Below are 55464 nucleotides of genomic sequence, written 5' to 3' on the forward strand. Positions count from 1 at the left end.
ATCGCGCGCCGGCCCCTCGCCGCCCCTGACGGCAAGACGACGCCGCGGCCGGCTCGCCGGCCTCGCCCCGTCATGGCGGCCAAGCTTCAGAATCCAAGGAGTATTCCCATGCTGACCGAGCGTTTCGACGCCGCGCTGGCCTATGCGCGCGCGGCCCATGCGACCCAGACCCGCAAGGCGACGGCGATCCCCTACATGTCCCATCTCATGGCCGTCTCCTCGCTGGTGCTGGAGGCGGGCGGCGACGAGGAACAGGCGATCGCGGGTCTTCTTCACGATGCGATCGAGGATGCGGACGCCACCGAGACGGGGCTTGCGGCGCAGTTCGGCGAGCGTGTCGCACGGATCGTCGCCGAGTGTTCGGACCATCACGGCGGGACCGAAAAGGCGGGCTGGCAGACGCGCAAGGATGCCTACCTCGCCGGGATCGCCACGAAATCGCCCGACGCGGTGCTGGTCACGACCTGCGACAAGCTGCACAATGCGACCGCGATCCTCGAGGATCTGCGCGCCATCGGCCCCACCGTGTTCGACCGCTTCACCGCCGGGCGCGACGGCACGCTGTGGTATTACGACGGCCTCGCGCAGGCGCTTTCGGCGCGGATGCCGGGCCCGCTTGCGGGGCGTCTGTCGCGCGTGGTCGCCGAGCTTCACGCCGAGGCGCGCGGTTGAGCGCGACGCCGGGCGTCATCCCGGGAACCGGTCGCGGATGAGCGCGTCGAGCGCGCGGCGGCTGAATTCGGTCAGTTCGAAGAGGTATGCGGCGCGCATGCCCGACCGCCAGAGACGCCGCGCGCGGTAGACGCCGAGGCAGGGAATGTGGATGGTCGCGTCGGCCGACAGGCCCTTCGCAAGCGCACGCTCCGCAAGTGGCGGGTCCAGCTCCAGTTCGACGCCGCCGGCCGAAACCCGCGTGATCCTGCAGGAAAAACCTTCGTCCCCGACGCGCACCTCGCCCGCAAGCGCCCCGGTATGGCCGCGAAAGCGCGCCATGTCCGACGCCAGCGGCCCGTCTGTCTCGATGATCGTCACGCGGGGCCTCCTCGCACAAAGCGGCAGCGCCCTCGCTTGAACCACGATACTGTTAAAGCATCGTGAACGCGCCCCTCACTCCGCCATGAGGCGGCTGATGAGAACCGTTACCTCTGGACGCTTGCCGATCTCGGAGACGCAGACCTCACGCACGAGGCGGCGCGTGGCCTCCTCGAGCTTGTCGTCGTCGTCGATCGTCCTTTGCTTGAGGCGGGGCAGCGCCTGCGACAGCTCGTCCTCGATCATCGCGGCAAGGTCGCCGCCCGTCGTCCCCGTCTCGGGCAGGCCGCGCAGCGCGACCCATGCATCTTCGAGGATCTCGTCCTCCTCGTCGACGATCAGCGCGACCACCACGATGCCGTTCAGCGCCAGCTTCATCCGGTCGCGGATGATCCCGTCATAGGCCCCGATCAGCGCCGAGCCGTCGAGGTAGGTCTTGCCGACGTCGATATGCTCGACCACGCCGGGCGCATTGCCCGACAGCTCGACCATCATGCCGTTCGCCGCGACGATGCCGTCCATGCCCTTGGACAGGGCGAGCCGCGCGTGTTCGCGCAGGTGGCGGAACTCGCCATGATTGGGAACCAGGATCTGCGGCCGCAGCAGGTCGTGCATCGCCTCGAGGTCCGGCCGGTTCGCATGGCCCGAGACATGGTAGAAGCCCGCCTGTTCGTCCACGACTTCGACACCGATCTCGGCCAGCGCGTTCTGGATGCGTCCCACGCCGACCTCGTTGCCGGGAATGGTCTTGGAGGAGAAGAGGAACAGGTCGCCCTCCTTCAACTCGTGGCCAAGGTAGCTGCCCCGCGCAAGGGCGGCGGAGGCCGCGCGGCGCTCGCCCTGGCTGCCCGTGACGATCAGCATGAGGTTCTCGCGCGGGATCTCCGTGGCTTCCTCGGGCGAGAGGGTGCGCGGGAAATCGGTCAGGACGCCCGCCTCCACGGCGGCTGTCACCATCCGCTTCATGGCGCGGCCCAGAAGGCAGATGGACCGCCCCTGGGCGACGCCCGCGTCGGCCAGCGTCTTCAGGCGGGCGACGTTGGAGGCGAAGGTGGTCGCAACCACCATGCCCTTGGCGCTTGCGATCAGGGCGCCGATGGGTTCGGGCAGCTGGCTTTCCGAGCGGCCGGGGTGCCGGGAGAAGACGTTGGTCGAATCGCAGATGAACGCGCGGACGCCGCCATTGGCGATGTCGCGGAACATCTCTTCGTCGAAGGGTTCGCCGACGACCGGATCGCGGTCGATCTTGTAGTCGCCCGAATGCACGACACGGCCCTCGGGCGTGTCGATGACGAGGGCCGAGGCCTCGGGGATGGAGTGGCTGACGGGGGCGAACTGCACGCGGAACGGGCCCGCCTCGACGATCTCGGGATAGGGGCCCACGACGCGGACCTCGGAGGGGTCGCTTCCGGTCTCCTCCATCTTCCGCATGGCGTGGATCGCGGTGAAGCGGCGGCAATAGACCGGCGCGCGGAGCCGGGGCCAGAGATGCCCCAGCGCGCCGACGTGATCCTCGTGCGCATGGGTGATGAAGATCGCCTCGATCCGGTCGGCGCGCTGCGCGAGCCATTCGATGTCGGGCAGGATCAGATCGACGCCCGGCTGGCCGTCCATGTCGGGAAAGGCCACGCCCGCGTCGACGACGATCAGCCGCTCCGCGCCCTGCGGCCCGTAGCCGTAGACGTAGCAATTCATTCCGATCTCCCCCGCGCCTCCGAGGGGGAGGTAGATCAGCCGGTTCCGATCGGTCATATGCTGCCCTGGTCCTTGTTGTAATTGTAGATGACCGTCAGGCCATGCATCGTCAGGTCGTCCTCGATCCCGTCAAATAGCACATCGCCCTGCGAGAACAACGACGCAAGCCCGCCGGTGCCGATTACCCGCATGGGGCGCTCGTACTCGCCCCGGATGCGGTCGCAGATGCCCCGGACAAGGCCGACATAGCCCCAGAAGACCCCGGACTGCATGCAGGCGACGGTGTTGGTGCCGATCACCTGCTGCGGCTTGGTCACGTCCACATGGGGCAGCGCCGCAGCCGCGTGGTGCAGCGCCTCGAGGCTCAGGTTCACGCCCGGGGCGATCACGCCGCCCACATAGGCGCCGTCATGGGCCACCACGTCGAAGGTCGTGGCCGTGCCGAAGTCCACCACGATCAGGTCGCCGCCGTGCCGGTCGAAGGCCCCGGCCGTGTTCACCAGCCGGTCGGGCCCCACCTGTGTGCCCTGGTCCACCCGCGGCGGCTGGGGCAGAAGGCATTCGGGCTTGCCCACGACAAGGGGGCGCGTGTCGAAATACCGGTCGCACAGAACGCGCAGGTTGAACACGACGCGCGGCACCGTCGAGGAGACGATGCAGGCCGTGATCGCGACATCGAGGCGGTTGTGCGCCATGAGCGTGGAGAACCAGACATAGTACTGGTCGGCGGTCCGCTGGTGTTCCGTCGCGGTGCGCAGCGTGCACAGGAACCGCTCTCCGTCCCAGACGCTGAAGACCGTGTTGGTGTTGCCGCAATCTATGCACAGCAGCATGGGCCGTCCTCCCTGCCCCAAGGTTGGTGAACCGGTTCTAGAAGAAAATCTCGGCCGCGGCGATGGCCCTGCGGCCCTTCGGCGTCTCAAGGACGATGTTTCCGCCCGCATCGATGTCGCGGAACGTGCCCGCGATCTCCTCTTTGGGAAGCCGCGCCGTGACGGTCTCGCCGAGACGCGCGGCCCCTCGCAGCCACGCGGCGCGGATCGGCGCGAAACCATAGATGGCCATCTGGCTCTCGCGGTGCGCGAAGGCCGGGGCAAGCAGGTCGAGGAACGCCTCGGGCGTGATCCCGATCCCGGCGTCCGCCTTCAGGCTGACGGGGGCCAGCGCGCCGGCCTCGAGGCTGGCAGCGGGGGGCGCCTCGGCAAGGTTCACGCCGATGCCGACGACAAGATGCGCGACGCCGCCCCTGCCGTCGCCCATGCTTTCCAGGAGGATGCCGGCGGCCTTGCCGCCCCGCACGAGGACGTCGTTCGGCCATTTCAGCGTAATGTCGCCCTCGGCGACGCCAGCAGCGACGAACGCGTCGCGCAAGGCCAGCGCGGCCACGAAGGAGCGCAGAGCGGCCTCGGCCGGCGCGCCCTCGGGGCGCATGACGAGCGAGGCCGCGAAATTGCCCTCGGGCATGGCCCATGCCCGGCCCCGTCGCCCCCGCCCCGCCGTCTGGCGCAACGCGAGGACCCATTCCGGGCCGAGGAGGCCGGGCGCGATGCGCGCGGCCTCGGCCATGGTGCTGTCGGTCTCGGGCAGGATGCGGCGGCCGACACCCTCGGGCCACGCCGCCATGTCAGCGCAGAAGCATCTCGGCGGCGGCGGCGGCCGGGGCCTCGATCCCGAAAAGGTTGATGACGCCCAGAAGCATCAGCGCCGCCGAGGCGATCAGACCCGCGTAGGGCAGGAACGACACGCCCGCGTCGAGGCCGTCGCGCTCTTCGCCGAAATACATCAGGTAGACGATCCGCAGGTAGTAGTAGGCGCCGATCACCGAGGCCAGCATCCCCGCGACGGCCAGCCACACCAGGCCCGCTTCCACGGCCGCGAGGACGACGGCGTATTTCGCGAAGAAGCCCACCAGCGGCGGTACGCCCGCGAGGCTGAACATCAGGATCAGAAGCGCCAGCGCCCGCGCGCCGTCCTTGCTTGCGAAGGACGAAAGCGCCGAGATCTCGGTGATGTGGCGGCCGTCCTTTTCCATCGACAGGATGAAGGCGAAGGTGCCGACGTTCATGGTGACGTAGATCGACATGTAGATCAGCATCGCCTCGACGCCCTGAGCAGTGCCGGCGGCAAGGCCCATCAGCGCATATCCCATGTGGCCGATCGAGGAATAGGCCATCAGCCGCTTGATGTCGGTCTGGCCGATCGCCGCGATGGAGCCGAGGAACATCGACAGGACCGCGAGGAAGGCCACGATCTGCTGCCATTCGCCCACCGCGCCGCCGAAGGCGTCGTGCACCACGCGCGCCAGAAGCGCGATGGCCGCAACCTTGGGCGCCGTGGCCAGAAGTGCGGTGATCGCCGTCGGCGCGCCCTCGTAGACGTCGGGCGTCCACATGTGGAAGGGCGCGGCGGAGACCTTGAAGGCGAGGCCCGCAAGCACGAAGACGAGGCCGAAAAGCAGCCCCAGCGACAGCTCGCCCGCCGCCGTCGTCTCGATGATGCCCGAAAACAGCGTGGTTCCCGCGAAGCCGTAGACCAGCGAGGCGCCGAACAGCAGGAGGCCCGAGGACAGCGCCCCGAGGATGAAGTACTTGAGGCCCGCCTCGGTCGATTTCACGCTGTCGCGCCGGATCGAGGCGATGACGTAGAAGGCCAGCGACTGCAGCTCGAGCCCGAGATAGAGCGCGATCAGGTCGCCCGCCGAGACCATCACCATCATGCCCACCGTGGCGAGGACGACGAGGACCGGGAACTCGAAGCGCAGGAGGTTGTGGCGCGTCATGTAGTCCTGCCCCACCAGCAGCACGGCCGCCGCCGAGAACAGGATCGTGACCTTGGCGAAGCGCGAGAAGGCGTCATCGACGAACATCCCGTCGAAGGCGATGCGCGATCCGCTTCCGGTCAGGGCGATGTAGGCGCCCATGATCGCGAGCAGGAGTGCCGTGCCCCACGTCAGCGCGGGCGCAAGCCCGTCCTTCGTCGTGTAGACCGCCGCCAGAAGGCCCGCCATCGCGAAGAGCGACAGGACGATTTCCGGCAGGATGATTGCGAGATCGGGACCGAGCATGTGCTTGCCTCAGTTGTTCGCGGCGAACCGGCTGTCGGGCACGGGGGCCTCGAGCGCCAGCTCGTAATCGGAGACGAGCGCCTCGACCGAGGGGCCGATCACGTCGGTGATCAGGCTCGGGTAGACGCCGAGAAGAAGGGTCATGACGACAAGGGGGGCGAAGATCGCCTTTTCCCGCCGGTCCATGTCCGTGATGGACTTGAGGCTTTCCTTGATGAGGTCGCCGAAGACCACGCGGCGGTAGAGCCAGAGCGCGTAGCAGGCCGACAGGATCACGCCCGTGGCCGCGAAGACGCCGACCCAGGTGTTGACCTGAAAGACGCCCATCAGCGTCAGGAACTCGCCCACGAAGCCCGAGGTGCCCGGCAGGCCCACGTTCGCCATCGTGAAGAGCATGAAGATCGCGGCGTAGGCCGGCATCCGCACCACCAGACCGCCATAAGCGTCGATGTCGCGCGTGTGCATCCGGTCGTAGATCACGCCGACGCACAGGAACAGCGCGCCCGACACGAACCCGTGGCTGATCATCTGGAAGATCGCCCCGTCAACGCCCTGCTGGTTCGCCGCGAAGATGCCCATCGTCACGAAACCCATGTGCGCGACGGAGGAATAGGCGATGAGCTTCTTCATGTCCTCCTGCACCATCGCCACGAGGCTCGTGTAGACGATGGCGATGACGCTGAGCCACAGGACCAGCGGCGCCATGATGTCGGAGGCGACCGGGAACATCGGCAGGCTGAAGCGCAGGAAACCGTAGCCCCCCATCTTCAGAAGGATCGCCGCCAGCACGACGGAACCGGCGGTCGGCGCCTGAACGTGCGCGTCGGGCAGCCAGGTGTGGACCGGCCACATGGGCATCTTCACCGCGAAGGAGGCGAAGAAGGCGAGCCACATGAGGGTCTGCGCGCCGCCCGCGATCTGCCAGCCCAGAAGGCTGATCGGGCCCGCGTCGAACTGGTGGTTCAGAAGCGTGGGAATGTCCGTCGTGCCCGCGTCCACGAACATGGCGATCATCGCCACCAGCATCAGGACCGAGCCGAGGAAGGTGTAGAGGAAGAACTTGAAGGACGCGTAGATCCGGTCCTTTCCTCCCCAGATGCCGATGATCAGGAACATCGGGATCAGGCCGGCCTCGAAGAACAGGTAGAACAGCACGAGGTCGAGCGCCACGAAGACGCCGATCATCAGCGTCTCGAGCACCAGAAGCGCGATCATGTATTCCTTCACGCGGTGCTTCACACCCCAGCACGAGGCCACCGTGATCGGCATCAGGAACGTGGTCAGCATGACGAAAAGCACGCTGATCCCGTCCACGCCCACCTTGTAGTTCAGGCCGAACAGCCACTCGGTCTGCTCGACCAGCTGGAAGCCCGTGTCGGAGGCGTCGAACTGCACGAGGATGAAGATCGAGATCAGGAACGTCGCAAGCGTCGCCGCGAAGGCGAGGCGCTTTGCGTTCAGTTGCGCGGCCTCGTCCTCGCCGCGCAGGAACACGCCCATGATGACGGCCGCGACGAGCGGCAGGAAGGTGACGATGGAAAGCAGATTGTCCATGGGTCGGTCTCAGGCTCCGGCGCTCAGTGTGACCCAGGTGATCAGGACAACGATCCCGAGCACCATCGCGAAGGCGTAGTGGAAGATGTAGCCGGACTGCGCCCGGCCCGCGAGGCGGGTGAAGAAGGGGATGATCCCCATGGCGAGCCCGTTGATGCCGCCGTCGATCACCGCGCCGTCCCCGCCCTTCCAGAAGAAGCGGCCGACGGCGCGCGCGGGACGGACGAACAGGAAGTCGTAGGCCTCGTCGAAATACCACTTGTTCAGGAGGAACAGGTAGAGCGGCCGCTGCGCCCGCGCGAGCTGCCCCGGCACCGCCGGGTTCAGGACGTAGAACCACAGCGCCGTCACGAAGCCCAGAAGCATGGCGACGAAGGGGCTCCACTTCACCCAGTAGGGCACCTCGTGCGCCTCGTTCAGGACGTTGTTTTCCGGGGCCGCGTGGATCGCGCCCTCGCCGGGCGCGCCGGTCAGGACGTAATGGGCATAGGCGCTGCCGCCATGCTCCTCGCCGGTGGCGGCGGGCGCCTCCGAATGGGCGTCGTCGGAGCCGGCGCCCTCCTCGGCGGCGTGCGCGCCCTCCTCGGCGTAGGGAACGCCGAAGAACTTCGCCACGTCGTCGGTATGTCCGAAGAACGAGTTGTACCAGACCACGCCCGAGAACACCGCCCCGATCGCGAGCGCGCCAAGCGGCACGAGCATCGTCCACGGGCTTTCATGCGCGTGTTCGTGCGTGTGCCTGTTGCCGCGCGCCTTGCCGAAGAAGGTCATGAACATCAGCCGCCACGAGTAGAAGCTGGTGAACGCGGCCGCCACGATGAGCGCCCAGAACGAGAAGGTCCCGAGGTCTCCGCCGAAGGCGAAGGCGCTTTCGACCACCGCGTCCTTCGAGAAGAAGCCGGCAAAGCCGAAATAGGTGGTCGGGATGCCGACGCCCGTGATGGCGAGCGTTCCGATCATCATGGCCCAGAACGTGTAGGGGATCTTCGTGCGAAGCCCGCCGTAGTTGCGCATGTCCTGCTCGTGGTGCATCGCGTGGATCACCGAGCCCGCGCCGAGAAACAGCATCGCCTTGAAGAAGGCGTGCGTGAACAGGTGGAACATCGCGACCGAGTAGACGCCCACGCCCGCAGCCACGAACATGTAGCCCAGCTGCGACATGGTCGAATAGGCGATGACGCGCTTGATGTCGTTCTGCACCAGTCCGATCGTGGCGGCGACGAAGGCCGTGACCGCGCCGATGACGATGATGAAGTTGCCGGCCATGGGCGCGTATTCGATGATCGGCGACATGCGGCAGACCAGGAACACGCCCGCCGTCACCATCGTGGCCGCGTGGATCAGCGCGGAAACCGGCGTCGGGCCTTCCATCGCGTCCGGCAGCCATGTGTGCAGGAACAGCTGCGCCGACTTGCCCATCGCCCCCACGAACAGGAGGAAGGCGATGGTCTCGGCCGCGTTCAGCTCCATCCCGAGGAAGGAAATGGTCATCTCCGCGAACTCGGCGCCCATCGGCAGGATCACGTCGAACTGGATCGAGTCGGCCATCCAGAAGATCGCGAAGATCCCGAGGAGGAAGCCGAAATCGCCCACCCGGTTGACGATGAAGGCCTTCATCGCGGCCGAGCCCGCCGACGGCTTGCGGAAGTAGAACCCGATCAGGAGGTAGGAGGCGACGCCCACGCCCTCCCAGCCGAAGAACAGCTGAAGGAGGTTGTCTGCAGTGACCAGCATGAGCATGGCGAAGGTGAAGAACGACAGGTAGGCGAAGAAGCGCGGCCGGTAGCTTTCGCCGTGCTTGAAATTGTCGTCATGCGCCATGTAGCCGAAGGAATACAGGTGCACGAGCGCCGAGACGGAGGTGATCACGATCAGCATGATCGCCGTCAGACGGTCCAGCCGGATGCCCCAGTCGGTGAACAGCGTTCCCGACTCGATCCATGTGAACAGCGAGCGCGTCGTCGTCTCGCCGTCGAAGGTCAGGAACACGACCCAGCTCAGAAGCATCGACAGGAACAGAAGGCCCGTGGCGACCGCGCAGGCCGCCTGCTCGCCGATCATGCGCCAGGTGAAGCCGCAGATCAGCGCGCCTGCGAGGGGGGCGAAAAGGAGGATCGTTTCCATGTGCCTCAGCCCCTCATGTTCGAGACGTCTTCGACCGCGATCGTGCCGCGGTTGCGGAAGTAGCACACGAGAATCGCAAGGCCGATGGCTGCCTCCGCGGCGGCGACGGTCAGGATGAACAGCGTGAAGACCTGCCCCGTCAGATCGCCGAGGTAGGCGGAGAACGCGACGAGATTGACGTTCACCGACAGCAGCACAAGCTCGATCGACATCAGGATGATGATGACGTTCTTCCGGTTGAGGAAGATGCCGAAGATGCCGATGACGAACAGCGCGGAGGCCACCGTCAGGTAGTGTTCAAGACCGATCGTCATGCCGTCCCTCCGGGAACCGCCGGGTCCCCATGGTCTTTCGTTTCGTGCCGCGGCACAGGGCCGCGTCGGTCAGTCGACGCGCCGCCTCAGAGCCCCTGCCCCGGCTTCACGTCCTTCAGTTCCATCGCCTTGGCCGGATCGCGATACATCTGGGCAAGCACGTCCTGGCGCTTGATGTCCGCCCGGTGGCGCAGCGTCAGCACGATCGCGCCCACCATCGCCACCAGAAGCACCAGGCCCGACAGCTGGAACAGCAGGAAGTAATCGTCGTAGAGGATCATCCCCAGCGCGCGCGTGTTATGGATCTCGTCGATGGGCGGGATCGGGTTGCCGAGCCGCGCGTCGACCCCCTCCGAGAAGGTCCAGCTGCCATAGGCGAGGCCAAGCTGCATCAGGAGGATCACCCCGATCAGGCCCCCGAGCGGCATGTATTTCGCCATCTCGGCCTTCAGCCCGGCGAAATCCACGTCGAGCATCATCACGACGAACAGGAACAGCACCGCGACCGCGCCCACGTAGACGATGATCAGCAGCATCGCGACGAATTCCGCGCCCAGAAGCACGAAAAGCCCCGCGCCCGAAATGAACGACAGGATCAGCCAAAGGACCGAGTGGACCGGGTTCCTTGCCGTCACGGTCAGAAGCCCGCCCACGATGATCGAAACCGCGAAGGCGTAGAAGGTGAAATCGGCGATCGTCATGTCACTCCTCCGCCTCGTCGATGGCCTGCTTGGCAAGCTCCATCGCCTTGTTCATGGCAGGCACGCCGCCGAACATGGCGGCCAGCCCGATGGTCTCGGCGACTTCCTGTTTCGTCGCACCCGCCTCGATGGCGTGGCGCACCGTCAGCCGGATCTGCGGCTCGGCGATCGCACCCTGGATGGTCAGCCCCTGAAGCGTCAGCAGAAGCCGCGTCTTTGCGTCCAGCCCCTCGGGGTTGAACTGCTTGCCGAAGAAGGCCTCCAGCATCTCGGAGGGCACCGTCGGCCACAGCTTGTCCATGCCCGCGACGTTGAAATGCGCCAACGCGGGGTTCATGGCCTTGACCCACTCCTGGGACATTTCCTGCGTCTGCCGGAACAGCGCCTCGAACGGGTTCTGAGGGGTGTCGGTCATCGGTAGGGCGCATCCAGCTCGAGGTTGCGGGCGATCTCCGCCTCCCAGCGCTCGCCGTTCTCCAGAAGCTTCTGCTTGTCGTAGTAGAGCTCCTCGCGGGTCTCGGTGGCGAACTCGAAGTTCGGGCCTTCCACGATGGCGTCGACCGGGCAGGCCTCCTGGCAGAAGCCGCAGTAGATGCACTTGGTCATGTCGATGTCGTAGCGCGTCGTGCGCCGCGAGCCGTCCTCGCGCGGTTCGGCGTCGATGGTGATGGCCTGCGCGGGGCAGATCGCCTCGCAGAGCTTGCAGGCGATGCACCGCTCCTCGCCGTTGGGATAGCGGCGCAGCGCGTGTTCGCCCCGGAACCGCGGCGAAAGCGGCCCCTTCTCGTGCGGGTAGTTCACCGTGGCCTTGGGCGCGAAGAAGTAGCGCAGCCCGAGGGACAGACCCTTCAGGAAGTCCTGAAGCAGGAAGTATTTCGCGGCGCGCGTGTAGTCGATCTGCGTCATGTCAGCCTCCGCGTCAAATGCCGGCCGCCCAGCGGGCATAGGCGCCGCCGAACATCTCGAACTTCGCGAAGAAGGCCACCAGAACCACCCAGAACAGCGAGAAGGGCAGGAACACCTTCCAGCCGATCCGCATCAGCTGGTCGTAGCGGTAGCGCGGCACGACGGCCTTCACCATCGCGAAGAGGAAGAAGAAGAACGCCATCTTTGCGACCATCCACAACGCCCCGTCCGGCACGAAGGGGATCGGCGACAGCCACCCGCCGAAGAACAGGAGCGTGATGAGCGCGCACATCAGGAAGATGGCGATGTATTCGCCCGCCATGAACAGCAGGAACGGCGTCGAGGAATATTCCACCTGGTAGCCCGCGACCAGTTCGGACTCGGCCTCGGGAAGGTCGAAGGGCGGGCGGTTCGTCTCGGCGAGTGCAGAGACGAAGAACAGCACGACCATTGGCAGGTGCGGCAGCCAGTACCAGCCGAAGATGCCGAGCCCCGTGTCCTGCGCCGCGACGATCGCGCCGAAGTTCATCGAGCCGGTCGAGATGATCACCCCGATGATGATCAGCCCGATCGAGACCTCGTAGGAGATCATCTGCGCCGCCGAGCGGAGCGAGCCGAGGAACGGATATTTCGAGTTCGACGCCCAGCCGCCCATGATCACGCCGTAGACCTCGAGCGAGGACACCGCGAAGACGTAGAGGATCGCCACGTTGATGTCGGCGAGAACCCAGGTGTCGTTGAACGGGATCACCGCCCAGGCGATCATCGCCAGCACGAAGGAGGTCATCGGGGCGAGCATGAACACGGGCCGGTCGGCACCGGCCGGGATCACGACCTCCTTGACGACATACTTGAGCGCGTCGGCCACCGTCTGCAGGAGGCCGAAGGCGCCCACGACGTTCGGACCCCGGCGCATCTGGACCGCGGCCCAGATCTTGCGGTCCCCGTAGACGAGGAACAGCAGCGAGATCATCACGAAGCCGATCACCAGAAGGCTCTGGGCCGCCATGACCAGCATGAGCCCCGGTGTGGTGGAAAAGAAGCCGTCCATGGGTCGTCCTCAAACCGTCGGTATACCTTGCTCGGCGCAGCCGGCCACCGTCACTTCGGCGTCGATCGTCTGCAACCCTCGCGGGAGCGTCGGCGAGACGGTGTAAACCGCATCCGCGATCCGAACGCCACCCTCACTTTGCACACTTGTGCGAACATGTCGCGCAAAGCCGTAACCCCGGTCCAGCGCATGGCGCGCCGCCGCGCACGAGGCGTAGGCCAGAAGATCGTCGTCCGATGCGGGCCCCGACATGCGGACCTTCAGGTTGACGATGTCATCGGCGAGAAGCAGCGTCTCCACGCCCTCGTGACGCGCAGCGACCGCCCCGGGCGCGCCCGCCGGCTGGCAGGCGCCAAGCACGACGCCCGCAAGGCCCGCCGCAAGACAGGTGGCTGCCGCAGGGCGCGCCACCCGGGGTCACTCCGCCGCCAGCGGGGCCTGAGCGCGCGCCCGAGCGGCCGCGCTCTGCTCGGCCATGAGCGCGCTGGCTCGGGCGATCGGGTTGACGAGGTAATGATCGGCGATGGCTGGCCGGAACTCGGCCTGTCCGAGCGGGCCGGCCGGCAACGCGGTCCACTCGTTCTCGACCACGTCGTCCACCATGCCGAGATGCGGCACGTCCCGCACCATCGCGCGGCGCAGCTCTGGCAGCGAGTTCCACGGCTGCGTCGCCCCCAGCTCGGCCGACAGCGCGCGCAGGATGGCCCAGTTCTCGCGCGCCTCGCCGGGCGGGAAGCCGGCGCGGAAGGCAAGTTGCGGACGGCCCTCGGTGTTGACGAAAAGCCCGGCCTCCTCGGTGTAGACCGCGCCCGGCAGGATCACGTCGGCGCGGTGCGCGCCCCGGTCCCCGTGCGAGCCCTGGTAGACGACGAAGGCGCCCTCGGCGATCTCGATCTCGTCGGCGCCGAGATTGTAGATGACGTCCGCGCCATCGACGGCGGCCGCGATGCCGCCCTCGGTCACGGCGCCCACGTCCATAGCGCCCACGCGGCCCGCCGCGGTGTGCAGCACCAGAAGGCCCGACCCCGTCTCCTCGGCCAGTTTCATCGCGGCCGCAAGCACGGCCTCGCCGTCGGCCTCGCGGATCGCACCCTGCCCCACGATCACGACCGAGCGTTTCTCGCGGATCGCCTCGCCGTGGTCGCCGTTCACCAGCCGCTCCAGCGCGGCGCGGTCGGCGCCGAGGTGCTCGACGTCGAAGGTCAGGTCCACCGCCGGGCCGACGACGGCGACGCTCGCGCCCTTCAGCCACGCCTTGCGGATGCGCGCGTTCAGGACCGGCGCCTCGATGCGCGGGTTGGTCCCTATCAGCATGACCGCCTCGGCGTCGTCGATATCCTCGATCGCCGCCGTGCCCACATAGGCCGAGCGGTTGCCCGCCGGAAGCTTCGCGCCGTCCGTGCGGCATTCGACGGTGCCGCCCTGCCCTTCGACCAGCTGCTTCAGCGCATAGGCCGCCTCGGTCGGGACGAGGTCCCCCACGAGGCCCGCAAGCTTCGAGGCGCCGCGGATCTTCTCGGACACCAGCCTGAAGGCCTCGCCCCACTTCGCGGGCCTCAGCCTGCCGTTCTCGCGGATGTAGGGCCGGTCGAGACGCTGCCGCCGGAGGCCGTCCCAGACGTAGCGCGACCGGTCGGCGAGCCATTCCTCGTTCACCCCGTCATGGTTGCGGGGCAGGATGCGCATGACCTCGCGGCCCTTGGTGTCCACGCGGATGTTCGAGCCGAGCGCGTCCATGACGTCGATCGTCTCGGTCTTGGTCAGCTCCCAGGGGCGCGCGGTGAAGGCGTAGGGCTTGTTGGTCAGCGCGCCGACCGGGCAGAGGTCCACGATATTGCCCTGCATCTCGCTGTCGAGCGTCTGGCCGAGGTAGCTGGTGATCTCGGCATCCTCGCCGCGGCCGGTCTGGCCCAGCTCGGGCATCCCCGCCACCTCGGTGATGAAACGGACGCAGCGCGTGCACGAGATGCAGCGCGTCATGTGCGTCTCCACCAGCGCGCCGAGGTCGAGATCCTCGACCGCGCGCTTGGGCTCGCGGTAGCGCGAGAAATCGACGCCGTAGGCCATCGCCTGGTCCTGCAGGTCGCATTCGCCGCCCTGGTCGCAGATCGGGCAGTCGAGCGGGTGGTTGATGAGAAGGAATTCCATCACCCCCTCGCGCGCCTTCTTGACCATGGGCGAGTTGGTCTTGATGACCGGCGGCTGCCCCTCGGGACCTGGGCGCAGGTCGCGGACCTGCATCGCGCAGGAGGCGGCGGGCTTGGGCGGGCCGCCCACGACCTCGACAAGGCACATGCGGCAGTTGCCGGCGATCGAAAGACGCTCGTGGTAGCAGAAGCGCGGAATCTCGATTCCCGCAATCTCGCAGGCCTGGATGAGGGTCATCGCGGGATCGACTTCGATCTCGCGTCCGTCGATCACGATCTTGCGCAGGTCGCTCATGGCTAGCCGGTCCTCGGGTTGGCCCGCGGCCCCCGCCCTCCCGGCGTCATGACCGGATCGGGCGCGCGACCGCTGGCTCACGCGTTCGACCGCCTTCTAACCCCCGCGAAGCAGCCTGCCAATGGGCGAGCCCGCGGCGATTTCGTCGCGGCCGACCCGGCAGACGCCCGACGGATCGTCCAGCGCGGCGCCGCGCGAGGCGAAATAATCCGTCGCGATCTGGCGATAACGCTCCTGATCGGCATCGTTGTCGATGTAGGCGCGGATCTCGGAACGGGTGAACCCGAGGTCCTCGGCGCGATCCACGAGGCTTTCCAGGAAGGTCATCGTCCTCAGGACCCGCCCGGAAATCTCGGGACAGCGCAGGTGGATCAGCCGCCCCACGGAAAACGCGGTGAGACCCTGGTGGATCACCGGGTCGTCGCGCAGGGGCTGGTAGGCGTCCGCCCGCGCAGAGCCCGCGCTTACCGCAAGCGCGAAGGTCACGACGAGGGCGCAGGCGCCCATGATTGCGGTTGCTGCCTTCATGTCTCCGGTCCTTCCGACTCGCTTTGTTCGCGTTGGTCGGGATCAGGGGCGCTGCGGCCGTGTCATTCAATAACCGAGGACGGATCGCGCGGAACCTGCGCGGGCATCCGCGGAAACACGCTCAGCGCCCGCGGAAATCGGCCGAGGGCGTCAGCCGAAGTCCCAGATCGTCAGGCTCAGCCAGACGAGTGCGACGGCGAAGACGACGGACAACAGGCAGAACGCCGCGTTCTCCAGCTTTTCCGCCGTGTCGAGCAGCGTCGCCACGCCAGCCGCCGCCATCGCGCCCAGCACCGCGCCGAAGACGGCGCCGCCAACCCCGAGCGACGCCCCGAGGGCTGCGCCCAGACAGCAGCACAGTACGAATACGAAAGTGAGCCCGTATCGATGAAAACGAACCATGAACCTGCCTCGATTTGCCTCGTGCCGTTCCGGTGCGGCGCGCAGCCTGCCCGGACGGTCATTGCAGCCAGGGTATCCGGGACGGGTTCCTCCGGCAACGATTCATCGGATGCCTCGGAGGGTCGGACGGGCCTGAGGCGGATACGTCACAGCCCCATCGGCCGGCGCGGCTTGCCGTGGCGCGGGCGGCCTTCTCCCGCGCGTCAGGTGCGGGCGGCCCCGAGATAGGCGAAATCGTAGGCCGCGTCGGTCGGTCCGTCCCGCTCCAGATCGGCGAGCCTGTCCAGCCCCTCGCGCACCTCCGGCAGATGGCCGGCCGGAACCGGCCAGATGACGTAGGTGCGGTGATCCTGTGGCCGGAACCACGCCTCGCGGCGCTTGAGGAACGTGCCGTGCAGCGTGCGCATCACGAAATGTTCCAGCGCCTCGGGACCTTCCCAGACCGAAAGCGTGCGAAGCGCGCAGGGATCGCCCGGATAGGGCGTCACCCCGTCGCGGAGGCTTGCCTGCCCGTCCTCGACCAGCCGCCAGACGAAGCCTGGGCTGCGGTCTGCAATGGCGTTGACCTTGCCCGCGTTGTCGGTGAACCCGGCCGTGCGAGGATCGTCCAGCGGGTGCCACAACTGCCCGACGTTCAGTTGGGCGACGTGGTGTCCCGCCGGATGGCGCATCACTCGGCCGCGATCTCCACCGTGCCGCCGCGCTTCACGCGGATGCGGTCCTCGATCTCGTGACGGAAGTGCCGGATCAGGCCCTGGATCGGCCACGCGGCGGCATCTCCGAGGGCGCAGATCGTGTGCCCCTCGACCTGCTTGGTGACGTCGAGCAGCATGTCGATCTCCTCGACCTGCGCCTCGCCCTTCACCAGCCGGTCCATCACGCGCATCATCCAGCCCGTGCCTTCGCGACAGGGCGTGCACTGGCCGCAGCTTTCATGCTTGTAGAACTTCGACAGCCGCCAGATCGCCTTGATGATGTCGGTGGAGTTGTCCATCACGATCACCGCCGCCGTCCCGAGGCCCGAGCGGTTCTCGCGCAGCCAGTCGAAGTCCATGATCGCGCCCTCGCGCATGGTCTCGCCGGGCAGGCAGGGCACCGACGAGCCGCCGGGGATCACCGCCTTGAGGTTGTCCCAGCCGCCGCGGATGCCGCCGCAGTGACGGTCGATCAGCTCGTCGAAGGTGATCGACATGGCCTCTTCGACGACGCAGGGATTGTTGACGTGGCCGGACACCGCGAACAGCTTCGTGCCCGCGTTGTTCGGCCGGCCGAAGCCCGCGAACCATTCCGCGCCGCGCCGCAGGATCGTCGGCACGACGGCGATCGATTCCACGTTGTTGACGGTCGTGGGGCAACCATAGAGGCCCGCGCCCGCCGGGAAGGGCGGCTTCATGCGGGGCATGCCCTTCTTGCCCTCGAGGCTTTCCAGAAGCGCCGTCTCCTCGCCGCAGATGTAGGCGCCGGCGCCGTGGTGCAGGTAGAGGTCGAAGTCCCAGTCCGAGCCGCAGGCGTTCCGGCCCAGAAGGCCTGCATCGTAGGCCTCGTCGATCGCGGCCTGGAGCGCCTCGCGCTCGCGGATGTATTCGCCGCGGATGTAGATGTAGCAGCAATGCGCGCCCATCGCGAAGGACGCGATCAGGCAGCCTTCGATCAGCGTGTGGGGATCGTTGCGCATGATCTCCCGGTCCTTGCAGGTCCCGGGCTCGCTCTCGTCGGCGTTGACCACGAGGTAGGCGGGCCGCCCGTCCGATTCCTTGGGCATGAACGACCACTTGAGGCCGGTGGGAAAGCCCGCGCCGCCCCGGCCGCGCAGACCGGACGCCTTCATGATCTCCACGATCCTGTCGCGGCCGAGGCCGATCAGGTCCTTCGTCCCGTCCCAGTGCCCGCGCGCCTTCGCGCCGGCCAGCGAGCGGTCGTGCATCCCGTAGATGTTGGTGAAGATCCGGTCTTTGTCCTGCAGCATCGTCATCTCTCCTGCCCCGGTCCGGCGGGGCCGCTTGCATCGCCGGTCAGCCCCGGCGGCGCTCTTTCCATACCCAGTACGTCACCGCCATCGACCAGACCAGTGCGGCAATCGCCGCAAGGTCCATGAGAAACGCGAAGCGCACGGGCAGTCCCAACTGCCCGCCGACGTATTGGCCAGCGATCCACAGAACCATCGTAGCGGCCATCACAATGGCGGCAATGCGGATCTGCCGGGCAAGACGCCGCTCGCGGTCCGTGATCTTGTCTTCGCGCCGTTTCGCCATGGGCGGGGTCCGAACTGATGTCGGTTCCGTGCCTATCCCGGAGGACCGGGCGCGCACAATCCCAAAGGACCGCGCGGCGTCGTCGCGCCCCCGGACGCGGGACGCGGCGACGCACCGGGCGGAAGACCCCGTCAGGAAAGCTTCGCCCTCGCCTGCTCCACGAGCTTGTGGCGGGCGCAGATCATCGCGAAGCCCGGCTGCCGGTCATTCAGCCACGCCACGGAATCGGGATCGAGCCGCGCGAGCTGGTCGAAGTGGTAGATGCCGGCCTCGTGCAGCGCGGCGCCGAGCTTCTGGCCGATCCCGGTCAGCGCCGTGAGATCATCCGCCCGGCCGCCGCGCGGCGCATCGAGGAGATGGAGGCCCGCAAGGTCGCCTTCAGGCCCGTCTGGCAGGTTGGCCGACACTTCGGCGGCGTCGGCAGGCGGCTCCGGCAGGGGCGCCGGGCGAAGCGGCGTTGCATCCGCAACACGAAGCTCCACCCCACCCGCGCGGCCGAGCGCCGACCAGAATCCTGTCGGCATGGACAGGCCGAGCGTCCATGCCTGGATCGCGGCGGTACCGGCGACGGCGGTGTTGTAGGCCATGAGATGCATCATCGAGGTCTGCGCGGCCTTCCCGCGCAGCCAGAGGTCTTCGGCGAGGTTCATACCCTTCTCCTCAGGTCGTGTCACACACCCTCCCGAGGATCAGTATACATCACCCTTGTCGACGCGCTTCGAAAAATCCGTCTCGCCGCCGGAGGCCAGCAGCTTGGCCTGCGTGACCCAGTCGTCGCGCGTCACGCGGCCCTTGAAGCCTTCGAGGTTGTCGTCGACCCACGCGACCTCTTCCGCCGTCCAGCTGGCGATCTGGTCGTAATGGTAGAAGCCCAGCCGGTTGCAGACCTGTTCCAGCTTGGGGCCGACGCCCTTGATCTTCTTGAGATCGTCGGCCTTGCCACCGCGGGGGGCATCGAGCCTTTCGGGACGGGCCGCCTCGCCTTCCGCCTGCGCGGGCGCCGCGGCAGCGGGTTTGGGCTCGGGCGCGGGGGCGGCGGCCGGCTTCGGGGCGGGCGCAGGCTTCGGGGCGGCGGCGGCCGTTGCGCCGACCGGATCGCTGTAGGCATAGCCCGCCGTTCCCGGACGCACGGGCCCCGGAAGCGGCTTGAGGAACCCCACCGAAAGAACGCCGCCTAGCACGAAGAAGACCACCGCCGCGGCGAAAATGCCCTGAACGAGCGTCCAGTCGCCCAGCACCATCAGCACCGCCATCGCAACGAACCCAGCCGCCGAGGCAACGCCCCAGACGATAAGCACGTTGATAAGACCGCCGGAATTCGAGTTCATGTCGGCTCCCCTCGTTTAGGTGTCTCTCTCCCTATGTTTAGCTGCCGAACGCGCTCTTGTCTCTCCCCTTTAGGACAAATCGCCGCGCTTGCCCTCATGCGCCTGCGGCGTCGCGTTCCGGGCGAGCACCGCGTCGTAGTCCGTCGCGAAAAGGAACTGGCCCAGCCAGCCGCCCACAAGCGTCGTCCCGAGCCCGGCGAAGGCGCCGACGGCCACCCACAGGCCCAGCGCGCCCACCGCCACCAGCGCCACGGTCAGTCCCGCGATGGAGGCCAGAAACCATACGGCCACGATTGCCGCGAAGCGGCGGAACGTCAGTGTCCCGTTCATGTCATTCCCCTGAAATCGTTTTGCTTTCAGGGCGAACTAGGCAGAAAAAAGGCCCGGTCGAGCCGGGCCTTCCGCGACATTTTCACCACTTGGGCGCGTCAGCTCTCGGTGGCGAGCGTCCGTGCCTGCTCGATCCAGCCTTCGCGCTCGATCCGGCCCCGGAACTTCAGGCGGGCATCGACCCACGCGGCGTCGTCCTCCGTCCAGGCCGCGATCTGGTCGAAATGGTAGATCCCCATCTCGTTCAACATCCGCTCGATCTTGGGACCCACGCCACCGATCCGCTTCAGATCGTCGGCCTCGCGTCCCGCGCGGGGCGCGTCCAGACGTTCGGGGCCGGCGGTGTCCGCCGCCTCGGCGGGCGCGCCGGTCCGGGGATGGCCCTTGCCCTGCACGGGCGCCTCGCGCTTGTCGATGCCGGTGGCGTCGGTCGGCGCGCCGCCTGCCAGAACAGGCTTCTTCGGCGTCGGCTCCACGTCCACGTCGCTGGCGGATTGCCTGCCCCAGGGCGCGCGCAAGGGCACCTCGGTGCCGTCGATGCGCTTGATCGTGTCGCCGATGTCCTCGGCGAGGCGCGCCGAGGCGTTCAGCGGGTCGCGCCCGGCTTCATTCGCGGTCAGCGAGGTCAGGCCGGACGCCGGCTCGGAGGCGTAGCGCCCGTTCTGCGGCCCGGGCACCGGCACGCGGCCGGCCGCCATCTCGTCGATGATCCAGCCCAGCTTCTCGGCCGTCAGGTCCTCGTAGTAATCCTTGCCGATCTGCACCATCGGCGCGTTGGCGCAGGCGCCGAGGCATTCGACCTCCTCCCACGAGAAGCGGCCGTCATCGGACAGCTTGTGCGCGTCCTTCGCGATCTTGTCCCTGCAGACGCCGATCAGGTCCTCGGCGCCGCAGATCATGCACGACGTGGTGCCGCAGACCTGCACATGCGCCACCGACCCCACCGGCTGAAGCTGGAACATGAAGTAGAAGGTCGCGACCTCGAGGCCGCGGATATGGGCCATTCCAAGCATGTCGCAGACATGCTCGATCGCCGGCCGCGTCAGCCAGCCTTCCTGTTCCTGCGCCCGCCACAGGAGCGGAATGATCGCCGAGGCCTGGCGGCCCTCGGGATACTTGGTGATCTGCGCCTTCGCCCAGGCCAGGTTGTCGGGCGTGAAGGCGAAACTTTCGGGTTGCTCGGGATGGAGCCGTCTCAGCATTGAGAGCCTCGTCTGGTCGGTCGTCCGTTCGCGGCAGGGGTTGCCAGAAGCCTGGCGGAATGTCCATGCGCGCCAACGGCGCATGTGCCCGGGCGCGCGGCGAAGGGCGTGGGGCGCGGCGCCTCAGCTGGTCAGCGTGTTGCAGGTGGTCAGGCGGGCGGTGCCCTCGTCGTCGATCCGCAATTCGCCCCGCTCCATCAGGAGGGGACCGGCGCGGAAACTGAACGCGAAGAGGCCGGCATCCAGATCCTCCGAGGCGGCCCGCGCATTGGCGTCCGACAGGTCGATCCCGAAATCGAGCGCGATGAACTCCACGATCGCGGCGCTGAAATCGGCGCGGTCGGCGCGGCGCACCTCGCAGCCCCACGACCGGATGAGAAAGGCGAGGTAATCGGCGGCCACGTCGTCGGAGGCCCGCGCGAGGTAGTCGAGCGCGGGCCCGGCATCCGCCGCCGCGGGCGCGGGCGCGGCGAGCGAGCAGGCGACGAGGCAGGCGGAGGCCGTCCGCCTCAGCGAAGCATAGCGCATCGTGAAAGTCCCAGCTTGCGGGCCGCGCCGTTGTCCCCGCGCCTCGCCCGCTCCTCTTGTTACGCCACGGCAGTCTTGTCAGCGAAACGATTAAGATCAAGCCCGATTGCGCGATGTTGTGGACTGGATGCCATAAAACCACATCATCTGTACGAAATGGACAAGGCGGGGCCCTCTCGGGACCGCGCCTTGTCCATTTCGCGCCGGAGGCCGGGGGGGCGTTAGCGGTCCACTTCCCCGAACACGATGTCGATGGAGCCGAGGATCGCCGACACGTCGGCCAGCTGGTGGCCGCGGCAAAGATAATCCATCGCCTGCAGGTGTGCGAAGCCCGGCGCGCGCAGCTTGGCGCGGTACGGACGGTTGGTACCGTCCGCCACGAGGTAGACGCCGAACTCGCCCTTGGGCGCCTCGACGGCGCAGTAGATCTCGCCCTCGGGGACGTGGAAGCCCTCGGTGTAGAGCTTGAAGTGATGGATCAGCGCCTCCATCGACGTCTTCATGTCGCCGCGGGCGGGCGGCGTGATCTTGCCGCGGGCCAGCACCTCGCCCTGGTTGGCGGGGTCGCGCAGCTTCTCGCAGGCCTGATGGATGATCTTTATCGATTCGCGCATCTCCGCCATCCGGCAGAGGTAGCGGTCGTAGCAGTCGCCGTTCTTGCCCACGGGGATCTTGAAGTCGAACTCGTCGTAGCACTCGTAGGGCTGCGCGCGCCGCAGGTCCCACGCCAGGCCCGAGCCACGAACCATGACGCCCGACATCGCCCAGTCCTGGATGTCCTCTTCGGAGACGACGCCGATATCGACGTTGCGCTGCTTGAAGATGCGGTTCTCCGTCAGGAGGCCGTCGATGTCGTCGAGCACCCCGGGGAACTGATGCGCCCATTCGTCGATGTCGTCGATCAGGCTGGGCGGCAGGTCCTGGTGCACGCCGCCGGGACGGAAATAGGCCGCATGAAGCCGCGCGCCCGAGGCCCGCTCGTAGAAGATCATGAGCTTCTCGCGTTCCTCGAAACCCCAGAGCGGCGGGGTCAGCGCGCCCACGTCCATCGCCTGCGTCGTGACGTTCAGGAGGTGGTTCAGGATGCGCCCGATCTCGCAATAGAGCACGCGGATCAGCTGCGCGCGGCGCGGCACCTCCACGCCCGTGAGTTTCTCGATCACGAGGCACCAGGCATGTTCCTGGTTCATCGTGCCGACGTAGTCGAGGCGGTCGAAATAGGGCAGGTTCTGGAGGTAGGTCCGGCTCTCCATCAGCTTCTCGGTGCCCCGGTGCAGAAGCCCGATATGGGGATCGCAGCGCTCGACGATCTCGCCGTCGAGCTCCAGCACCAGCCGCAGCACGCCGTGCGCCGCCGGGTGCTGGGGGCCGAAGTTGATGTTGAAGTTGCGGATCTTCTGCTCGGCCGTCTCGCGGTCCTGCGTGCCGTCGTCGTACCTGTTCCGCCGGATGTCGCCGTCCATCATGGGGTGGCTCCTCAGCCTTCGATGGCCGGACCGTCCATGGTCCGGAACACCTTGGTCAAAAGTTTCCACGCGCCGTTCTCGCGCACGAAGCCGAGGTGGTCCTCGAAGCGGCGCGGCGGCACGTCGACCCAGAGATGGACGCGCGCGATCTCGTCGCCGGCTGTGTCCACCGAAAGGATCTCGTAGGAGGGCTCGCCCGCAAACGCCTTCCGGCCCGCGACGCGGGCGAGGTAGGCGGGCTTGTCCCAGTAGAGGAGGTTCCCCCCCGGCTCGACCGCCGTCATGTTGAAACGGTCGTGGCACATCTCGACAAAGGTCTGGGCGTCAGCGTGGTGGATGCCTTCGCAATAGGCCACCGCCAGCGCGCGCACGGCCTCCTCGGAGGGGGTGTGCGTCTGCGTCATTTCGCCTTTTCCTCCGCCTTCTCGTCACCGGGAAGAATGTAGTCGGCGCCTTCCCACGGGCTCATGAAATCGAACAGTCGATATTCCTGCACCAGCTTCACCGGCTCGTAGACGACGCGCTTCAGTTCCTCGTCGTAGCGCACTTCCGTGTAGCCCGTGGTCGGGAAGTCCTTGCGCAGCGGATGCCCGCGGAACCCGTAGTCGGTCAGGATGCGGCGCAGGTCGGGGTTGCCCGAAAAGAGGATGCCGAACATGTCGTAGACTTCACGCTCGTACCAGCCGGCGCCGACATGCACCGAGGTGATCGAGGGCACCACGTCGTCCTCGCGCACGGCGGCCTTCACGCGGATTCGGTGGTTCTGGTACATCGACAGGAAGTGGTAGACGACGTCGAAGCGGCGATCGCGCTCGGGCCAGTCCACCGCGGTGATGTCGATCAGCGTGGAGAAGGCGCAGGCGCGGTCGGACTTCAGGAACTCGATGAAATGGTCGATCTCGGCCACGGCGATCTCGACGGTCAGCTCGCCGTTCCTGATCTCGTGGCCCAGGACGGCGTCGGGCTGCCGCTCGGCGACGTGGGCGGCCAGCTCTTGCAGGGCTTCGGTCATGAGGCTCGTCTCCAGTCTTGGCGCGGCCGGGATGCGCGGTCCTTCGCGCCGCTCAGCGCGTGATTGTGCCGGTGCGGCGGATCTTCCGCTGCAGCTGAAGGATGCCGTAAAGCAGCGCCTCCGCCGTCGGAGGGCAGCCCGGAACGTAGAGGTCCACGGGCACGATCCGGTCGCAGCCGCGCACTACGGAATAGCTGTAGTGGTAGTAGCCGCCGCCGTTCGCGCAGGACCCCATCGAAATCACGTAGCGCGGCTCGGGCATCTGATCGTAGACCTTGCGCAGCGCGGGCGCCATCTTGTTGGTCAGCGTGCCCGCCACGATCATCAGGTCGGACTGGCGCGGACTGGCGCGCGGCGCGGTGCCGAAGCGCTCGAGGTCGTAGCGCGGCATCGAGGTGTGCATCATCTCCACGGCGCAGCACGCAAGGCCGAAGGTCATCCAGTGCAGCGACCCGGTGCGCGCCCAGTTGATGATGTCCTCGGTCGAAGTGACGAGGAACCCCTTGTCCTGAAGCTCGCGGTTCAGCGTCTGGGTGGCGACCTCGCGGTCGGCCCCGGCGGTGTTCGCGCCCGTCATCACTCCCATTCCAGGGCTCCCTTCTTCCATTCGTACGCGAAGCCCACCGTCAGCACGGCGAGGAACGCCATCATCGACCAGAACGCCGCCATCGAGATGTCCTGCAGCGCAACGGCCCATGGGAACAGGAACGCGATCTCGAGGTCGAAGATGATGAACAGGATCGACACGAGATAGAAGCGCACGTCGAACTTCATGCGGGCATCGTCGAAGGCGTTGAAGCCGCACTCGTAGGCCGAGACCTTCTCGGGGTCGGGGTTGCGCACCGCCACGATCACGGCGGCGAGAATGAGCACGAGGCCCAGACCTATCGCCAGCCCGAGAAAGATCAGGATGGGGGCGTAGTTGGACAGAAGCTCCTGCATGGGCATTCCTCAAGCCTGCCGGGACCGCCGCGCGAGGGTACACGCAAAGCGGCGTCGGTCGATAGGGGTGATCTACTCGCGCCCCCCCTGAGCGTCAACGGGGCCGGGGGTGCGGCAAATCGAGGGCGGGCAGGTTCACGGCGCGGGGCTTGACGTCACGCGCCGGCCCGCGTCGTCTCGTGGCAGGGTTCGGCTCTGGGTGTCCCGGGCAAGGCGGGCCGCGATTTACCCGGTCCGCCTCGCACGCAGCAACACCGCCGCGGCCTCCGGCGAAGGCCCGGCTCGTGCGGGGCGGCCGCGCTGCACGTCACGGTCACGGGGGCATCGTGTTTTTCGCGCGGTCCCCAACGACCTGCGCGGCAGGCGTCGCGGCCTGCCGCGCAGATCCGCCTGGCAGAAAGGGCACCCCGCGCGCGACGCGCCCCCGCGCTCAGTCGGCGTCGGCGCCGCCGGGCACCAGCCGGCGGACCATACCGGCGTCGACCGCCGCATAAAGGCTTCCGTCGGGCGCGAGAACGAGCGACCGGAACCGGCCGGCGTCCATCGGCAGCGTCATCTCGGTCACGTCATTCACGGTCAGGTCATCGTCGAGATCCAGCACGTCGATGCGCTGGCCGATCGGCGTGCCACCGAAGCCGATACCCATGTAGCCCACGACCGCGTCGCCGTCCCATGCGCCCCACTGTTCGCCCTCGAGAAAGGTGATCGAGGTGATGCCCTGCGAGTAGTTGTTGTTCTCCCAGATCGGCGCCATGGCGTCGGGATAGGTCTCGAAGTCCGTCATCGGCATGAAGGACGCGCGCTCGTAGCGGTTCATGCCCTCCATCTGGTTCGGCATGTAGCCGCAATAGTCGTCGGGACAGTCGCCGCGCCCGGCCATGTTCGCGCGCGGATCCCAACCGCCGTTGCCGCCGGCCTCGAGCGGCGTGATCTCGTCGGAATGCCAGGGACCGTGCTCCGTGATGATCGGCGTTCCCGTGTCCGGGTCGAAGGCGATTCCCTGCACGTTGCGGTGTCCATAGGTGAAGATCCGCGGATCGAAGCCTTCGGGCGTTCCGTTGCCGGGCGCGGGCGCACCGTCCGTCGTGATGCGCAGCACCTTGCCGCCGAGGGTCTGCGGACCCTGCGGGAGTTCCGGATTGTGGTTGTCGCCGGTGGTCACGTGAAGGTAGCCGTCCGGCCCGAACCGGATGCGCCCTCCGTTATGCGCGCCGGGATTGCCGAAGGGGTGATCCGTCGGGTCGACCTTGTAGGGGATGTCCTCGATCAGGTCGGTCCGGTCCGACAGGCCGCTGAATGCCTCGTTCACCGTGAAGCGCATGACCCGGTTGGTGGGCGGCTCCGACATCTCGGAGACGGAATAGACGTAGATCCGGCGGTTTTCCTCGAAGTCCGGGTCGAGCGCCACGCCGTTCATGCCCGCCTGCCCGTTGCAGAACAGGTCGTCGGCCAAGGTGGCGTAACCCTCGGCGTCGCCCATCCCCAGAAGGCGGTTGATCCCGCCGTCGGGCATCCGCACCGACAGGCCCTTGCAGATCTCGGTGAAGAACAGCGTCCCATCGTCGAGAAACGCCATGTCCCACGGCACTTGCAGGCCGGACACGACGACCTCGTGGCCGAGGCTGGTGGTATTGGGCCCCGGCGCATCACCCCCTTGCGCCACGGCGGGCGCGCCTGAGGACAGGGTCGCGGCCATGGCGGTGGCCGCAACGAGAGGTGCCGCGAACGGCGTGGATCGTTGAATGGACATGAAACGTGCTCCCTCGGTCTTTCAGATCGGGGAATTGTCATCCCCGGCTCCCAACGGTCGCGCGCGGGGCGCGTTCCAGCGAAAGGCCGGCCTCGAGCTTCACGATCCCTTGAGGCAGGTCCGGGCGGCCGGCCCCGGCGACGGGGCGAACGGGCCGCCCCCGCGCCGTCAGCCTTCGGCCGCCATCAGGTCGCGGAGTTGCCGCCGCAGGATCTTTCCGGACGCCGATTTCGGCACGCTGTCCACGAAGCGGTATTCGCAAGGATGCTTGAAATGCGCGAGGCAGCCCTCGCAATGGGCGCGCAACTCCGCCTCCGTCACCTCGGACCCGGAAGGCCCCTGAGCGCGCACGACGAAGGCCACGGGAAGCTCGCCCGCCTCCTCGTCGCGCCGCGCGGTGACGGCGGCATCCGCCACGCCGGGATGGGCGATCAGCGCCGCCTCGACCTCGGCCGGCGCCACCTGGAAACCCTTGAACTTGATCAGTTCCTTCAGCCGGTCGCGGATGAACATGAAGCCGTCCCCGTCGATGACGGCCAGATCCCCGGTGCGCAGCCAGCCGTCCGGCGTCAGGCACTCGGCGGTGGCCTGCGGATTGTTGAGATAGCCCTTCATCACCTGCGGCCCGCGCACCCACAGCTCTCCCTCCTCGCCCGGCCCCATGTCCTGCAATGTCTCGGGGTTCACGATCCGGCATTCGGTCGAGGGCACGGCCTGCCCGCTCGAGCCATGCCGCGCGTCGCCGCCGATCGTCATGTGGCTGATCGGGCTCAGCTCGGTCATGCCGTAGCCCTGCACCGACGAGGCGCCCAGCCGCTCGCCCACCGCGATCTCCGTCTCCGGCCCAAGCGGCGCCGCGCCCGAGAACACCTCTCGGACCGACGACATGTCGTGCTCGGCCACCATCGGATGCTTCGCCAGCGCCAGCGCCACAGGCGGCACGATGTAAAGCCGCGTCGCCCGGTGCCTCGCGATCAGCCCGAGGAACAGCTCGAGGTCGAAGCGCGGCATCGTCACCAGTTTCGCGCGCCGCTCCAGGAACAGGTTCATCATCACCGTCATCCCGTAGATGTGGAAGAACGGCAGGAACGCCACGGCCACGTCGTCGGGCGTGATCCCGGCCACCGCGCCGGCCTGCTGCACATTGGCCACGAGGTTGCGGTGCGTCAGCATCACCCCCTTGGGCCGCCCGGTCGTCCCGCTCGAATAGGGCAGCACGACGACATGCTCGCGAAGGTCCACCGGCGCCTGCGCCTCCAGCGGCCGGCCCATCAGGTCGTCCAGCGACAGCCCGCTCTCTGCGCCGATCACCGCGACGTCGCGCACGCCCGTGCCCGCGATCGCCGTCTCGGCCAGTTCCGCGAACATCGGGATCGTGACCAGAAGCGTGGCGCCTGAATCGTTCAGCTGATGGGTGATCTCGGGGGCGGTGTAGGTGGGATTGATCGTCGTGACCGTCCCACCGCCCAGCGCCACGCCATGGAAGACGACCGGGTATTCCGGCATGTTCGGCGCAAGGACGGCCACCGTTCCGCCGGGCAGGACGCCGCGCTCGGTCAGACCGCCCGCAAGCCTCCGGATCTGCTCCATCAGCGCGCCCGCGGTCAGCGCGCGGCCGGTCGGCCCGTCGATGATGACCTGCTCGTCCTCGCGCCCGACAAGGCCCTCGAACAGCTTTTCGGAGATCGATACCTCGTCGACCTCGACCGTTCCGTGACGGCTCGGAAATCCAGTCATGCCACGTTCTCCCCCCGGCTCCCCCGGCGTGACGCAGCCCTCCCTCAGGACCCCGCGCCGCCCTCGGCGAGAAGGCTAGCACGATTGGCGGGTCAGGTGTCCAGAACCACCGTCCCGAGCTTGCCGCCCGACGCCACGAGGTCGTGGGCCGCGGCGCAATCCGCGAGCCCTCCGCCAGGCACGACGGCATGGGACAGCGCCCCCGCCTCGAGCCATTCGGCCAGCTGCCGCTCCCCCGCGCGCCGCATCCGCCCGGCCAGCTGATAGACGATCAGCATGTGCAGCCGGACGTTCTTGAACATGAACGGATAGAACTCCAGCCGCGGCACCATCTCGGCCGCGGACGCGTAGGCGGCGATCGTGCCGCCCGGTTTCACCAGCGCCAGGTCCACCGCCTGGTTGGCGCCGAAATCCACTTCCACGATCCGGTCGACGCCCGCGCCCTGCGTCATCTCCATGACGGCCTCGGCCACGTCCGCGTCGCGGTAGTTCACCCATTCGTCGGCGGTGGAATGGCGCGCCTTCTCCTCCGAGGAGACCGTGGCGATCACCCGCGCCCCGGCGGCGCGCGCCATCTGCACGGCATAGCGCCCGACGGTGCCCGCACCACCCGTCACCAGCACGGTCCGGCCCTCCACCGGGCCGTCGCCCATCACCGCGTACCACGCCGTCATCGCCGGAATGCCGAAACACGCGCCCTCGGCGAAGCTCGTGCCCTCGGGCAGGCGCACGGCCTGCTCGGCGGGCAGCGCGACCAGTTGCGCCGCGGTGCCAAACGCCCTTTGCCAGGCCGCGTTCCAGACCCACACGCGCTCGCCGACCCTGCCGGGGTCAACGCCCGCGCCCACGGCCTCGATCACCCCCGCACCGTCGGAATGCGGGATCACCCTCGGATGGGCCATCGCCGCTCCGGGACGCGCGCCGGCGCGCAGCTTCACGTCCGAGGGGTTCACGCCTGAAGCCCGCAACCGCACGAGCACCTCACCCGGCGCGGGCTCCGGGTCGGGCATCTCGCCAAGCGTCAGGACCTCTTGCGCGGGGCCGAACCGCTCGTACCAGACAGCCTTCATCTCTCGCTCCCTCCGATCCTCTCAACGGGCTTCATCCTTGCCGGTAAACTCCGGGGGAGCCGGCGTCAGCCGGCGGGGGCAGAGCCCCCTTCCCTTCGCCAACCGGCGCGTGCGCCGCGCCCCGCGCGGCGCACTCATTCCATCCAGCGCGCCTTGCGCTTCTCGAAGAAGGCCCCGATCCCCTCGGCGCTCTCCTCGCTTTCCCATCGGCCGACCAGCGCCTCGATCGTCATCGCGACCTGAGCCTCGTCCACGCCCGCCCCGAGGTCGGCCACCAGCTTCTTGCCCGCAGCCACCGCCCCCGGCGCCGCCGACAGGTAGGGCGCGATCTCGGCCTCGACCGCCGCGTCGAGCGCGTCGCGCGGAACCGCCCGCGCCAGCAGGCCCAGATCCACCGCCTCCGCCGCCCCGAAGATCCGCCCCGAGAAGAACACCCGCCGCGCCCGCGCCGCGCCCATGCGCGCCACGACATAAGGGCCGATCGTCGCCGGGATCAGCCCCAGACGCACCTCGGTCAGGCCGAACTTCGCCTCCTCGACGCCGACGGCCACGTCGCAGACCGAGATCAGGCCGACGCCGCCGCCGAAGGCCTGCCCCTGCACCCGCCCGATCAGCGGCTTGGGCATGGCGTCGAGCGCGCCCAGCATCTCCGCGAGGCTGCGCGCCTCGCGCGCCCGGCTCGCGGCGTCCGCCTCCATCTGCGCGCGCATCCATGCAAGATCGCCCCCCGCCGAGAACGACCGTCCCTCGCCGGTCAGCACCACGACCCGCACCGCGGGGTCCCGGCCCAGCCGGGCCGCGGCTCCGGCAAGCTCGGCGATCATTTGCGCGTTCATCGCGTTGTGCTTTTCCGGCCGCTTCAGGGTCAGCTGCGCGACCCCCCGCGGATCGACCGCGATCCCGATCGTCTGTTCCATCGCCCGTCCTCCCTCTCGCGTCCCGCGCGGCGCCGCCGCCCCGACGCTCATGCGTGGCCGCTCCGCATCGCGCGCGCCATGGCCGCCGCCGCGCCGACCCTGTCCATGTCGAGGCCGGTCTCGTAGCCCAGCGCCGACAGCCGTCCGGCCACGGCCTCTGTCGCGACGTTGCCCGCGGCCCCCGGCGCATAGGGGCAGCCGCCGAGGCCGCCCACCGCCGCGTCGAAGACCCTGAGGCCCCGCGCCAGCGCCACCTCGACATTGTCGAGCGCGTGGCCCGACGTGTCGTGGAAATGCCCCGCAAGGCGGGCGGCCGGAACCTCGTCCAGCACCGCGGCCAGCATGGCGTCCACGGCCTCGGGCGTCGCCCGCCCGATCGTGTCGCCCAGCGATATCTCGTAGACGCCCATGTCGCGCAGCCGCGCGGCGACGCGCGCCACGGCGGCGGGCTCCACCGCGCCATCGTAGGGACATTCCACGACGCAGGAGATGTAGCCGCGCACCGGGACCGCGTCGGCCCGCGCGGCATCCGCGACCGGAGCGAACCGCGCGAGGCTCTCCTCGATCGAGGCGTTTATGTTCGCGCGCGAGAACCCTTCCGAGGCCGAGCCGAAGATCGCCACCTCGTCAGCCCGCGCCGCGCGCGCGCGCTCGTATCCCTTCATGTTCGGCGTCAGCGCGGCGTAGCTCACGCCGGTCGCGCGCGCGATGCCGGCCAGCACCTCGCCGCTGTCGGCCATCTGCGGCACCCATTTCGGAGAGACGAAGCTCGCCACCTCGATGCGGCGGAACCCCGCGCCGCTCAGGCAGTCGATGAGCGCGACCTTCTCCGCCGTCGGGATCAGCCGCGCCTCGTTCTGCAACCCGTCGCGCGGGCCCACCTCGAAGATCTCCGCCCGTTCGCCCATCAGCGCGCCTCCGGCATCGGCCATGCTTCGTAGTAGTCGCGCATGTAGAGGCGGTCGGCGTCCTCGACCGGCAGGCTCGCGACGAAGCCGGGCCGCGCCGTGATGCGCCCATACCATGCCTGCAGCGCCGGAAAGGCCTCCGTCCGCACGAAATGCCGCGCCATGTAGACGGCCTGCCCCACGCTCACGTCCGCCGCCGAGAAGCCACGGTCGAGCAGATGCTCCCGCCCCTGCAGGCGCGCGTCCACCGCCGCAAGGCACTTCCCGGCCCGCTTCGCCTCCAGCGACATGATCACCGGCGAGCGCATGGCGTCCTCGCGCAGCGCGATGTGCTGCTGGGTCAGGGCCGCGACGTGCTGGCTCAGGGTCTCGGAGAAATGCACCCAGATCAGCCAGTCGATCCGTTCCGGGTCGTCCGGCGCGCGGCCCATCCCGGTCGCGGGAAAGCGCTCGCAGAGGATCTCGGTGATCGCCCCCGTCTCCCAGATCGCCCGGCCCTCGAACTCCAGCGCGGGCACCCGCCCGGCCGGGTTCAGCGCGAGAAATTCGGGCGAGCGCAGCGACCTGTCGAAAGGCCATTCGACGACCTCGAACTCCACGGCCAGCTCGTGCAGAAGCCACAGCGTCCGCATCGACCGGCTCTGCGGAACGTGATGGAGCCGGATCATGCCGCGTCCTCCGCCGGCTCGAGCAGGATCAGCGGCGCACCCGCCTCGACCTGCGATCCCTCGGCGAAGAGGACCTCCGCGACCACCGCGTCGCGACCGGCCACGAGCGCATGTTCCATCTTCATCGCCTCCAGAACCGCCAACCGCTGGCCCCGCTCCACGCGGTCGCCGGCCGAAACGAGAACCGCCTTCACCAGTCCGGGCATCGGCGCCTCCACGCGGTCCCCTCCCGCGCCCGCCTCCGCCGCGACGTCGAGCGGGTCGATCACGTCGAACTCGTGGGCGTCGCCGTCGAAGACCACGACGCGCCCCGGAAGGCGGACGGCGCGCATCGCCGTCTTGCGCCCCTCCACCAGCCAGTCCGCGCCCGCGCGCCGCAACCCCACGCGCCCTTCCTCCACCGTGACCTCGGAGTCGCCCTCCCCCCGCGTCTCGACCGCGATCGCAAGCGTCGCGCCTTCCCGGCCCAGCCGCACGGTCTGCCGCAACCCGTGCCACAGGCGGAACCCGCAAAGCGGCGGCGGGTCCGCATCGAGCCCCATCGCCGCCACCGCCGCGAGCGCGATGACGGCCGCGCCGGGCGCGGGCGGTGCGGCAAGCTCGTCCAGATGCGCGTCGATCAGGCCGGTGTCCACGTCGCCGCAGGCGAAGCGCGGATGGCGCACGAGCCGCCGCAGGAACGCGAGGTTGGTCACCGAACCCGCCACCTCCGTCCCGGCCAGCGCGCGGTCCATCCGGCGCAGGGCGATCTCCCGCGTGGGACCGTGCACGATCAGCTTGGCGATCATCGGGTCGTACCACGGGCTGATCTCGTCGCCCGCGCCGACGCCGGTATCCGCCCGCGCGCCCGCGCCGAAGGACAAGTGCGCAAGCCGCCCCGTCGCGGGCAGGAAGCCCTTGGGCACGTCCTCGGCATAGAGCCGCGCCTCGATGGCATGGCCCGCGATCGACAGTTCCTCCTGACGCGCGGGCAGCGCCTCTCCCGACGCGACGCGAAGCTGCCATTCCACGAGGTCCACGCCGGTGATCGCCTCCGTCACGGGATGCTCGACCTGAAGCCGCGTGTTCATCTCCATGAAGTAGAAGCGGTCGGGCCGCAGGCCGTCGCTCGCGTCCACGATGAACTCCACCGTACCTGCGCCCGCGTAGCCGATGGCCTCGGCCGCGCGCACGGCGGCGGTGCCCATCTCCTCGCGCATGTCGGCCGTCATGCCGGGCGCGGGCGCCTCCTCGATCACCTTCTGGTGCCGGCGCTGGAGCGAGCAGTCGCGCTCGAAGAGGTGCACCGCGCGCGCGCCATCACCGAAGACCTGCACCTCGATGTGCCTCGGCTTCTCGACGAACTTCTCGATCAGGACGGCGTCGTTGCCGAAGGCGGTCGCCGCCTCGCCCTTCGCGGAGGCGAGCGCGTCCATGAACGCCTCGGGGCCCGCGACCTTGCGCATCCCCTTGCCGCCCCCGCCCGCCACGGCCTTGATCAGGACCGGGTAGCCGATCGCGTCCGCAGCACCGAACAGGTGCTCGGGCTCCTGGTTCGCGCCGTGATAGCCGGGCACGACCGGCACCCCGGCCTCCGACATCAGCGCCTTGGCCGCGTCCTTCAGGCCCATGGCCCGGATCGCCTTCGCCGAGGGGCCGACGAAGACGAGGCCCGCGGCCTCCACGGCCTCGACGAAATCGGGGTTCTCCGACAGGAACCCGTATCCCGGATGGATCGCCTGCGCGCCCGTGGCCCGCGCGGCCTCGATGATCGTGTCGGCGCGCAGGTAGCTGTCTGCGGGCTTGGGGCCGCCGATCCGCACGGCGACATCCGCCATCCGGACATGACGCGCGTTCGCGTCGGCGTCGGAATGGACGGCGACCGTCGAGACGCCCAGCCTGCGGCACGTCTCGATCACGCGGGCCGCGATCTCGCCCCGGTTCGCGATCAGGATCCTGTCGAACATCAGCCCCTCCCGGCCTTTCCCGTCCCGGGCCGCGCGGCCCCCGTCATGTCCGGCGCCCGCGCGCCCGACCGTCTCATGGCGCACTCTCCGCCAGCGCCGCGTCGAAGGCCACCAGCAGCGCCCGCTCCACGGGCGCGCGCTTCTGCCCGAATCGTGGCGACCGCGATCCGCGCCGCCCGATCCGCCGGAAAGCCGTAGATCCCGGTCGAGATCGCCGGGAAGGCCACGCGCCGGTGGCCGATCTCGGACGCGCGGGCGAGGCTCTCGCGGTAGCACGAGACGAGCCGATCGTCCTCGGCCATGTCTCCGCCGCGCCAGACCGGACCCACCGTGCGGATCACGTGACGCGCCCGCAGCCCGTGGCCGCCCGTCACCTTAGCCTGTCCAGTCCCGCATCCGCCGAGCCCGCGGCACTCCGCCGGAAGCCACGGCCCCGCCGCGCGGCGGATCGCTCCGTCGACCCCGCCGCCGCCCGGAAGCGAGCGGTTGGCCGCGTTCACGATCGCGTCCACCTCGAACGCGGCGATGTCGCCCTCGATGACCTCGATCTCAGGCATCGTGCGCACCCCCGAGATCCTCGACCACCTCGAACCGCTCCCAGATCAGCGCCATGTCCGGCGCGAAGATGCCCGCGCGCCGGTAGTAGCGCTCGTGGCCCGCGCGCCAGCCCGCCAGCGTCTCGTCCTCGCCTTCCATCAGCGCCATCTCTTCCGTCATCTCCGCGAAGGTCGTCCGGCGCAGCTCCAGCGTCCGCGTGACGAGTTGCGGGCGATCCTCGAAGTCGAGAACGATGTCGCAGCGCCCGACAACCGGCTCGGCCTCGCCGGCCGCCAGTTCGGCGATGGCGGTGCAGGTGGCCCGCTTGCGCCCCGACCGCACCAGCGCGAGAAGTGCGTCCGACAGCGCCGGGCTGTCGCCGAAGCGATAGGTCTCGGCATCACGATACCGCGCCCTGATGTCCTCGACCCTCATGCCGCGCACCATGCCTGCCTGCGTCCGCCGAGACACAGGCGCGCATGGCCCGCCGCGATCATCTGCCCCCCCGGCGCGTGCCATGCGGGGCCGAGCATGAGCGCGAGCACACCGCGCGTGACCGCCATCGGGCCGAAACGACGCCCCCTCCCCGGACGCCGGGCCGGCAGGCCCATGCCCCATTTCGGGGGCCCGCGATGATCGCGGGCGAACGGCATGACCTTCTCGCGCCGTGCCATCGCCGTCACATCCGGAACACGCCGAAGCGCGTCTCGCCGATGGGCGCGTTCAGCGCCGCCGAGAGCGACAGGGCCAGCACCTCGCGCGACTTGCGCGGGTCCACGATGCCGTCGTCCCAGAGGCGCGCCGAGGCGTAGAGCGGGTGCGACTGGCGCTCGAACATCTCGATCGTGGGCCGCTTGAACTCCGCCTCGGCCTCGGCGGACCAGTCCTCGCCCGCCTTCTCCATCGCCGCGCGCTTGACGGTGGCCAGAACCCCCGCCGCCTGCGCCCCACCCATGACCGAGATGCGCGAATTGGGCCATGTCCACAGGAACCGGGGCGAATAGGCGCGCCCGGCCATGCCGTAGTTTCCGGCCCCGAAGGAACCTCCGACCAGCATCGTGATCTTCGGCACCGAGGTCGTCGCGACGGCCGTGACCATCTTCGCGCCGTGGCGCGCGATGCCCTCGTTCTCGTAGCGCCGCCCCACCATGAACCCGGTGATGTTCTGCAGGAACACGAGCGGCGTCTTCCTCTGCGAGCAGAGTTCGACGAAATGCGCGGCCTTCTGGGCGCTTTCGCTGAACAGCACGCCGTTGTTGGCGACGATGCCGACGGGCAGGCCCATCACCTCGGCGAAGCCCGTCACGATGCTTTCGCCGAACCGCGGCTTGAACTCGTCGAACCAGCTGTCGTCGACAATGCGCGCGATGACCTCGCGGATGTCGTAGGGCGTCGAGGGCGAGGCGGGCACCACGTCGAACAGCTCCTCGGGGTCGTGGGCGGGCGGGCGACCGCCGAGAACCGGACCCGCGCCCCCGGCATCGCCGAGCGACGCCACCGCCCGCCGCGCCAGCGCGAGGGCGTGCGCATCGTCCTCGGCGAGGTAGTCCGCCACTCCCGAAAGCCGCGTGTGAACGTCGCCGCCGCCGAGGTCCTCCGCGCTCACGACCTCGCCCGTCGCGGCCTGCACCAGGGGCGGGCCGGCGAGGAATATCGTCCCCTGCTCCTTCACGATGATCGTGACGTCCGACATCGCGGGCACATAGGCGCCCCCGGCGGTGCACGATCCCATGACCACCGCGATCTGCGCGATCGCCTTCGCGCTCATCCGGGCCTGGTTGAAGAAGATGCGTCCGAAATGGTCACGGTCGGGAAAGACCTCGTCCTGCTGAGGCAGGTTCGCCCCGCCCGAATCCACGAGGTAGATACAGGGCAGCCGGCATTCCTCTGCGATCTCCTGCGCGCGGAGGTGCTTCTTGACCGTCATGGGGTAGTAGGTGCCGCCCTTCACGGTGGCGTCGTTGCACACGACCACGACCTCTCGGCCCATGACCCGGCCGATGCCCGCGATGACCCCGGCGGCGGGGGCTGCGCCGTCATACATCCCGTGCGCCGCCGTCGCTCCGATCTCGAGGAAGGGCGATCCGGGATCGAGCAGGTTCGCCACCCGCTCCCGCGGGAGCATCTTGCCGCGCGAGACGTGGCGGGCGCGGGCCCTCTCGCCGCCGCCCGCGGCCGCGAGCGCGGCGGCGTCCTCGGCCGCGCGCAGCGCCTCGAGATGCGCGGCGCGGTTGGCGCGGGCCTCCTCGGACCCCGCGACGAGCGACGAGCGGAGCCTCACGAGCGGTACTCCGGGTTCTCGAAGCCAAAGCGCGCGCCCGCGCCCCAGGCGTTGCGGTCGTTGCCCTCGTTCGGCAGGCCGCCCGCGTCCTTCAGCAGTCGCGCCATGTGCATCAGGTTCCACGTCATGATGGTCGTGTTCCGCTTGGTGAAGTCATTGTCGAAGCCGACGCGCCCGCCCCTGCCGTCGTCGTCGCCGTAGGACGGGCCGGGCCCCGCCTCGCCGATCCAGCCGCAGTCCGCCTGCGGCGGGATGACGTAGCCGAGGTGATTGAGCGCGAAGCCCACGCTCATGGCGACATGCTTGATGCCGTCCTCGTTGCCGGTGACGGCGGTGCCGCCGACCTTGCCGTAGAAGACGGACTGGCCCTTGTCGTTCAGAAGACCCGACATCGCGTAAAGCCGTTCTATCAGCACCCTGCAGACCGAGCTCTCCTCGCCCAGCCAGATCGGCGTGCCCACGACGAGGATGTCCGCCGCACCGACCGTCTCCCAGAGTTTCGGCCAGTCGTCGCGGTCCCAGCCATGCTCGGTCATGTCGGGGTAGACGCCGGGCGGGACGTGGTGATCGAGCATGTGCAGCCGCTCCACCGCGACACCCTGCCCCTCCATGATGCGCGCCGAAGCATCGAGCAGAAGCTGCGTGTGGCTGTCCTTCGCGCTCTTCTTGAGGGAGGTGTTGACGTAGACGGCCTTCAGGCCTCGGAAGTCGCTCATGTCGCGGGCTCCTCGTCCAGGGTTTCGGGATCGACCGCCACCGCGCGGCCGCGGGCGTCGTATGCGCCCAGCCACCGCGCCCCGCCCTCGGGCTCGCAGGTCACGACCAGCCGCACGCCATCGACGGGCGAGGGCCGCGCATAGCAGTCGGTGCGCGCACCGCCCGTCTCGGCGACGTAGTCTTCCGCGGCGGCCTCGATGATCTCGGTCTCGCTCGGCACCCGCGCGTCGACGCCAAGCCTGACCCCCACCGCAAGCGCGATGGTCACGAGACCGGCAAGGGGCAGTGCGATGCCGCGTCTCATGCCGCCCTCACCGCTCGGGGTCCTTCTTGATCTCGCGGATCTCGCGGTCGAGGAAGTAGCTGATCGCCGAGCGGATCACGACGAGCAGGGCAAGGAAGACAAGGTCCTCCAGCCGGAGGCTCAGCGCCGTGTGGATGATGTCCGACACGATCAGCAGCTCCAGCCCCGACAGGATGTAGCGGCCAAGCTCCACCCGCTCGCGGTTGATGATCTTGGCGCGCGTCGGTTCTCCCCGCCGGACCTCGGCCGTGACGAAGCCGATCAGGAAACGCACGGCGCCGATCAGCATGACCGCGATCGCCAGAAGGTCGATGATCGCCGAGACCCATTCCAGCAGGTGCACGAGAGCCGCAAGATCCGTGTGCAGGATCCCTTCGCTCTGTTCCATGTCGCCGAAGCCCTCCATCCCGCGTCATCCCGTGGCCGCCATCAACTCCCTTCCGACCAGCATACGCCGGATTTCCGACGTGCCCGCACCGATTTCCATCAGCTTGGCGTCGCGGAACATGCGCGAGACCGCGCTGTCGTTCATGAACCCCGCTCCGCCCATCGCCTGCACGGCCTGGTGGGCGACCTTCATGCCCTCCTCGGAGGCGTAGAGGACGCAGGCGGCCGCGTCCTGCCGCGTGACCGCGCCCCGGTCGCAGGCCTTGGCGACCTCGTAGGCATAGGCGCGGGCAGAGTTCATCGCCGTGTACATGTCGGCGATCTTGCCCTGCATGAGCTGGAAGTTCCCGATGGGCTGTCCGAACTGGTGACGCTCCTTCATGTAGGGCATGACCTCGTCGAGGCAGCCGGCCATGATGCCGATGTTGACGCCCGACAGCACGACGCGCTCGTAGTCGAGGCCCGACATCAGGACACGCACGCCCTTGCCTTCCTCGCCAAGGACGTTCTCGAAGGGCACCTCGACGTCCTCGAAGACCAGCTCCGCCGTGTTCGAGCCCCGCATCCCCAGCTTGTCGAAATGGGGCGAGGTGGAAAACCCCTTCATCTCCTTCTCGATGAGGAAGGCGGTGATGCCCCTGGACCCCGCCTCGGGGTCGGTCTTGGCATAGACCACGAGCGTGTCGGCGTCGGGTCCGTTGGTGATCCAGTATTTCGTGCCGTTCAGGACGTAGCGGTCATTTCGCTTCTCGGCCCTCAGCTTCATGCCCACGACGTCCGAGCCCGCGCCCGCCTCGGACATGGCCAGCGCGCCCACATGCTCGCCCGAGACCAGCCGGGGCAGGTATTTCCGCTTCTGCTCGGGCGTGCCGTTCAGCTTGATCTGGTTGACGCAGAGGTTGGAATGCGCGCCGTAGGACAGGCCGACCGAAGCCGAGGCGCGGCTGATCTCCTCGACCGCGACCGTGTGGGCGAGATAGCCCATGCCGGCGCCGCCGAACTCCTCGTCCACGGTGATCCCGAGCAGGCCCAGCTCGCCCAGCTCGCGCCACAGCTCGTTCGGGAACGCATTGTCGCGGTCGATTGCGGCCGCCATCGGCTTCACCCGCTCCTGCGCCCAGCGATGCACCATCTCGCGCAGCGCGTTCACGTCGTCGCCCAGATCGAACGTCATCGAGGCCATGAACATGGCACCCGCCCTCCCCTTAATTGAACGGTTGTTCATTTAATAGGCGCCGCGCGCCGTCCTGTCAAAGGATTCGGGCGCTCGCCCCCCCCACGCCGATGGCCCGTTGCGCCCATGCGCCGATGCCGCGATGGTGCGCGCCGCGAACACCACCTGCGGACGGACCCCGGACAAATGCTGCGCTTCCATATCCACGACGTCTTCACCACGCGGCCCTTCGCGGGAAATCCGCTCGCCATCGTGGAGGGGGCCGACGCCCTGACCGACGCGCAGATGCAGACCATCGCGCGGCAGTTCAACCTGTCCGAGACGATCTTCCTCCAGCGCCCCGACGACCCGGCCCACACCGCGAAGGTCCGAATCTTCACGCCCGGCGCCGAGATCCCCTTCGCCGGCCACCCGACCATCGGCTGCGCCCTGTTTCTCGCCGCGCGCGACGGCCTTTCGCACGTCACGCTCGAGGAGGTCGCGGGCCTCGTTCCCGTGACGATCGCCGATGCCGCGGAGGGCCCCGTGGCCGAATTCACCGCCCCGCGCCTTCCCGCGCGCATCGGCCGGACGCCCGCGCCCGCCACCGTCGCCGCCGCGATCGGCCTCGCCGAAGGCGACATCGGCCCCCATGCGCCCGGCGCATTCGAGGGCGGGCCCGCGTTCCTGTTCGCACAGGTGACGGATCTGGACGCGCTGGCGCGCGCAAGGCCCGCCGAACCGGGATGGAGCGCCCTTCTGGACGAGACCGCGATCGATGACCGGGGACGCTCTCCGGTGGGCCTCTATGTCTACGCGGCGGACGCGCAATGCGACTACCGCGGCCGGATGTTCGCACCGCACGACGGCATCCCCGAGGACCCCGCCACGGGGTCTGCCACGGCGATCCTGTCCGCCCAGCTCCTCGCCAACGGGGCGCTGCGGGACGGAAGCAACGTCCTCGCCCTTCGGCAGGGCGTCGAAATGGGACGCCCGAGCGCGCTTCGCCTGACCGTGGAGGTCGCCGCAGGCGCGCTTCGCGAGATCCGCGTGGCCGGCGCCTCCCGTCCCGTGGCCGAGGGTACGATCCGCGCGCCGGACGCCCGAGGATGACGCCCCGCCTTTCCCGATCGCGGCCGGGGGCCTATATCGGGCATCATGATTGGTGATCTGCTCCGCCGCCTGACGGCGCCCGAACCCGAACCGCTGCCCTTCGACGACGCGCGCCTCGCGCTTGCGGCGCTCCTTGTGCGCATCGCGCGCGCCGACGGCGACTACGAGACCATCGAGGTCAGCCGCATCGACGCCGTGCTCGGCGCACGCTACGGCCTGACCCCGTTCGAGGTCGGCAAGCTGCGCGGCGAGGCCGAGGCGCTCGAGGCCGAGGCGCCCGACACCGTCCGCTTCACCCGCGCGATCAAGGACGCCGTGCCCTACGACGACCGCGTGAAGGTCATCGAGACGCTTTGGGAGATCGTGCTGGCGGACGGCGCGCGCGACCACGAGGAGGACGCGATCATGCGCCTCGTGGCCCCGATGCTGGGCGTCGGCGACCGCGATTCGAACCTCGCGCGGCAACGGGTCGAAGCCGGGCGGGGATGATCGCGACCCTGCCGATGTATCTTCGGCCCGAGACGAGGGACGCGACGGACGGGTTCTGGGCGCTGATCCGCGACAGCCTGCGCGACCGCGGCGTGGACGCGCCCGACGGGCTCGATCACGCCATGTCGCCGACGCAGGCATGGGCGCGAAGCGACCTCGTTCTCTCGCAGATCTGCAACCTGCCGCACCGGCTCGGGTTTTCCGGCATGGTCACGCTGGTCGCGGCGCCGGACCTGGGCCTGCCCGACGCGCCGCCCGGCACCTACTACAGCGTTCTCGTCGCTCACGCGGACGACCCGCGCGGGACGCTGGCCGACTTCGCGGGCGCGACCCTCGCCATCAACGGTGCCGACAGCCAGTCGGGCTGGGGCGCACCCGCGGCGGCCGCCGCCGCGGCGGGGATCGCGTTCGGGCGCGCTTGCGCGACCGGCGCCCATTCCGCAAGCGCCCGCGCCGTCGCCGCGCGGCGCGCGGACATCGCCGCGCTCGATGTGGCGAGCTGGCGCATGATCCGCCGCTGGGACGCTTTCGCCCGCGATCTCCGCGTCATCGGGCGCACCCCGTCCACGCCCGCGCTCGCCTACGTCACGGCCGCCGGCACCGACCCCGCACCGCACCGCGCCGCGCTGGCCGAGGCCTTCGCCGCCACCTCCCCCGAGATGCGCGGGATGCTCGGCCTCGCCGGCATCCTCGACCCCGATCCGGCGGGATACGCGGCCCTTCCGGTTCCCGCGCCGCCGCCCGCATAGGCAAAAACCGCTGCATTTGCCGCGTTTTGCCGCTTTCCGTTGCGGAAAGGTGCACAGGGGAATTGCATTTGCCCGCTTCATTGGCGCAAATTCCGGCGGATGACAGGGGGCAACGACCAGACGTGACCGACGCAAACGATCCGGTGATCGAGATCACCGGCCTCCACAAGAGCTTCGGCGCCCTTCACGTCCTGCGCGGCGTCGACCTGACGGCGCGGGCGGGCGACGTGGTGTCGCTCATCGGATCCTCGGGATCGGGAAAGTCGACGCTCCTGCGCTGCGCCAACCTTCTGGAAGACAGCCAGAGCGGCGAGATCCTGTTCGAGGGCGAGCCGGTCGCGTGGCGCGGCACGGGCCCGTCGCGCCATCCCGCCGACCGCGAGCAGGTGCGCCGCATCCGCACGAATCTTTCCATGGTGTTCCAGCAGTTCAACCTGTGGGCCCACATGACCATCCTTCAGAACGTCATGGAGGCGCCCGTCACGGTGCTGGGCGAGGACCCGCGCGAGGTCGAGGACCGGGCGCGCGGTCTTCTGGACAAGGTCGGCATCGGCGAGAAATGCGACGCCTGGCCGGCACAGCTTTCGGGCGGCCAGCAGCAGCGCGCGGCCATCGCGCGCGCGCTCTGCATGCAGCCGCGCGCGCTTCTTTTCGACGAGCCGACCTCGGCGCTCGACCCCGAACTCGAACAGGAGGTGGTGCGCGTGATCCGCTCCCTCGCCGAGGAGGGCCGCACCATGATCCTCGTCACCCACGACATGCGCATGGCGCGGGACATCTCCGGCCATGTCGTGTTCCTCCACGAGGGCCGCGTCGAGGAGGAAGGCCCCCCGGACCGCCTCTTCGGCGCACCCTCCTCGCCGCGCCTGCGGCAATTCCTCAGTCATGGCCAGGCGGCCTGACGGGCCGAGGCAGAACACTTACCGGGAAACCAGGGAGACCACCCATGAAACATCTGATCCTCACCGCCGGGATGCTGGCGATCTCCGCCGGCGCGGCGGCCGCCCAGGACACCGTCCGCATGGGCACGGAAGGCGCCTATCCTCCGTACAACTTCATCAACGACAACGGTGAAGTCGACGGCTTCGAGCGCGTTCTCGGCGACGAGATCTGCGCGCGCGCCCAGCTGTCGTGCGAATGGGTCACGAACGACTGGGACTCGATCATCCCGAACCTGACCTCGGGCAACTACGACACGATCATCGCCGGCATGTCGATCACCGACGAGCGTGACGAGGTCATCGACTTCACCCAGCCCTACATCCCGCCCGCCTCCTCGCTCTACCTCGCCATGGACGAGGACGCCGACCTCGAAGGCGGCGTGATCGCGGCGCAGACCAACACGATCCAGGCGGGCTACATCGCCGAGACCGGCGCGACCCTGATCGAGTTCGCGACCCCTGACGAGACGGTTGCCGCCGTGCGCAACGGCGAGGCCGATGCGGTCTTCGCCGACGGCGACTACCTCCTGCCGATCGCCGCGGAAGATGCCGATCTCATGATCGTGGGAGACCCCGTCCAGCTCGGTGGCGGCGTCGGCATGGGGATGCGCGAGGGCGACGAGCGCCTCGCGGCCTTCGACGAGGCCATCACCTCGATGAAGGAGGACGGCTCGCTGAACGCGCTGATCCTCGAATGGTTCGGCGAGGAAGCCCAGCTCTGGCCCTCCGAAGAGGAAGGCGGCCGCTGATCACGGCAGTCGACGACGGGCGGGGGCGCCGCAACGCGCCCCCCCTCCTTCATCTTTCCTGAAAATACGCAAGATCCGCCGCCGGCCAAAGGGCCCCGATGTTCGAGTTCTGCACCGATCCCGACACGCTCGACACCGTCCGCTGGTTCGGATGCTACCTGACCAATGGCGCGCATTTCCTGTTCTACCAGTCCTTCCTGGTGGTCTTCGCGCTTCTGGCCGTCACCGCGCCCACCGCGCTCGCGTTCGGCTTCGCCGCCGCCGCCGCCTCGCGCTCGCCGCTGCTGCCCGTCTCGCTGCTGGGCCGGGGCTATACCGCCATGGTGCGCGGCGTGCCCGACATCGTCTTCTTCCTGTTCTTCATCCTCGTCCTCGATCAGGGCATCGAGTATCTGCGCCACCAGATCGCCTGTCCCGACTGGACCGAGGATATCCGGCAGGGCGCGAACTTCCTCGTCTGCCCCGAGGCGCGCACGCCGCAGGGCGACGCGCCGCAATGGGTGCACGAAACCTACGGTTTCGCGCTTGCGGTCTTCACCTACGCCATCGTCTTCGGCGCGTTCTGCGGCAATGTCCTCTTCGGGGCCATGCGCGCCGTCCCGCGCGCCCAGCTCGAGACCGCGGAGGCCTACGGCATGTCGCGCCGCCAGGTCTTCTGGCGCATCCTCGTGCCGCAGATGTGGATCTTCGCGCTGCCGGGCCTGTCCAACATCTGGATGATCCTCATCAAGGCCACGCCGCTCCTGTTCCTGCTCGGCATCGAGGACATCGTCTACTGGGCGCGCGAGCTGGGCGGGTCGCGCACCTCGGCCTACCAGTACCCGCATCCCGACTGGCGGTTCTGGTATTTCCTCGCCCTCCTGATCTTCTACCTCGCCTTCACGCGGGTCTCCGAGATCGTGCTGAAGCGCCTGACCGAGCGTCTCAGCCACGGCCAGGCCACCGCCGCGGGCGAAGAGATGCGGAGGGCCGGCGCATGACGGACCGCACCGCCGGACCCAGGCCACCCGCGCGGAGGGCCGCGCGATGACCTGCGCCGAGGCGTTCCAGGCCTATGCGCTGCGCGCGCTCGGCATCGGCGAGCGGCTGCTGCCGCGCGCGGATATCGGGCTTTGCGAACAGATCGTCCTGATCGGCTCGGGCATGATCTGGAACGTCTACTTCGCCGTCCTGTCGCTGTCGCTGGGCTTCGTGTTCGCCGTGGCGCTCGCTCTCGCCAAGAACTCGCCGCGGCGCGTCCTGCGCAAGCCCGCGGAATGGTTCATCTTCGTCTTCCGCGGCTCGCCGCTCTTCATCCAGTTCTTCATGGCCTACGAGGCCTTCGTGCTGCTGCCGCGCCTGGGCGTCGAGTTCACGTTCCTCGGCATCGCCATCGAGGCCGAGACGCGCTGGCTCGCGCGGGCCTGGCTCGGGGCGCTGATCGTGCTGTTCCTCAACACCTCCGCCTATTCCGCCGAGATCTTCTACGGTGCGCTTCGGGCGGTTCCGCGCGGCGACCTCGAGGCGGCGGACGCCTACGGGCTGTCGGGCTGGAAGAAGTTCAGGCGCGTGGTCTTTCCCACCACCATGCGCCTCGCGTGGCCCGCGTACACCAACGAGGCGATCTTCCTGTTCCACTCCACTGCGCTGGTCTTCTTCTCGTCGTTCCCCGCCTTCCAGCAGAAGGGCGACGCGCTTTACTATGCGAGCTATTTCGCGGACCGGACGTTCAACCCCTTCGTGCCCTACCCGATCGTCGCGGTCTATTTCGTGGCCTTCACACTCGTCATCATCGCGGTGTTCGGCGCGATCAACCAGCGGCTGAACCGCCACCTTCCGCAGAACGCGCGCCCGCGCCTGCGCTACCGTCCCCAGCTCATCCGCTAGCGGCAGGCTGCCGGCATGGCTTGCCGTTTCCCGCGCGCCGCTTCATAGCTTTCGCATCATGAAGGACTATCTCGACCAGCATCCCGAAATCGCCTCGGTCCGCACCGTGGCGGCGGACCTCAACGCGCAGCCGCGCGGCAAGCGCGTGGCGCGGCGCTACGCCGACAAGGTGATCACCGAAGGCACGCGGTTCCCCTACTCGGTCATGAACCTCGACATCTGGGGCGAGGACATCGACGACAGCCCGCTGGTGTTCCGCGCGGGCGATCCCGACGGCGTGCTGATGCCGACCGAACGCGGCTTCCTGCCCATGCCGTGGCTCACGAGCCCCACGGCGCTCCTGCCGATCTGGATGTTCCACGAGGACGGCGCGCCCTACGACGGCGATCCGCGGCAGGCGCTCGCCCGCGTGGTCGAGCGCTACAAGGCGCGCGGACTGACGCCCGTGGTCGCGACCGAGCTGGAATTCTACCTCATCGACGACAAGGGCGCCGCGCCGCGCGTGCCGCCCTCGCCGCGTTCGGGCAAGCGGCGTCACCAGGCCGAGATCCTCGCGCTCAGGCAGCTCGACGCGTGGGACCAGTTCTTCACCCGGCTCTACGAGGCCTGCGAGGCGATGGACATCCCCTCCGACACCACGATCTCCGAGGCGGGGCCCGGCCAGTTCGAGATCAACCTGATGCACCAGGCCGACGCGCTGAAGGCGGCCGACGACGCGTGGCTCTTCAAGCTTCTGGTCAAGGGCCTCGCGCGGCAGTTCGGCGTCGCGGCAAGCTTCATGGCGAAGCCCTACGCGGACTATGCCGGCAGCGGTCTGCACGCGCATTTCTCGATCCTCGACGCGGACGGCGAGAACATCTTCGACGAGCGGCGTCCCGGCGGCGAGGCGCGGCTCGGTCACGCCATCGCGGGCTGCCTCGCGGCGATGCCGGGATCCATGCTGATCTTCGCGCCCCATTCCACGAGCTACGACCGTTTCGTGCCCGGCGCGCACGCGCCGACCGGCATCGCCTGGGCGCACGAGAACCGGACGACCGCGCTTCGGGTGCCTTCGGGCGGGGCCGCCGCGCGTCGGATCGAACATCGCGTGGCGGGCGGCGACATCAATCCCTACCTCTTTCTCGCCGCGATCCTCGGCGCGGCCCTGAACGGGCTGGAGGACGAGACGCCGGCGCAACCGCCGATCACCGGCAACGCCTATTCGCAGAACCTGCCGCAGCTTCCCTCGACCTGGGAGACGGCGATCACGGCCTTCGACAGAAGCCCCGAGATCCGCCGCATCTTCACACCGACGCTGGCCGAGAACTTCCTCGCCACCAAGCGGCAGGAACTTCACTACATGGCGCAGCTTTCGAACGACGAGCGCATCGAGCTTTATCTCGACACGGTCTGACCGCTCAGAGCGGGATTTCCCCGAAGCGGTCCCTCAGGATCTCGGCCGAGGCGCGCAGGCCCTCCGTCTCGCGCGCGTCGAGGTCCGGCCAGAGCGTCGCCGAGACGCCGTCCCGCCCCACGATGCGCGGCAGCGACAGGGCCACCTCGGCCACGCCGAGGACGTCCTTCTCGACGGTCGAGACCGAAAGGACCGCCTGTTCGTCGTCGGCCACCGCGCCCACGATCCGCGCAAGGCCGCCGCCGATGCCATACCAGGTCGCGCCCTTGCCCTCGATGATGGTGTAGGCCGCGTTGCGCACGCCCCCGTCGATACGCTCGCGCACGTCGCGCGTCAGCGCCGAGCCGACCTGGGCCGCGAACTCCGTCAGCCCGACCGACCCGACGCGCGCGTTGGACCAGGCCAGCACCTCGCTGTCGCCATGCTCGCCGAGGACATAGGCGTGCACCGACCGCGGCGAGATGCCGAGGTGGCGCCCCAGAAGCCAGCGGAACCGCGCGGTGTCGAGGATCGTGCCGGACCCGATCACCCGGCCCGGCGGCAGGCCCGAGATGGCCTGCGTGATCTGGCCCATGATATCGACGGGATTGGAGGCGACCAGAAGGATGGCGTCGGGGCAGACCTTCATGACGTCGCCCACAACGGACCGGAAGACGGCGGCATTGCGTTCGAGCAGGGCAAGGCGCGTCTCGCCCGGCTTCTGCGAGACGCCGCAGGCGAGGATCACGATCCCCGCGCCCGCAAGATCGGCATAATCGCCGTGCCGCACGATGGCGGGCGCGGCGAAGGGCACGGCGTGGGCGATGTCCTCGGCCTCGGCCCGCGCACGGGCGGTGTCGATGTCCACGAACACGATCTCGCCCGCCCTGCCCTGCTGGATCAGCGCGAACCCGGCGGCCGAGCCGACCATGCCCGCGCCCACGATACCGACCTTCATGGCGTCCTCCGTCACGGCTGCTCGGGCATCTCACCACGAAAGCGCCCGCGGCAGAACCCCGAAGCGGCGCGCAACCGGCCCCCACTTGTGCCGGCTGCCGCGCGCGCCTAGCTTGGCGGCACAATCACACGAGCAATTCATGATCATCGGCATCCTGCAGACCGGCCACCTGCCCGAGGCGATCTCGGAGCGAGAGGGCGAATATTCCGACATGTTCCAGCGGCTCCTCGGCGGCCGCGGGTTCGAGTTCCGCGTGTTCAACGTCGTGGACATGGAGTTCCCGGACGGCCACGGGGCCGCCGACGCCTGGCTCATCACGGGCTCGAGGCATGGCGCCTACGAGGATCTTCCGTGGATCGCCCCGCTCGAAGAGCTGATCCGCGGGATCCGCGATGCGGACAAGCCGCTGGTCGGCATCTGCTTCGGCCACCAGATCGTCGCGCAGGCCCTTGGCGGCAAGGTCGTCAAGTTTCCCGGCGGCTGGGCGCTGGGGCTTCGGCGCTACCGCATAGGCGACGCCGAGGTGCAGCTGCACGCCTGGCACCAGGACCAGGTGGTCGAACTGCCCGAGGGCGCGACCGTGCTCGGCCGCGGCGACGCGACGGCCTACGCGATGCTGGCAGTCGGCGAGCGCATCCTGACGATCCAGCCGCATCCCGAATTCGAACGCCCCGTCGTCGAGGGCCTGATCGAGCATCGCGGCGGCGCGATCGAACCGACGCTGGTCGCGGCGGCCGCGGCCAGCCTCGATGCCCGGAACGACAACGCGGCCATCGGCCGCTGGATGGGCGACGTGCTGCAGGGCGCGCCTGCGACGCGCGTGCCCGAGGCGATCACTTCAACGAAGGCCGAAGCATGAGCGCGATGGCGGACCTGATCGGACGGCTGCCGCCGATCGCACAGAACTGGCTTGGCGGGCGGTCGCTCGACGAGGTGGAATGCATCGTGGCCGACATCGCGGGCGTGGCGCGCGGCAAGGCGATGCCGGGCCTGAAATTCGCGCAGCAGACGCGCTTCTACCTGCCGAACTCGATCTTCTTCCAGACGATCACCGGGGACTGGGCGGACAAGGCCGTGAGCGACGGCTTCACCGAACCCGACATGATCCTGACGCCCGACTACTCCACCGCGATGCCCGCGCCTTGGACGGCGGACTGGACGCTTCAGGTGATCCACGACATCGACGACCAGGAAGGCCGTCCCGTGCCCTTCGCGCCGCGCAACGTATTGCGCCGCGTGGTCGAGCTGTACGCGGCCCGTGGCTGGACGCCCATCGTCGCCCCCGAAATGGAGTTCTACCTCGTCGCGCCGAACACCGACCCCGCGCGCGAGATCGAACCGCCGATCGGCCGCTCGGGCAGGCGCGCCGCCGCGCGTCAGGCCTATTCGATGAGCGCGGTGGACGAATACGGCCCCGTCATCGACGACATCTACGACTTTGCAGAAGCCCAGGGACTCGAGATCGACGGCATCCTTCAGGAGGGCGGCGCGGGCCAGATCGAGCTGAACCTGCGGCACGGCGATCCGGTGCGACTGGCCGACGAAATCTTCTATTTCAAGCGGATGATCCGCGAGTCTGCGCTCCGCCACGACTGCTACGCCACCTTCATGGCCAAGCCGATCGAGGGCGAGCCCGGCTCGGCCATGCACATCCACCATTCCGTGGTGGACACGAAAACCGGCCAGAACATCTTTTCGAACGCCGACGGCAGCGAGACGCCGGCCTTCATGCACTTCATCGGCGGGCTGCAGCGGCACCTGCCCTCGGTCATCGCGCTGCTCGCGCCCTACGTGAACAGCTACCGCCGCTACGTCCCCGACTTCGCCGCCCCGATCAACCTCGAATGGGGACGCGACAACCGCACCACCGGCCTGCGCGTGCCGGTCGCGGACGCGGCCTCGCGGCGCGTCGAGAACCGCCTGCCGGGCATGGACACCAACCCCTATCTCGGCATCGCCGCATCCCTCGCCTGCGGCTATCTCGGACTTGTGGAAGCGACCGATCCCGGCCCGGTCTGGACCGGCGACGCCTACAAGGGCACCGACGCGATCCCCAAGGGCCTCGGCTCGGCGCTGGAGTTGTTCCGGGCGAACGCCTCGATCCAGGAGGTTCTGGGCACCGAGTTCTGCCACGTCTACAGCGCCGTCAAGGAACTGGAGCACCGCGAATTCCTCCAGGTCATCAGCCCGTGGGAGCGGGAGCACCTTCTCCTGAACGTCTGATCCACCGGGACCGGAGCCCATGAACCCGCTCTACCGCAACGACCGACCGGGCGTGCACGCGCCGTCATGGTATGCCGCGAGCCTGCCCCCGCCGCCCCGGCGCGCGCCGCTCGACGGCGATGCGCGGGCCGATGTGGCGGTCCTCGGCGCGGGGTTCACCGGGCTCTGGGCCGCGCTGACGCTCGCGCGGGCGGGGCGGCGGGTCGTGGTGCTGGACGCGCACCGGGCGGGCTTCGGCGCGTCGGGCCGGAACGGCGGCCAGATCCATTCGGGCTTCAACAAGCCTCAGAGCTGGCTGGCCGGAAAGCTCGGCCCGGACCGCGCGCGCGCGCTCTGGGACCTGTCCGAGGCCGCCAAGGACCAGCTTCGCGACTTCTGCGCGGCCCATGCCCCCGAGGCCGCGTTCCGCCCCGGTATCGCGCATGGTGAATACAGTGCGGGCGACCTTCACCACCTGAGCGCGGAGGCCGAGTTCCTCGAGCGCGAGTATGGCTACCGGACCAGCATCCTGGAGGGCGACGATTTCCGGGCGCTGGTGAAATCGCCGCTCTATGTCGGGGGTGGCGTCGATCCGGGCGGCGGACATTTCCATCCGCTCGCCTACGCCTTCGCGCTCGCCCGCGAGGCCGAAGCCGCCGGCGCCGTGATCCACGAAACGACGGAGGTCACGGCGATCCGTCCGGGTGCGCCCGTGCGCCTCGAGACGGCGGCCGGCACCGTCACGGCGGACCACGCCATCATCGCCGGCAACGGGTATCTGCCCGGACTTCTGAAGCCGGTCGCCGCGCGGGTGATGCCGATCAACTCCTTCATCGCCGCGACCGAACCCCTGCCGGACCGCTGGACCGAGGTGCTGGCCGAGGACATAGCCGTCGCGGATTCGCGCTTCGTGGTGAACTACTACCGCTTCTCGGAGGATCGCAGGTTCCTCTTCGGCGGGCGCGAGAGCTATTCCATCGGCTTCCCCAGCGACATCTCGACCGCCCTGATCGCACGGATGGAGACGCTGTTCCCGCAGCTGAAGGGCACGCCCGTGACGCATGTCTGGGGCGGCTCGCTCGCCGTCACCACAACCCGCCTTCCGCATGTCGCGCGGGTGGGCCACGGCATCCTGTCGGGCGCGGGCTTCTCGGGACAGGGCGTGGCCCTTTCGGGCATGGCTGGACGGGTCATGGCCGAGGCCGTGCTGGGGCAGCAGGATGGCCTCGCCACGTTCGAGGCCCTGCCGGTCCCGACCTTCCCCGGTGGCGCGGCGTTCCGGGCGCCGCTTCTGACGCTTGCGATGACGTGGTTCTCGCTGCGCGACCGCCTCGGCGTCTGAGCCGACGGCCTGACGCGCCGGAAACCGATGCAGCCGTGCAACTCCATCGCACCCCGCGGACGACGAGCCTGCGGGCCGCGGCCATTCCGACTCGCCCGCAGCGCGTTAAGAGTGTAAGTTTTCCGAAATGGGACATTTCAAAAAGGTGAAACCATGGCGCTCGCACCCAATGTCTACGACGCCGAACCGATCCCCGAGGCCGCGCGGGCCGAGATCGACCGCCTGCTGAAATCGGGCGACCTTTTCCGCTACACCGCGCCGCAGGACGCGCCCGTGGCGCTGCTGGAGCGGGAATTCGCCGACCTGATGGGCGTGAAATACGCGCTCGCGGTCTCGTCCTGCTCGGCCGCGATCTTCCTGTCGCTCCGCGCCCTCGACCTCGCGCCCGGCGCGAGGGTGCTGATCCCGGCCTTCACCTTCGCCGCGGTGCCCTCGGCGGTTGTCCACGCCAATTGCCAGCCCGTTCTCGTGGAAGTGTCGGACAACTACCGCATCGACATGGATGACTTCGCGGCGCGCCTCGACGACGACATCTCTGCCGTGATCATCAGCCACATGCGCGGCCACACCTCGGACATGGACGCCATCATGGCGCTGTGCGACCTCCGCGGCATCCCCGTGATCGAGGACGCGGCGCATTCGCTCGGCACGCTCTGGCACGGGCGCAAGATCGGCACGATCGGGGCCATCGGCTGCTTCTCGTTCCAGTCCTACAAGCTGGTGAACGCCGGTGAGGGCGGCATCCTGATCACCGACGACGCCGATCTCGCGGCGCGCTGCGTGATCATGTCCGGCGCCTACGAGCACAACTGGAAGAAGCACAAGGGCCCCGACGGCCAGAACGATCCCGAGCTGGCCGAGGCCTTCGCGCGCTGGCAGAACATGCTGCCCCTCTACAACATGCGGCTTCAGAACCTGTCGGCCGCCGTGATCCGCCCGCAGCTGCCCGAGGTGGCGCGCCGGGTCCGCGACGGCCGTGCCAACCACGACTACGTCGCCGGTCGCCTGAACGTCTCGCCGTGGCTCGAGGTGCCCGACGCGCTCGGCCCCGAGGAGCGCGCGCCCGACTCGATCCAGTTCAACCTCGTGGACGTGCCGAGCGACGCCCACGCGACGGCCTTCGCCGAGGCCGCGGCGGCCCGCGGTGTGAAGGTTCAGGTCTTCGGCCTGTCGACCGACAACGCGCGCGCCTTCTGGAACTGGAAGTTCATCCCCGGCGAGACGCCGGACCTGCCGCGGACGCGCGCCATGCTGATGCGCGCCTGCGACGTGCGCCTGCCCGCACGCCTCAAGAAGCCCGAGCTGGACGTCATCGCCGAGGCGCTTCTCGCCGCGGCGGAAGAGGTCATGGGGGAAGAGGCGCGGGCCTACGGCACCTGAGGCGCCCCGTCCTCACATCTTGCTGAGCTTGGTCTGAAGCTCGGCAAGCTGCTTCTTGATGTCGGCCAGTTCGTCTTCCGAAGACGGCTCGGCCGCATCCTCGCTGTCGTCGGGCGAGGGTCCCGACCAGCTTTTCCCGACACCGCCCGTCATCGCCTTGAAGAACGCCTCCTGCTGGGCGCGCATGGCGTCGAAACCGGGCATGGAGGCCATCGGGTTCATTGCGGTCATGTTCTCGACCATCTTCGACTGCCCCTGCTTGAGCATCTCGAAGCTCATGGCGAGGAAGTCGGGCACCACGGATTGCGCCTGGGTCGTGTAGCTGCGCACGAGGTCGGTCAGGACACCGATCGGAAGCACGCTTTCGCCGCGGCTTTCGTGCTCGGCGACGATCTGGAGAAGGTATTGCCGGGTCAGATCGTCCCCGGACTTGAGGTCGACGATCTTCACCTCGCGGCCTGCGCGGATGAAACCCGCGATATCCTCGAGCGTGACGTAGTCGGACGTCTCGGTGTTGTAGAGGCGCCTGCTTGCATAGCGCTTGACCAGAAGCGGTCCGTCGGACGTTCCTGCGCGTGTCGCCTTGGCGTTGCCCATGGCCTGCCCTCCCCTCTCCTGCGATGCAGCATCGCTGAGCCTACGCCCATGATGGCAAAAAGCAATCGGGTTCTGCGGGGGCGAGATGCACCCATGCGAAGAAGGGCGGACCCGGTGGGCCCGCCCTTCCCGTGTTCATGCCGACGGGGAGGACGTCGGCACGAAACCATGACGCCTTTCGGCGATTACTTCGCGGCGGCCTTCTTGGCGACCGAGGTCACTTCGGCGGTCGCCTTCTTGACGGCTGCCGTCGCTTCTTCGGAAGCTTCCTTGCCTGCCGCCATCATCAGCTCGACCGTCTCCATCTGGACCTTCTTCGCGACTTCGGCGAAGGCAGCCATGGTCTCGGCGGTCATCTCGGCCTGTGCAGAGGCGAAATCGGTCATCGACTTGGTGTAGTCGGTGGGCTCTGCCTTCACGGCGGTGACGTCGCCGACCTTGGCGAGCGTGTCCTTCGTCCACTTCGACGAGATCTCGGTCGACTTCTCGGCGGCGTCGAGAACGACCTTCGACATCTTCTCGCCCATCGCGGCCGAGGTCTTGAACGCGTCGTTGTAGGCCGACATGTCCATCGGGAACGAGCCCATCATGTCGGTGAACATCTTGGTGTAGTCAGGGGTCTTCACGGCCATCGGTATCTCCTTTGCCAGCGCGCGTAGCGGTTCATGCTGCGATTGCGTCATATATGAATGCTGCGGCGCAGAAAGTCAAGCATTTGCTGCACCGCAGCATGACCCAGCGGAAGGAGAAGCTTTGGCGATTGTTTTCAGACGTTTGTCTTTTCGAGAACATAGGTTCCGGGCGCTGCGGCCATGACCGGATAGCCCGCCTCGCCCGGAATTCTGGCGGGAACCTGCCTGCCGGACCGACTCGCGAGCCACTCGCCCCATCGCGGCCACCACGACCCTTCGTGGTACTCAGCCGCCGCCAGCCATTCCTCTGGCGCGCCCGTCACCTCGGGGTTGGTGTAGTGGCCGTATTTCTTCTTGGAGGGCGGGTTCACGATCCCCGCGATGTGGCCCGATTCCGACAGCACGAAGGTCTTGTTGCGGGACCCCATCTGCGTGATCCCGCGGAAGCTGTCCTTCCATGCCGCGATGTGATCGGTCTCGCAGGCCACGGCATAGACCGGGATGTCCACGTCCCTGACCGACAGCGTCTCGCCGAACATCTCGAAGCCGCCCTCGCACAGCGCATTGGCCTGGCAGAGGCCGCGCAGGTACTGCACGGCCATTTTGCCCGGAAGATTGGTCGAGTCCCCGTTCCAGTAGAGCAGGTCGAACGCGGGTGGCGCCTCGCCCATCATGTAGCTGCGGATCGCGGGCCCGTAGACGAGGTCCTTGGCGCGCAGGAACGAGAAGGTCTTGGACATGTAGTGGCTGTCGAGGATGCCTTCGGCCTGCACCTGCCGTTCGATGGCGTCCACGAAATCGTCCTGCAGGAAGACCGTGAACTCGCCCTGGTCCGAGAAATCGGTGAGGGTGGTGAAGAAGGTCGCGGACTTGATCGGCTTTTCCTTACGCTTCTTCAGAAGCGAAAGGGTCGCGGCCAGCGTGGTGCCCGCGATGCAGTAGCCGATGACGTTGACCTGAGGCTCCTCGGTGATCTCGCGGGCGACGCGGATCGCCTCGAGATAGCCCTCCTCGATGTAGCCCTCGAGGCCGGTATCCGCGAAGCTCGCATCGGGGTTCTTCCAGCTGACGACGAAAAGCGTGAACCCCTGCTCGACGATCCACTTGATCAGGCTGTTCTGGGGCTTGAGGTCGAGGATGTAGAACTTGTTGATCCACGGCGGGAAGATGACGAGCGGCGTGCGGTGCACCGTCTCGGTCACGGGCGCATACTGGATCACCTCCATCAGGCGGTTGCGGAACACGACCGAACCCTCGGTGGTGGCGATGTTGCCGCCCACCTCGAAGGCGTTGGGGTCGGCCAGCGTCGGCAAAAGCTCGCCCTGGTGGCTTTCGATGTCGCGGACCATGTTCTCGAGGCCCTGCACGAGGCTTTCGCCCTCGGTCTCCACCGCCCGCTCCAGCGCGTCGGGGTTCGTGGCGAGGTAGTTCGTGGGCGAAAACAGATCGATGATCTGGTTGGCGAAGAACGAGACGCGGGCCTTGTCCCGCGGGTCCAGCCCCTCGAGGCGCGAGACAGCCTCCTCGATGGCCTTCGCGCCCAGAAGGTACTGGTTCTTCACGAAGCTGAAATAGGGATGCGTCTTCCACAGCGGGTTGGCGAAACGCTTGTCGGCCGGCGCGTCGGCCTCGTCCTGCGCCGCCGCGGCCTGCCCCTGCGACATGCTTTGCTGCATCTCCAGGAAATGCGTCAGCGTGCTGCTCCAGTATTGGACCTGGTGCTCCATGAGTCGCGCGGGGTTGGTCATCGCCTCCTGCCAGTAGGCCATGCCAGCCTTGAGATAGAGGTCGTGTCCGGGCCCCTCGAGGCCCACGTCGCCCGACGA

Annotated in this window: 60 protein-coding genes (1 of these 60 only partly in view); 13 read left to right on the forward strand and 47 right to left on the reverse strand. The window is 68.4% G+C overall.

All coding sequences use genetic code 11. From position 1 onward, the window contains the following. Positions 1 to 672, forward strand: a 672-nt coding sequence (locus tag P6F26_RS11510; protein WP_278028837.1) for an HD domain-containing protein, incomplete at its 5' end; no start/stop codon positions are given. Between the two features lie 15 nt (positions 673 to 687). On the opposite strand, the gene P6F26_RS11515 is transcribed toward P6F26_RS11510, so the two are convergent. From P6F26_RS11515 to P6F26_RS11725, 43 genes are all read right to left on the reverse strand, one after another. Further along, positions 688 to 1032: a hypothetical protein gene (locus P6F26_RS11515; RefSeq protein WP_278028838.1), complete on the reverse strand. Its 345-nt coding sequence runs from the start codon at positions 1030 to 1032 to the stop codon at positions 688 to 690. Positions 1033 to 1107: 75 nt separating this feature from the next. Further along, positions 1108 to 2784: a ribonuclease J gene (locus tag P6F26_RS11520; RefSeq protein ID WP_278028839.1), complete on the reverse strand. Its 1677-nt coding sequence runs from the start codon at positions 2782 to 2784 to the stop codon at positions 1108 to 1110. Next, positions 2781 to 3560, reverse strand: coding sequence for a type III pantothenate kinase (locus P6F26_RS11525; protein WP_278028840.1), 780 nt, complete (start codon positions 3558 to 3560; stop codon positions 2781 to 2783). Before P6F26_RS11525 ends, P6F26_RS11520 begins: the two co-directional genes overlap by 4 nt. A 37-nt stretch (positions 3561 to 3597) precedes the next feature. Beyond that, a complete protein-coding gene (locus P6F26_RS11530) occupies positions 3598 to 4350 on the reverse strand; it encodes a biotin--[acetyl-CoA-carboxylase] ligase (RefSeq protein ID WP_278028841.1) in 753 nt (250 codons plus the stop codon). A gap of 1 nt (position 4351) precedes the next feature. Next, positions 4352 to 5791: an NADH-quinone oxidoreductase subunit NuoN gene (gene nuoN, locus P6F26_RS11535; protein ID WP_278028842.1), complete on the reverse strand. Its 1440-nt coding sequence runs from the start codon at positions 5789 to 5791 to the stop codon at positions 4352 to 4354. Positions 5792 to 5800: 9 nt separating this feature from the next. Next, positions 5801 to 7345: an NADH-quinone oxidoreductase subunit M gene (locus P6F26_RS11540; protein ID WP_278028843.1), complete on the reverse strand. Its 1545-nt coding sequence runs from the start codon at positions 7343 to 7345 to the stop codon at positions 5801 to 5803. 9 nt (positions 7346 to 7354) lie between these two features. Beyond that, a complete protein-coding gene (nuoL, locus tag P6F26_RS11545; RefSeq protein ID WP_278028844.1) occupies positions 7355 to 9469 on the reverse strand; it encodes an NADH-quinone oxidoreductase subunit L in 2115 nt (704 codons plus the stop codon). Between the two features lie 5 nt (positions 9470 to 9474). Then, positions 9475 to 9783, reverse strand: coding sequence for an NADH-quinone oxidoreductase subunit NuoK (gene nuoK, locus P6F26_RS11550; protein WP_278028845.1), 309 nt, complete (start codon positions 9781 to 9783; stop codon positions 9475 to 9477). Between the two features lie 86 nt (positions 9784 to 9869). Then, on the reverse strand, positions 9870 to 10484 hold the full coding sequence (locus P6F26_RS11555; protein WP_278028846.1) for an NADH-quinone oxidoreductase subunit J: 615 nt from the start codon (positions 10482 to 10484) through the stop codon (positions 9870 to 9872). Between the two features lies 1 nt (position 10485). Next, positions 10486 to 10899, reverse strand: a complete 414-nt coding sequence (locus P6F26_RS11560; protein ID WP_278028847.1) for a carboxymuconolactone decarboxylase family protein — start codon at positions 10897 to 10899, stop codon at positions 10486 to 10488. Next, positions 10896 to 11390, reverse strand: a complete 495-nt coding sequence (nuoI, locus tag P6F26_RS11565; protein WP_278028848.1) for an NADH-quinone oxidoreductase subunit NuoI — start codon at positions 11388 to 11390, stop codon at positions 10896 to 10898. Before nuoI ends, P6F26_RS11560 begins: the two co-directional genes overlap by 4 nt. Before the next feature lie 13 nt (positions 11391 to 11403). After that, on the reverse strand, positions 11404 to 12441 hold the full coding sequence (gene nuoH, locus P6F26_RS11570) for an NADH-quinone oxidoreductase subunit NuoH (protein WP_278028849.1): 1038 nt from the start codon (positions 12439 to 12441) through the stop codon (positions 11404 to 11406). 9 nt (positions 12442 to 12450) lie between these two features. Further along, positions 12451 to 12852, reverse strand: a complete 402-nt coding sequence (locus tag P6F26_RS11575) for a hypothetical protein (protein ID WP_430736742.1) — start codon at positions 12850 to 12852, stop codon at positions 12451 to 12453. Between the two features lie 6 nt (positions 12853 to 12858). Then, entirely contained in the window at positions 12859 to 14883 is a 2025-nt protein-coding gene (gene nuoG, locus P6F26_RS11580; protein ID WP_278028850.1) for an NADH-quinone oxidoreductase subunit NuoG, read from the reverse strand. Between the two features lie 96 nt (positions 14884 to 14979). Then, positions 14980 to 15411, reverse strand: a complete 432-nt coding sequence (locus P6F26_RS11585) for a DUF5333 domain-containing protein (RefSeq protein ID WP_278028851.1) — start codon at positions 15409 to 15411, stop codon at positions 14980 to 14982. A gap of 150 nt (positions 15412 to 15561) precedes the next feature. Then, complete coding sequence (locus P6F26_RS11590; protein ID WP_278028852.1) at positions 15562 to 15813, reverse strand: hypothetical protein; 252 nt, start codon at positions 15811 to 15813, stop codon at positions 15562 to 15564. 203 nt (positions 15814 to 16016) lie between these two features. Further along, entirely contained in the window at positions 16017 to 16484 is a 468-nt protein-coding gene (locus P6F26_RS11595) for a DUF3291 domain-containing protein (RefSeq protein ID WP_278028925.1), read from the reverse strand. Next, positions 16484 to 17779: an NADH-quinone oxidoreductase subunit NuoF gene (gene nuoF / locus P6F26_RS11600; RefSeq protein WP_278028853.1), complete on the reverse strand. Its 1296-nt coding sequence runs from the start codon at positions 17777 to 17779 to the stop codon at positions 16484 to 16486. Before nuoF ends, P6F26_RS11595 begins: the two co-directional genes overlap by 1 nt. Positions 17780 to 17825: 46 nt before the next feature. Further along, positions 17826 to 18065 (reverse strand): DUF5337 domain-containing protein, encoded by a 240-nt coding sequence (locus P6F26_RS11605; RefSeq protein WP_278028854.1) that lies wholly within the window; start codon positions 18063 to 18065, stop codon positions 17826 to 17828. 131 nt (positions 18066 to 18196) lie between these two features. Further along, positions 18197 to 18715: a hypothetical protein gene (locus tag P6F26_RS11610; RefSeq protein ID WP_278028855.1), complete on the reverse strand. Its 519-nt coding sequence runs from the start codon at positions 18713 to 18715 to the stop codon at positions 18197 to 18199. A 39-nt stretch (positions 18716 to 18754) separates the two neighbouring features. Next, positions 18755 to 19393, reverse strand: coding sequence for an NADH:ubiquinone oxidoreductase (locus tag P6F26_RS11615; protein ID WP_278028856.1), 639 nt, complete (start codon positions 19391 to 19393; stop codon positions 18755 to 18757). A gap of 69 nt (positions 19394 to 19462) precedes the next feature. Beyond that, the gene (locus tag P6F26_RS11620; protein WP_278028857.1) at positions 19463 to 19723 is read right to left on the reverse strand and encodes a hypothetical protein; all 261 of its coding nucleotides are present in this window, start codon (positions 19721 to 19723) and stop codon (positions 19463 to 19465) included. Between the two features lie 98 nt (positions 19724 to 19821). After that, positions 19822 to 20925: an NADH-quinone oxidoreductase subunit E gene (locus tag P6F26_RS11625; RefSeq protein WP_278028858.1), complete on the reverse strand. Its 1104-nt coding sequence runs from the start codon at positions 20923 to 20925 to the stop codon at positions 19822 to 19824. A 123-nt stretch (positions 20926 to 21048) separates the two neighbouring features. Further along, entirely contained in the window at positions 21049 to 21453 is a 405-nt protein-coding gene (locus P6F26_RS11630) for a hypothetical protein (protein ID WP_278028859.1), read from the reverse strand. Between the two features lie 221 nt (positions 21454 to 21674). Continuing rightward, positions 21675 to 22919, reverse strand: a complete 1245-nt coding sequence (locus P6F26_RS11635; protein WP_278028860.1) for an NADH-quinone oxidoreductase subunit D — start codon at positions 22917 to 22919, stop codon at positions 21675 to 21677. A gap of 11 nt (positions 22920 to 22930) precedes the next feature. Then, positions 22931 to 23323 (reverse strand): nuclear transport factor 2 family protein, encoded by a 393-nt coding sequence (locus tag P6F26_RS11640; RefSeq protein WP_278028861.1) that lies wholly within the window; start codon positions 23321 to 23323, stop codon positions 22931 to 22933. Beyond that, positions 23320 to 23931 carry an NADH-quinone oxidoreductase subunit C gene (locus tag P6F26_RS11645; protein WP_278028862.1) on the reverse strand — a complete coding sequence of 204 codons (612 nt, stop codon included), beginning with the start codon at positions 23929 to 23931 and terminating at the stop codon, positions 23320 to 23322. The genes P6F26_RS11640 and P6F26_RS11645 overlap by 4 nt, the downstream gene beginning before the upstream one ends. Positions 23932 to 23983: 52 nt before the next feature. Continuing rightward, on the reverse strand, positions 23984 to 24508 hold the full coding sequence (locus P6F26_RS11650) for a NuoB/complex I 20 kDa subunit family protein (protein WP_278028926.1): 525 nt from the start codon (positions 24506 to 24508) through the stop codon (positions 23984 to 23986). Continuing rightward, on the reverse strand, positions 24508 to 24873 hold the full coding sequence (locus P6F26_RS11655) for an NADH-quinone oxidoreductase subunit A (protein WP_278028863.1): 366 nt from the start codon (positions 24871 to 24873) through the stop codon (positions 24508 to 24510). Before P6F26_RS11655 ends, P6F26_RS11650 begins: the two co-directional genes overlap by 1 nt. A 430-nt stretch (positions 24874 to 25303) precedes the next feature. Continuing rightward, on the reverse strand, positions 25304 to 26623 hold the full coding sequence (locus P6F26_RS11660) for a PQQ-dependent sugar dehydrogenase (RefSeq protein WP_278028864.1): 1320 nt from the start codon (positions 26621 to 26623) through the stop codon (positions 25304 to 25306). A 168-nt stretch (positions 26624 to 26791) separates the two neighbouring features. Continuing rightward, a complete protein-coding gene (locus P6F26_RS11665) occupies positions 26792 to 28360 on the reverse strand; it encodes an AMP-binding protein (protein ID WP_278028865.1) in 1569 nt (522 codons plus the stop codon). A gap of 92 nt (positions 28361 to 28452) precedes the next feature. Continuing rightward, a complete protein-coding gene (locus P6F26_RS11670; protein ID WP_278028866.1) occupies positions 28453 to 29430 on the reverse strand; it encodes an NADPH:quinone reductase in 978 nt (325 codons plus the stop codon). Between the two features lie 134 nt (positions 29431 to 29564). Continuing rightward, positions 29565 to 30347 carry a crotonase/enoyl-CoA hydratase family protein gene (locus P6F26_RS11675; RefSeq protein ID WP_278028867.1) on the reverse strand — a complete coding sequence of 261 codons (783 nt, stop codon included), beginning with the start codon at positions 30345 to 30347 and terminating at the stop codon, positions 29565 to 29567. Positions 30348 to 30394: 47 nt separating this feature from the next. Next, positions 30395 to 31255: a hydroxymethylglutaryl-CoA lyase gene (locus P6F26_RS11680; RefSeq protein ID WP_278028868.1), complete on the reverse strand. Its 861-nt coding sequence runs from the start codon at positions 31253 to 31255 to the stop codon at positions 30395 to 30397. Continuing rightward, the gene (locus P6F26_RS11685) at positions 31255 to 31923 is read right to left on the reverse strand and encodes a glutathione S-transferase family protein (protein WP_278028869.1); all 669 of its coding nucleotides are present in this window, start codon (positions 31921 to 31923) and stop codon (positions 31255 to 31257) included. The genes P6F26_RS11680 and P6F26_RS11685 overlap by 1 nt, the downstream gene beginning before the upstream one ends. Beyond that, positions 31920 to 33869, reverse strand: coding sequence for an acetyl-CoA carboxylase biotin carboxylase subunit (locus tag P6F26_RS11690; RefSeq protein ID WP_278028870.1), 1950 nt, complete (start codon positions 33867 to 33869; stop codon positions 31920 to 31922). The genes P6F26_RS11685 and P6F26_RS11690 overlap by 4 nt, the downstream gene beginning before the upstream one ends. After that, a complete protein-coding gene (locus P6F26_RS11695) occupies positions 33869 to 34426 on the reverse strand; it encodes a macro domain-containing protein (RefSeq protein WP_278028871.1) in 558 nt (185 codons plus the stop codon). The genes P6F26_RS11690 and P6F26_RS11695 overlap by 1 nt, the downstream gene beginning before the upstream one ends. Next, positions 34419 to 34841: an ASCH domain-containing protein gene (locus P6F26_RS11700; protein WP_278028872.1), complete on the reverse strand. Its 423-nt coding sequence runs from the start codon at positions 34839 to 34841 to the stop codon at positions 34419 to 34421. The genes P6F26_RS11695 and P6F26_RS11700 overlap by 8 nt, the downstream gene beginning before the upstream one ends. Before the next feature lie 244 nt (positions 34842 to 35085). Further along, positions 35086 to 36687: a carboxyl transferase domain-containing protein gene (locus tag P6F26_RS11705; protein WP_278028873.1), complete on the reverse strand. Its 1602-nt coding sequence runs from the start codon at positions 36685 to 36687 to the stop codon at positions 35086 to 35088. After that, entirely contained in the window at positions 36684 to 37403 is a 720-nt protein-coding gene (locus P6F26_RS11710) for a flavodoxin family protein (protein WP_278028874.1), read from the reverse strand. Before P6F26_RS11710 ends, P6F26_RS11705 begins: the two co-directional genes overlap by 4 nt. Further along, positions 37400 to 37708 (reverse strand): hypothetical protein, encoded by a 309-nt coding sequence (locus P6F26_RS11715; protein WP_278028875.1) that lies wholly within the window; start codon positions 37706 to 37708, stop codon positions 37400 to 37402. Before P6F26_RS11715 ends, P6F26_RS11710 begins: the two co-directional genes overlap by 4 nt. A gap of 7 nt (positions 37709 to 37715) precedes the next feature. After that, positions 37716 to 38114, reverse strand: a complete 399-nt coding sequence (locus P6F26_RS11720; protein ID WP_278028876.1) for a DUF1622 domain-containing protein — start codon at positions 38112 to 38114, stop codon at positions 37716 to 37718. 6 nt (positions 38115 to 38120) lie between these two features. Next, positions 38121 to 39284, reverse strand: coding sequence for an isovaleryl-CoA dehydrogenase (locus P6F26_RS11725; protein WP_278028877.1), 1164 nt, complete (start codon positions 39282 to 39284; stop codon positions 38121 to 38123). A 171-nt stretch (positions 39285 to 39455) separates the two neighbouring features. Between P6F26_RS11725 and P6F26_RS11730 the strand changes: the two genes are divergently transcribed. The 8 genes from P6F26_RS11730 (at position 39456) to P6F26_RS11765 (ending at position 46548) form a co-directional block, all read left to right on the forward strand. Beyond that, positions 39456 to 40361, forward strand: coding sequence for a PhzF family phenazine biosynthesis protein (locus P6F26_RS11730; protein WP_278028878.1), 906 nt, complete (start codon positions 39456 to 39458; stop codon positions 40359 to 40361). Positions 40362 to 40406: 45 nt separating this feature from the next. After that, on the forward strand, positions 40407 to 40850 hold the full coding sequence (locus P6F26_RS11735; RefSeq protein WP_278028879.1) for a tellurite resistance TerB family protein: 444 nt from the start codon (positions 40407 to 40409) through the stop codon (positions 40848 to 40850). Next, entirely contained in the window at positions 40847 to 41599 is a 753-nt protein-coding gene (locus P6F26_RS11740) for a PhnD/SsuA/transferrin family substrate-binding protein (RefSeq protein ID WP_278028880.1), read from the forward strand. The genes P6F26_RS11735 and P6F26_RS11740 overlap by 4 nt, the downstream gene beginning before the upstream one ends. A 122-nt stretch (positions 41600 to 41721) precedes the next feature. After that, positions 41722 to 42501 carry an ABC transporter ATP-binding protein gene (locus P6F26_RS11745; RefSeq protein WP_278028881.1) on the forward strand — a complete coding sequence of 260 codons (780 nt, stop codon included), beginning with the start codon at positions 41722 to 41724 and terminating at the stop codon, positions 42499 to 42501. 44 nt (positions 42502 to 42545) lie between these two features. Continuing rightward, positions 42546 to 43289, forward strand: coding sequence for a transporter substrate-binding domain-containing protein (locus tag P6F26_RS11750; RefSeq protein ID WP_278028882.1), 744 nt, complete (start codon positions 42546 to 42548; stop codon positions 43287 to 43289). 98 nt (positions 43290 to 43387) lie between these two features. Further along, a complete protein-coding gene (locus P6F26_RS11755) occupies positions 43388 to 44269 on the forward strand; it encodes an ABC transporter permease (RefSeq protein ID WP_278028883.1) in 882 nt (293 codons plus the stop codon). Between the two features lie 46 nt (positions 44270 to 44315). After that, the gene (locus P6F26_RS11760) at positions 44316 to 45155 is read left to right on the forward strand and encodes an ABC transporter permease (protein ID WP_278028884.1); all 840 of its coding nucleotides are present in this window, start codon (positions 44316 to 44318) and stop codon (positions 45153 to 45155) included. A 58-nt stretch (positions 45156 to 45213) separates the two neighbouring features. Continuing rightward, positions 45214 to 46548 (forward strand): glutamine synthetase family protein, encoded by a 1335-nt coding sequence (locus P6F26_RS11765; RefSeq protein ID WP_278028885.1) that lies wholly within the window; start codon positions 45214 to 45216, stop codon positions 46546 to 46548. A gap of 4 nt (positions 46549 to 46552) precedes the next feature. Here the strand turns inward: P6F26_RS11765 and P6F26_RS11770 are convergent, their stop codons facing one another. Continuing rightward, positions 46553 to 47485 carry an L-lactate dehydrogenase gene (locus P6F26_RS11770; protein WP_278028886.1) on the reverse strand — a complete coding sequence of 311 codons (933 nt, stop codon included), beginning with the start codon at positions 47483 to 47485 and terminating at the stop codon, positions 46553 to 46555. A 139-nt stretch (positions 47486 to 47624) separates the two neighbouring features. On the opposite strand from P6F26_RS11770, the gene P6F26_RS11775 reads away from it, so the two are divergent. The 4 genes from P6F26_RS11775 (at position 47625) to P6F26_RS11790 (ending at position 52409) form a co-directional block, all read left to right on the forward strand. Beyond that, a complete protein-coding gene (locus P6F26_RS11775) occupies positions 47625 to 48344 on the forward strand; it encodes a type 1 glutamine amidotransferase (RefSeq protein WP_278028887.1) in 720 nt (239 codons plus the stop codon). A 5-nt stretch (positions 48345 to 48349) separates the two neighbouring features. Continuing rightward, the gene (locus P6F26_RS11780) at positions 48350 to 49708 is read left to right on the forward strand and encodes a glutamine synthetase family protein (RefSeq protein ID WP_278028927.1); all 1359 of its coding nucleotides are present in this window, start codon (positions 48350 to 48352) and stop codon (positions 49706 to 49708) included. Positions 49709 to 49727: 19 nt separating this feature from the next. Next, on the forward strand, positions 49728 to 51029 hold the full coding sequence (locus P6F26_RS11785; RefSeq protein WP_278028888.1) for an NAD(P)/FAD-dependent oxidoreductase: 1302 nt from the start codon (positions 49728 to 49730) through the stop codon (positions 51027 to 51029). Positions 51030 to 51182: 153 nt separating this feature from the next. Next, positions 51183 to 52409, forward strand: coding sequence for a DegT/DnrJ/EryC1/StrS family aminotransferase (locus P6F26_RS11790; RefSeq protein ID WP_278028889.1), 1227 nt, complete (start codon positions 51183 to 51185; stop codon positions 52407 to 52409). Positions 52410 to 52421: 12 nt separating this feature from the next. Here the strand turns inward: P6F26_RS11790 and phaR are convergent, their stop codons facing one another. The 3 genes from phaR to phaC all read right to left on the reverse strand — a co-directional run. Further along, positions 52422 to 53006 carry a polyhydroxyalkanoate synthesis repressor PhaR gene (gene phaR / locus P6F26_RS11795; RefSeq protein WP_278028890.1) on the reverse strand — a complete coding sequence of 195 codons (585 nt, stop codon included), beginning with the start codon at positions 53004 to 53006 and terminating at the stop codon, positions 52422 to 52424. A gap of 185 nt (positions 53007 to 53191) precedes the next feature. Next, on the reverse strand, positions 53192 to 53638 hold the full coding sequence (locus tag P6F26_RS11800) for a Phasin (RefSeq protein ID WP_278028891.1): 447 nt from the start codon (positions 53636 to 53638) through the stop codon (positions 53192 to 53194). Positions 53639 to 53772: 134 nt separating this feature from the next. Then, positions 53773 to 55464 carry the 3' portion of a class I poly(R)-hydroxyalkanoic acid synthase gene (gene phaC / locus P6F26_RS11805; protein ID WP_278028928.1) on the reverse strand. Its footprint extends 108 nt past the window's final position, so only the last 1692 of its 1800 coding nucleotides appear in the window; the start codon falls outside the window, past its right edge — the gene reads right to left on this strand; the stop codon is at positions 53773 to 53775.

The sequence above is a fragment of the Roseicyclus salinarum genome (assembly GCF_029624655.1).
Taxonomy (GTDB): Bacteria; Pseudomonadota; Alphaproteobacteria; order Rhodobacterales; family Rhodobacteraceae; genus Roseibacterium; species Roseibacterium salinarum.

Coding starts and splice junctions, on each gene's coding strand:
- P6F26_RS11755 (WP_278028883.1), top strand. CDS start 43,388: ATGTTCGAGTTCTGCACCGATCCCGACACGCTCGACACCGTCCGCTGG.
- P6F26_RS11685 (WP_278028869.1), bottom strand. CDS start 31,923: ATGATCCGGCTCCATCACGTTCCGCAGAGCCGGTCGATGCGGACGCTG.
- P6F26_RS11750 (WP_278028882.1), top strand. CDS start 42,546: ATGAAACATCTGATCCTCACCGCCGGGATGCTGGCGATCTCCGCCGGC.
- P6F26_RS11645 (WP_278028862.1), bottom strand. CDS start 23,931: ATGACCGAAGCCCTGCAAGAGCTGGCCGCCCACGTCGCCGAGCGGCAG.
- P6F26_RS11610 (WP_278028855.1), bottom strand. CDS start 18,715: ATGAACCTCGCCGAAGACCTCTGGCTGCGCGGGAAGGCCGCGCAGACC.
- P6F26_RS11770 (WP_278028886.1), bottom strand. CDS start 47,485: ATGAAGGTCGGTATCGTGGGCGCGGGCATGGTCGGCTCGGCCGCCGGG.
- P6F26_RS11525 (WP_278028840.1), bottom strand. CDS start 3,560: ATGCTGCTGTGCATAGATTGCGGCAACACCAACACGGTCTTCAGCGTC.
- nuoK (WP_278028845.1), bottom strand. CDS start 9,783: ATGACGATCGGTCTTGAACACTACCTGACGGTGGCCTCCGCGCTGTTC.
- P6F26_RS11585 (WP_278028851.1), bottom strand. CDS start 15,411: ATGAAGGCAGCAACCGCAATCATGGGCGCCTGCGCCCTCGTCGTGACC.
- P6F26_RS11775 (WP_278028887.1), top strand. CDS start 47,625: ATGATCATCGGCATCCTGCAGACCGGCCACCTGCCCGAGGCGATCTCG.
- P6F26_RS11635 (WP_278028860.1), bottom strand. CDS start 22,919: ATGATGGACGGCGACATCCGGCGGAACAGGTACGACGACGGCACGCAG.
- P6F26_RS11765 (WP_278028885.1), top strand. CDS start 45,214: ATGAAGGACTATCTCGACCAGCATCCCGAAATCGCCTCGGTCCGCACC.
- P6F26_RS11710 (WP_278028874.1), bottom strand. CDS start 37,403: ATGAGCGACTTCCGAGGCCTGAAGGCCGTCTACGTCAACACCTCCCTC.
- P6F26_RS11650 (WP_278028926.1), bottom strand. CDS start 24,508: ATGACGGGCGCGAACACCGCCGGGGCCGACCGCGAGGTCGCCACCCAG.
- P6F26_RS11605 (WP_278028854.1), bottom strand. CDS start 18,065: ATGGCGAAACGGCGCGAAGACAAGATCACGGACCGCGAGCGGCGTCTT.
- P6F26_RS11520 (WP_278028839.1), bottom strand. CDS start 2,784: ATGACCGATCGGAACCGGCTGATCTACCTCCCCCTCGGAGGCGCGGGG.
- P6F26_RS11740 (WP_278028880.1), top strand. CDS start 40,847: ATGATCGCGACCCTGCCGATGTATCTTCGGCCCGAGACGAGGGACGCG.
- P6F26_RS11790 (WP_278028889.1), top strand. CDS start 51,183: ATGGCGCTCGCACCCAATGTCTACGACGCCGAACCGATCCCCGAGGCC.
- P6F26_RS11780 (WP_278028927.1), top strand. CDS start 48,350: ATGGCGGACCTGATCGGACGGCTGCCGCCGATCGCACAGAACTGGCTT.
- nuoH (WP_278028849.1), bottom strand. CDS start 12,441: ATGGACGGCTTCTTTTCCACCACACCGGGGCTCATGCTGGTCATGGCG.
- nuoF (WP_278028853.1), bottom strand. CDS start 17,779: ATGCTGCAGGACAAAGACCGGATCTTCACCAACATCTACGGGATGCAC.
- P6F26_RS11590 (WP_278028852.1), bottom strand. CDS start 15,813: ATGGTTCGTTTTCATCGATACGGGCTCACTTTCGTATTCGTACTGTGC.
- P6F26_RS11530 (WP_278028841.1), bottom strand. CDS start 4,350: ATGGCGGCGTGGCCCGAGGGTGTCGGCCGCCGCATCCTGCCCGAGACC.
- nuoL (WP_278028844.1), bottom strand. CDS start 9,469: ATGGAAACGATCCTCCTTTTCGCCCCCCTCGCAGGCGCGCTGATCTGC.
- P6F26_RS11660 (WP_278028864.1), bottom strand. CDS start 26,623: ATGTCCATTCAACGATCCACGCCGTTCGCGGCACCTCTCGTTGCGGCC.
- P6F26_RS11620 (WP_278028857.1), bottom strand. CDS start 19,723: ATGAACGGGACACTGACGTTCCGCCGCTTCGCGGCAATCGTGGCCGTA.
- P6F26_RS11675 (WP_278028867.1), bottom strand. CDS start 30,347: ATGGAACAGACGATCGGGATCGCGGTCGATCCGCGGGGGGTCGCGCAG.
- P6F26_RS11760 (WP_278028884.1), top strand. CDS start 44,316: ATGACCTGCGCCGAGGCGTTCCAGGCCTATGCGCTGCGCGCGCTCGGC.
- P6F26_RS11625 (WP_278028858.1), bottom strand. CDS start 20,925: ATGCTGAGACGGCTCCATCCCGAGCAACCCGAAAGTTTCGCCTTCACG.
- P6F26_RS11725 (WP_278028877.1), bottom strand. CDS start 39,284: ATGTTCATGGCCTCGATGACGTTCGATCTGGGCGACGACGTGAACGCG.
- P6F26_RS11630 (WP_278028859.1), bottom strand. CDS start 21,453: ATGCGCTATGCTTCGCTGAGGCGGACGGCCTCCGCCTGCCTCGTCGCC.
- P6F26_RS11595 (WP_278028925.1), bottom strand. CDS start 16,484: ATGCGCCATCCGGCGGGACACCACGTCGCCCAACTGAACGTCGGGCAG.
- phaR (WP_278028890.1), bottom strand. CDS start 53,006: ATGGGCAACGCCAAGGCGACACGCGCAGGAACGTCCGACGGACCGCTT.
- P6F26_RS11560 (WP_278028847.1), bottom strand. CDS start 10,899: ATGACCGACACCCCTCAGAACCCGTTCGAGGCGCTGTTCCGGCAGACG.
- P6F26_RS11715 (WP_278028875.1), bottom strand. CDS start 37,708: ATGAGACGCGGCATCGCACTGCCCCTTGCCGGTCTCGTGACCATCGCG.
- P6F26_RS11540 (WP_278028843.1), bottom strand. CDS start 7,345: ATGGACAATCTGCTTTCCATCGTCACCTTCCTGCCGCTCGTCGCGGCC.
- P6F26_RS11735 (WP_278028879.1), top strand. CDS start 40,407: ATGATTGGTGATCTGCTCCGCCGCCTGACGGCGCCCGAACCCGAACCG.
- nuoN (WP_278028842.1), bottom strand. CDS start 5,791: ATGCTCGGTCCCGATCTCGCAATCATCCTGCCGGAAATCGTCCTGTCG.
- P6F26_RS11695 (WP_278028871.1), bottom strand. CDS start 34,426: ATGCCTGAGATCGAGGTCATCGAGGGCGACATCGCCGCGTTCGAGGTG.
- P6F26_RS11690 (WP_278028870.1), bottom strand. CDS start 33,869: ATGTTCGACAGGATCCTGATCGCGAACCGGGGCGAGATCGCGGCCCGC.
- P6F26_RS11555 (WP_278028846.1), bottom strand. CDS start 10,484: ATGACGATCGCCGATTTCACCTTCTACGCCTTCGCGGTTTCGATCATC.
- P6F26_RS11800 (WP_278028891.1), bottom strand. CDS start 53,638: ATGGCCGTGAAGACCCCTGACTACACCAAGATGTTCACCGACATGATG.
- P6F26_RS11720 (WP_278028876.1), bottom strand. CDS start 38,114: ATGGAGGGCTTCGGCGACATGGAACAGAGCGAAGGGATCCTGCACACG.
- P6F26_RS11785 (WP_278028888.1), top strand. CDS start 49,728: ATGAACCCGCTCTACCGCAACGACCGACCGGGCGTGCACGCGCCGTCA.
- nuoI (WP_278028848.1), bottom strand. CDS start 11,390: ATGACGCAGATCGACTACACGCGCGCCGCGAAATACTTCCTGCTTCAG.
- P6F26_RS11640 (WP_278028861.1), bottom strand. CDS start 23,323: ATGACGCAGACGCACACCCCCTCCGAGGAGGCCGTGCGCGCGCTGGCG.
- P6F26_RS11670 (WP_278028866.1), bottom strand. CDS start 29,430: ATGAAGGCTGTCTGGTACGAGCGGTTCGGCCCCGCGCAAGAGGTCCTG.
- P6F26_RS11615 (WP_278028856.1), bottom strand. CDS start 19,393: ATGAACTCGAATTCCGGCGGTCTTATCAACGTGCTTATCGTCTGGGGC.
- P6F26_RS11655 (WP_278028863.1), bottom strand. CDS start 24,873: ATGCAGGAGCTTCTGTCCAACTACGCCCCCATCCTGATCTTTCTCGGG.
- P6F26_RS11665 (WP_278028865.1), bottom strand. CDS start 28,360: ATGACTGGATTTCCGAGCCGTCACGGAACGGTCGAGGTCGACGAGGTA.
- P6F26_RS11680 (WP_278028868.1), bottom strand. CDS start 31,255: ATGGGCGAACGGGCGGAGATCTTCGAGGTGGGCCCGCGCGACGGGTTG.
- nuoG (WP_278028850.1), bottom strand. CDS start 14,883: ATGAGCGACCTGCGCAAGATCGTGATCGACGGACGCGAGATCGAAGTC.
- P6F26_RS11700 (WP_278028872.1), bottom strand. CDS start 34,841: ATGAGGGTCGAGGACATCAGGGCGCGGTATCGTGATGCCGAGACCTAT.
- P6F26_RS11730 (WP_278028878.1), top strand. CDS start 39,456: ATGCTGCGCTTCCATATCCACGACGTCTTCACCACGCGGCCCTTCGCG.